This is a genomic window from Xenorhabdus bovienii, assembly GCF_024721015.1.
Taxonomy (GTDB): Bacteria; Pseudomonadota; Gammaproteobacteria; order Enterobacterales; family Enterobacteriaceae; genus Xenorhabdus; species Xenorhabdus bovienii.
Genome location: NZ_JANAIF010000017.1, coordinates 1 through 57,671, shown reverse-complemented (window position 1 = coordinate 57,671; position 57,671 = coordinate 1). Strand labels below are relative to the sequence as shown.

Annotated in this window: 8 protein-coding genes and 2 pseudogenes (1 of these 10 running past the window's edge); 5 read left to right on the top strand and 5 right to left on the bottom strand. The window is 54.1% G+C overall.

Annotation, left to right across the window (positions count from 1 at the left end):
* The 4 genes from NXS07_RS06710 to NXS07_RS06695 all read right to left on the bottom strand — a co-directional run.
* Positions 1 to 130, bottom strand: partial view of a non-ribosomal peptide synthetase gene (locus NXS07_RS06710; RefSeq protein ID WP_258086421.1) — the 5' end (the start) only. It extends 3,944 nt beyond the left edge of the window; only the first 130 of its 4,074 coding nucleotides appear in the window; it begins with the start codon at positions 128 to 130; its stop codon lies beyond the left edge, outside the window.
* Positions 131 to 214: 84 nt separating this feature from the next.
* Positions 215 to 5,707, bottom strand: coding sequence for a type I polyketide synthase (locus tag NXS07_RS06705; protein WP_258086420.1), 5,493 nt, complete (start codon positions 5,705 to 5,707; stop codon positions 215 to 217).
* A 37-nt stretch (positions 5,708 to 5,744) separates the two neighbouring features.
* Positions 5,745 to 7,532 carry a non-ribosomal peptide synthetase gene (locus NXS07_RS06700; protein ID WP_258086419.1) on the bottom strand — a complete coding sequence of 596 codons (1,788 nt, stop codon included), beginning with the start codon at positions 7,530 to 7,532 and terminating at the stop codon, positions 5,745 to 5,747.
* Positions 7,533 to 7,591: 59 nt separating this feature from the next.
* Positions 7,592 to 10,672 carry a non-ribosomal peptide synthetase gene (locus NXS07_RS06695; RefSeq protein WP_258086418.1) on the bottom strand — a complete coding sequence of 1,027 codons (3,081 nt, stop codon included), beginning with the start codon at positions 10,670 to 10,672 and terminating at the stop codon, positions 7,592 to 7,594.
* Between the two features lie 315 nt (positions 10,673 to 10,987).
* Here NXS07_RS06695 and NXS07_RS21805 point away from each other — a divergent pair.
* Positions 10,988 to 11,087: pseudogene (locus NXS07_RS21805) on the top strand (transposase); the annotation flags it as partial.
* 4 nt (positions 11,088 to 11,091) lie between these two features.
* Positions 11,092 to 11,296 (top strand): annotated as a pseudogene (locus NXS07_RS06690) (IS3 family transposase); the annotation flags it as partial.
* A gap of 325 nt (positions 11,297 to 11,621) precedes the next feature.
* On the opposite strand, the gene NXS07_RS06685 reads toward NXS07_RS06690, so the two are convergent.
* Positions 11,622 to 12,437: an SAM-dependent methyltransferase gene (locus NXS07_RS06685; RefSeq protein ID WP_038204041.1), complete on the bottom strand. Its 816-nt coding sequence runs from the start codon at positions 12,435 to 12,437 to the stop codon at positions 11,622 to 11,624.
* A gap of 802 nt (positions 12,438 to 13,239) precedes the next feature.
* Here NXS07_RS06685 and NXS07_RS06680 point away from each other — a divergent pair.
* The 3 genes from NXS07_RS06680 to NXS07_RS06670 form a co-directional block, all read left to right on the top strand.
* Positions 13,240 to 42,198: a non-ribosomal peptide synthase/polyketide synthase gene (locus NXS07_RS06680; RefSeq protein ID WP_258086417.1), complete on the top strand. Its 28,959-nt coding sequence runs from the start codon at positions 13,240 to 13,242 to the stop codon at positions 42,196 to 42,198.
* Positions 42,195 to 48,827 carry a non-ribosomal peptide synthetase gene (locus NXS07_RS06675; RefSeq protein ID WP_438818379.1) on the top strand — a complete coding sequence of 2,211 codons (6,633 nt, stop codon included), beginning with the start codon at positions 42,195 to 42,197 and terminating at the stop codon, positions 48,825 to 48,827. The genes NXS07_RS06680 and NXS07_RS06675 overlap by 4 nt, the downstream gene beginning before the upstream one ends.
* Before the next feature lie 11 nt (positions 48,828 to 48,838).
* Positions 48,839 to 57,671: non-ribosomal peptide synthetase (locus NXS07_RS06670; RefSeq protein ID WP_258086415.1), on the top strand; the 8,833-nt coding region annotated here is incomplete at its 3' end.

Below are 57,671 nucleotides of genomic sequence, written 5' to 3'. Positions count from 1 at the left end.
TGTCCAGATCAGTATTTTTCTTAATGGTTTCCTTTGGAATTGAATTATCTTTTATCTTTTTCTGTCTGACCAATCTTTTTAATTCATCTAATTTCAATGACTTTAGTTCGGTGTGCTTGATATTAGCCATACTCCTATCCGCCCCTGTCTGATTAAATGTCTGTACCAGATTTACTTTTCCATTAGATGTACACTGGTGGTAGCCTGAACCGATTTATTTATCCCGTAATAACTCTTCCAATTCAGAAATTATCAGTTCTGATAAACCTCTTACAGTTTGATCTTGATAGAAAAGATCAACACGAATATCGATTTCGAAGACATTAGACACTGCCGATATAATTTGTACCGCTAACAGAGAATTACCGCCAAGCTCAGTGAAATTATCATCTACACCGATTCCATAAATACCGAGAGTCAATTGCCAAATCTTAACAATTTCTCTTTCAATATCATTTTCCGGCTCCACACACTCCACTGATAACGCAGGCCTAGTATGTATATTCCTTTCTGTCTCACTTAGCGTTTCAACAATATTATCGTTATGCTCTGGGACTGACTCATCAATCAGCTGATGAATATCACTGGTTACCACAACCAACTGGCCAAATTCCAGATGTAAAAACTGGCGTTTTAACGCATCAATTCCTTCATAAAACAGGATATCTTTATCTGCTAGGTTAACTTTTACGGGTAAAGTATCTTCCTTATTGGTCAACACATAACCAGACTCTGCCGACAAATTATCTGGAGATAGTTTGATAAGCGTATACTTTTCCAACTTCAACAACGGGCTACCCTCTGTTGAGAAGAAAATAACATCCATGACAATAGAGGGATCTTGAGGTTGATAAGCCCCTTTCAATTTAACATGCGCATAGCAATCCGGGCTTAATGAGGAGTAGTAGGTTACGTTGCCGTAACTGATAGGCAGAAACTCATCTTTGGTGACGTTGATTATACCGCGAATCGATGCGGCATCGATGATAGCCGGGTGATATTGATAACGTGTAAAATCACCCGAATATGCAGGATCCAGCACTATGTGTATTAACCATTCATTATTATCTCCCTGAAACATTTCCTGATGGTTATTCCAACGATGACTTAAAGAAAGGAGTCCAACCGTATCTAAATAGGCTTTTAATGGATGGAATGGAATTTTGGTTGTACAGCGAGTGCGTATAGTATCCAATGACTCTGCTGCCTGATCAGAAACATTGTCACTTAAACCGATCACGCCCAATGCATGTTCTTGCCACTGTTTATCTAATACACCCCGGCTTTTCAGGCTGAATTTATAGCTATTATTTTCAAATATAACAAAGAGGTTCACTAATCGTGGCCAACCATTGTAGTAAATAAGTGGCTGTGTCAAAAACAGGCTTTTTACCTGCAAACTTTCGCCCGATTTGCAGTGGGTTATCCAATCGTGCAGTAAGGACAGGACAGTTGTTCCCACCAATGTAGGCTGCTGTATTAATCGATGTTCGTTAATCACCCAATCTTCTACGGTAAGATTAACCCTGTAGATTTCTTGCAACCCTTCACGTTTCACTAATACCAATAGATCGCTGTTGACTTTTTCTTGTATTGTATCTTTACGGTCTTTTTTCTGATTGCTCCAATTCACTGCCATTCCCACATCTCCCCATCTCCCCCAATTAATGGAAACGGTACGACCTTTATGATACTGGTTACGATAGTGAGCAAAGGCATCCATAAATGCATTTCCAGAACAATAATCGATACGGCCAGCATCACCAGCAATGGAAGTAATAGAGGAAAACATAATAAAGAAATCAGGCTGTTTATCTTTCAGAAGCTCATGCAAGATTAAACTGCCAGCCACCTTAGGGTTCAACACGCGGGCACAATCTGCCTTATCTTTCAGTGGGATAATTCCGCCACCAGCAATACCCGCTGTATGAAATACACCATCAATTTGTGAAAATTGTGACAACAGATCGCACATACCGCTGTAATCACAAATATCAACCTGAGCAAGATGCACTTGATTACCGTTATCTTCCAAAGACAAGATCGCAGCAATCTTCTTACTGGTTGGATCGTCAACCGGGTGCGATTGCAGCCAGGGTTGCCATTCATTTCTGGCTGGTAAACTCGTTAAATAAGTCAGGATCAATGTCGCATTGCTAATTTCAGACAAATAACCCGCCACTAATGCCCCCAATCCCCCTAAACCTCCTGTAATAAGATACACGCCATCATCTTTCAGTGTGATTATCTGATCGGCATTATGTTGCGTTAAGTGGATTGCCTGATAATCCTCTTCCCAGCGATGACAACCTCGGTAAGCCACAAGACTACCATGAGTTAAGATGTGACTTTCTGCAATCAGGTATTGGGCAATATTCTCTGTCGATATATCGCTAAATACCTCTATATCCACCAGATGACACTGCACTTCAGGATATTCATGATAAAACACCCTTGCAGGCCCAATAAGCAAGGCTTTTTCCGGTGAATAGAGTTTTTCATCAGTAATACTCAAAATATTGTTTGTTACAAACAGTAAATGTAAATTTTCCAACAAATTTTCACTGATTAATGCTTGCTGTAGGTAAAGCGGGCTGTAAAAGGTATTTATATATAATGAATCATAATAATCCAGAAACTGGGGTTCTACTATCTCTGGTGATAGGTTCCATAGATTAACAATACGGGTTGGCCGTAAACCTTGCGCCTTAATGCTTTGTAAAAGAAGAATATAATTCCCATGAGCTTCTGGTGAAATAACATAGCTTCCTGAGTCGTGGTTTTCTTGGTATTGATGCCCCTGACAAACAGTCAGCACCTTATGCCCCGAATTTGTTAATTGCCGTTGAATATGTTCAGCAACCCCCATTTCGTCGACAAACAGTAACCAGCATTCCGTCTCAGGATTAATAAATTTACTTTCCATAAATTTGGCAGGAATAGTTTGCTTCCACCTTGGGATATAGAACCAATCACCAATATCGGCTTTCTTACGTTTACGGGTATTAACTGACTGGGTATCGTATGTGCCAGCACCATTCTGGTTATGGTTAATGTCAGGTAATTTGAATTCCTTGCGTTCAAAAGGATAACCCGGCAGAGGCAGACGTAAACGGCGTTTTCCGGTGTAAAAACCCTCCCAAGCAACGGTAATACCACAAGCCCACAAATTCCCTAATGCCATGAGCAAGGACTCCCCAGTCATCGCAATATCTTTTGCAATGGGTAGCGAAGAATAAATGAAAACGCCACTCTGTGCTTTGATATGTTGCCTGGCCGCTGATTCCAGAGAACGACCAGGGCCGACTTCAAGAAAAATAAAATCCGGATCGTCTTTGGTTATCAATGTGTTGAACGCATGGGAGAACAATACAGGATTACGTACATGTCTGACCCAGTAGTTACTGTCTTTAGCTAATGAATCCGTCATCCATTCGCCAGTTACCGTCGAAATAAATGGAATGCGTGGTGAATGTAAATCAATATTATCAATGATTTCTTTGAACGCAGGGAGTATGGGTTCCATCATATAAGAATGGAAGCCATGTGAAGTATCCAATGGTTTGCAAAATATATTGTTATCTTCCAACTGCTTCTGGAAACGTACGGTTTCGTCTGTCTCTCCTGCCACGACACACAGGCCGGGATAATTGACAGCGGCAATTTCCAATTTGTAGCCTTGTATTTCGGTACTCAGAGCCTTCTCATCCATCAGTACTGCCAGCATACTGCCTGTCGGTAACCCTTGTACAAGTTTTCCCCTTAATGCTACTGCCTTTAAGGCATCTTCCAGTGAGAACACGCCAGAAATACAGGCAGCAACATATTCTCCGACACTGTGACCAATCATTACATCTGGTTTGATGCCCCAAGAGACCCATAATTGCGCCAGACTATATTCCACAACGAACAATGCAGGTTGCGTAAATTGAGTTTCATTGATACGTTCTTTTTCAGAACTGTTTTCTTTCTGGAAAATAATAGATTGTAGATTCAACCCAAGAATTGGCTCCAGATATTGACAACAATAATCCATGATTTCCCTAAACACACTGTAGGTAATATAAAGATCATGGGCCATATTGATATATTGATTACCTTGTCCCGGGAACATAAATACTACGGACTTAGACGATTTTTCTGGTAAGTGAATTATCGGGGAGGGTTGTTCAAGTTTCTCCAATAATTTATCACGATTATTTCCTATCAGTACTGTGCTGTGAGAAAAGTGTTTACGGCCAATTTGTAAGGTATAAGCGACATCAGATAAATTAATCTCTTCGTGATTTTTCAGATAATCACACATACGCTGCTTCATCATTTCCAGTGCAGCGGCACTTTTGGCAGAGAAAGGCAGCATTATCAGGCCTTCATACGGATCACTAGGAATTGTGTCAGGTGCGCTTTCAAGAATAACACAGGCATTCGTTCCCCCCACACCGAATGAATTCACTAAAGCACGATGAGGTATATCAGATGCTTCCAGTATATGCAGCTTAGTATTCATCACAAACGGGCTAGTCTCGAAGTCAATGTGGGGATTCGGTGACATATAATGTAATGAAGCGGGTAACTTCCCATTTTCCAGAGCAAGAGAAGCCTTAATCAAACTGGCTATGCCAGAAGCGGCATCAGTGTGGCCAATATTGGTCTTAACTGACCCCATACGACAAAACTGAGTTTTATCTGTGAATTCCCGAAAAGTTTGGCTCAATGAAGTAAATTCTATTGGGTCTCCCAATGTCGTTGCCGTGCCATGAGCTTCCACAAAACTGATGGTTACCGGTTCTATCTGCGCGTTAATAATCGCTTGTTTAGCCACTGCGATCTGCCCTTGGATACTGGGTGCGGTATAGCCGACTTTCGTATTTCCGTCGTTATTAATTGCGCCGCCTTTCAGCACTGCATAAATATGATCACCATCATTTACTGCATCTTTTAGTCGTTTCAACACAACGACCCCGGCACCCCGGCTAAATACAGTGCCATTCGCCCGAGAGTCAAATGCATAACAGCGGCCATCAGCCGATTCCATACCGCCCTGCATATAGGGGTAACCCCTGCGCTCGGGTATATCGATGGAAACGCCCCCTGCAATCACCAGATCACTTTCTCTATTCAGTAAACTATTGATGCCCATCACCACAGCGACCATCGATGTCGAACAAGCCGTCTGGACGTTAATACTCGGCCCTTGCAGGTTAAGTTTGTACGAAACCCGCGTTGTGACGTAGTCTTTGTCGTTATTAGTGACGATTGAAGCGCCGCTGGTATATTTCAGCACATCAGGGTGTTTATTCACTGTATTCAGATGCCATGCAGTACCCGTACCACCAAACACGCCGACTTTGCCAGCATAAGTATCAGGAACATAACCCGCATCTTCAAACGCATGCCAACAGCATTCTAGAAAGACCCGATGTTGCGGATCCATAATTTCTGCGTCTCGGGGTGTGATATCAAAAAAATTAGCGTCAAAGTGCAGGGCATTGCCTAAGATACCACGGCGACGTATATAATTTGGTGAGGCTAACACTTCTTCTTCTACGCCAGATACCCGCAATTCTTCTTCACTGAATGTGCTGATACTTTCAACACCATCTAATAAATTCTGCCAAAATAGAGTGACATCTTCAGCACCAGGAAAACGAGCTGACATGCCCACAATGGCAATATCTTTCTCGTGCAATTTTTTTTGATCTTTCATTTTGTTATCTCGCTATACGTCATCAAGTTACAATGAATTATTCCTTCTCTCTCAAAATACCCGCACGCTTTTCACAAATATACCTACTCAGCATTTGTACTGATGGGTACTGAAATAAATCCATTATTGAAATAGAGACAGAGAATTTTTTCTTAATTTTCCTATATACCTTTGACATAAGTAAAGAGTTCCCCCCAATATCAAAAAAATTATCCTGCTTCGAAAAATTTCGGTTGTTCAGTACAGGTTTCCAGATTGAAATTATTATTTCCTCAATGCCTGTATTTGAATTCTCATCAACAAAATACTTATTATTTTCATTCACATATAAACTAAAATTTGATTTGTCTATTTTTCCATTCGGGTGAACCGGAATTTTATCTAATTCAATAAAACAAGAAGGTAACATAAAGTAAGGTAAAAATTTTAATAGATATTTTTTTATATCCTGAACGTTAACTGATTGTTGATGATGTAATACATAATATGCAGATAATGATAAGTTTTTATTTTCTGGGGGATCGTCAATCACTACAACAGCATGAGTGATATAGGGGTGGGACAAAAGATGCCTTTCTATTTCTTTCAGTTCAATACGATATCCTCGCATTTTTATCTGATCATCGATTCTGCCTATAAATTCCAATATATTATCAGGGCGTTGTTTTACTAAATCCCCCGTACGATACATTTTTTGGTTGCTATAACAGGAAAAAGAGTCGTTAACAAAACATTTTTGGGTCAGTGACTCTTCGTAGAGATACCCTTTAGCCAGGATATCTCCGGCTAAATAAAGTTCGCCACACTCACCAACGGGAACGGGTTGAAAATATTCATTCAGCACATAGGTACGAGCATGTGGAATGGCTTTACCAATCGGTACTGTTTTTTCTTTCTCTCCCGCCCGGCAATACCAGTGACAAGCAAAAATTGTTGCTTCAGTTGGCCCATATAGGTTGTGAATCTGCCCCTTAAATTGCTCAGTTAACTCATTAACTAAGGATTGATCAAGCACTTCTCCACCGGCAAATAGATGTTTTAGCGATGGGCAGCCTGACAATACATTAGCGCCGGCAATTGTCCTTAATGCTGTAGGAACAAACTGAGCGACTGTTACATGGTGTCGGGTAATGAATTTTGCTATTAGAAATGGATCGAATTTAATCTCTTCTGTAATTAATGCGCAGCTTGCACCGGCAATTAATGGCCAGAAGATTTCCCAAACGGAAACATCAAAACTAAAAGTAGATTGGTTAAGCACTACGTCCTCATACTTTAAGATAAACTCGCTTTGCATCCATTCCAAATAATTAACAACAGTCCGGTGACTCACCATCACACCTTTAGGAACTCCTGTTGATCCAGATGTGTACATGACATAACACAGATGGTCATCATTCACCTTGGGGAGTGTCAGTTGATTATTGAGCGTTAAATTGAGTGTTTTAATATTAATAAAATTACAGTCGCATTGAAGCAACGTTAATATTTGTTCATTATCAGTAATAATAAATGCTGTTTTAGAATGACTAATCATATATGTCAAGCGTTCATGAGGATAATAGGGGTCTAATGGTAAGTAACATCCTCCTGCTTTCAATATTCCTAACAAACTGATTACCAAATCAATTCCTTTATTAATATAAACACCAACAATATTACCGGGTTTTACGCCATGTTTAATTAAATAATCAGCTAATGCATTAGAACGTTGTTCTAATTGTTGATACGTTATTATACTTTCATCACACCTAAGCGCAATTAAATCGGGTGTCTTATTGGTTTGCAGTAAGACCTTAGAATGAATAATTTTTTCAGATGCCATGTGCTTTTCCTATAGATAAATTAACTATTTAACACACATTTTCTGAGCGTATTTATCGATTACTCATCAAATATCATTTCCGATAATAAAGAGTGATATTTTTCAGATAACTCTTTTATTTCATCTATGTTAAATACATTCTTAGCGTAATTAAAACAGAGCGAAAAAGATTTCCCCTCATTGACAGAAAGTGTCAGTTCGAATCTGGCTTGTTTATTCATAATATAGCCGATTTGGTATTCACAACTATCTAAATACATTCTTTCAGGCATTGACGATAGGTAGTTAAAACAAACAGGGAAACGTAACTTCTCATTCCATCCTTTAGCGCGTACTTCGTTGATTAATTCATTATAAGGAAACATTTGGTTATCCAGGATAGTATTCATTTTCTGTTGACAACGTAACAACATAGTCCTGAAACTATCGTGATGATTTATAACATCATAATAAGTCACCATGTTAACAAAACAACCTAATAGTGAGATGTCTTCATATAGCATCCGATTAGACACCGGAATACCAATAGCGCTATTTTTATAACGAAGAGTACATTTAAGTAACTTGTTAAATGCGGTCAACATACAAATAAAAAGGGTAGTTTTCTGTTTTTTTGCAAATTGCGTCAGAGCCAAGGTTAATTCTACTGATATGGAAAACCAGTGGTTCTCACCTTTTACCTCTTCAATCGTTCTAAATTCAGATGCATCTGCACCAGCAAGAAGGTAATCTTCCATCGTCTTCACCCAAAATTTCTGCTCTTGCTGATAACGTATGGGTTTTATTTTTTTTTGCCATTGACAATATCGCTGATATTGTATTCCATTTCCTAATTTATAATGAAAATCCCCGGCTATATAGGCTCGCATATAATTAATAAACTGATTAAAAAACAAATTAATAGAATCATGATCAAAAACGACATGATGCACACTGACTAATAATATATTTTTTTGTTTTTCCAAAGAAAGTAATTTAAAAGAAATAGGTAGAGTCTGTTCTAAATCTACCTTTGGAAAATCAACAAAATCCAGTAAATGTTTAATGTCCATTTCATCAATTAAATCCAGAGAACGGGTGTAAACCTGTTGCAATATTTTTATCATCTCTACAGAATAATTTTCTTCAATACGAGAAAATTCATCAAGATCAAAACGACTCCGTAGCACTGAGTTACATTCCAAAATACGCTTTAGGCTCCATTCTATTGCTGAATTGTTTAGCTCTCCATTAATAATTAGATAGAAATTAATACAATAGGATGTGGGATCTGGGCTGATTTGATCTAACACCAAAAAATAATTTTGTTCATCAGATAATAAGCAATTGTCTCCATCTAGTATTTCGTCTTCACTAACATCAGCAACCTTATCATTGATGTAATCAGGAATAATAAAAGATAATAAATAAGGGGTTGCATTATTAAAAAATAGAGAATAATTAATATCACAAGACAATCTACGCCTAATTATCTGTCTCACCTGAATGGCTTGTAAAGAATTCCCCCCTAAATCAAAAAAATCATCATGGATACCTAGCTCCCGAAACCCCAATGCCTCCTGCCAAATATCGATTAGATCTTGTTGCAAATTGCTGACGGCTTTAACACAAGGGTATCCTAACTCTGGTCGAACTGGGCAAGGTAATGGTAATCGATTGATATCCAGCTTGCCGTTAGGTAATTTAGGTAAAGTTTCAATAAAGAGATAGTGAGATGGAACCATCACATCCGGTAGTCTCTTCCGCAAGAACAGTCTAATTTCGCTGATTGAGATAGGCTTTTCTTGACTGACAAGGTATGCGACCAAATACGGCTGGTCTGTTTTTTCACTCAATAAACAGACCAGTGCTTTATTAATTTCAGGAAATTGACGTAAAACCCTCTCTATCTCAGCGGGTTCAATCCGCACACCATTAATCTTCATTTGACGATCAATGCGTCCTAAATAGATGAGCTCACCCTGAGAATTAACTTTTCCTAAATCTCCCGTACGATATCCTCTGCTGAAAACATTCTCTGTTGTATAATTGAAAAAGCGCTGTTTGGTCAGAGATTCAAGATTAACATATCCCCGTGCAACACCTTCACCGATGATACAAATCTCACCACTCTGCCCAGCAGGAACCGATTGTAAATCGTCATTTACAATAATAATTTCACTACCCCGCAACGCTTTTCCCAGAGTAACCGGTTTTTCTTTTTCTAATTCGGTGAATGCTCCATTCGCTGTTGTTTCTGTCGGCCCATAGAGATTAAATATTCTTACGCCAGGGAGCTGCTGAAAAGTACGTTCTTTTAAATCATAAGAAACAGGTTCACCAGAAAGAAAGACCACTTTAGGGAGGGTAATTGAATTATCCGTATTAATTATATAATTCAGTAGTTCATCCCAGATGGTAGGAACACAGTAAATCGCCCCATTAGAGTACTGCTGATACCAGTTGAATAAAACTTCAGGCTCATACAGGCTATCAGCTGGCAGGATATGCAAGGTGTCCCCACGCAATAATGGTGCATATAACTGTGCTACCGCAGCAGCAAAACTAAGCGAAGACGTTAATGGTAATAGTGCTTGCGTTTGAGGCCAAAGATCCTGATTAAACCAATCTAAATAATAGCTCAAGTTACGGTGCTCTATGGCGACACCTTTAGGTATCCCTGTAGATCCAGAGGTATATAAAATATAAGCTAAATCATTGCTAAATACGGTAGGTAAACATCCTGTATTTGTTGGGGCTGAGAAGTCAATATCTTCTAAAGCGAGCACTGAGTGAAACCACGTGTCTAGCCTTCTTTTATTAATAATCGACCGTGTAGAAAGTAACAAAAAAGCAGAAGAGTCATCTAAAATTTTTGCCATTCTTTCTACTGGGTAAAAATGGGAAATCGGCACGTATGAAAAACCGGCTTTCAAAATAGCTAACAAAGCCACTGGCAATATCAGGCCAGGTTCAATATAGATTGCTATCTTCCCTTTGCGATGCATTGGATATTTTGATAAAAAATAATGTGCTAATAAGTCAGATTGCTGTTCTAATTGACTATAAATCAGTGTATTACCACAAAAATTGACAGCAATATTTTCAGGATTTTTAGATGCTATCTCTGAAATAACTTCAAATAAAAGTTTCTTTTTCATATTATTTCCTATCACCAATAGCATACAACAGGTAATATTTATCACTTACTCATATAAGCAATAAAAAATCTATTTACCCTAAACTTACAACAATATGTTTTATTTAGAAAACATTCACCACCTATACAATCGGTTGATTTAAAAGTAAAAAACATATCGTGAAAAATGTGTAATTATATTATATATACATTATTTAAACATACCATTAACAACATGTTATTTTTATGAAAATTTAAGAAAACAAATATAAACCACACACTAAAAAATAATCTATTTTGAACTGACGTACCGCTAATGCGGCTTGTCTGCTGATAATTGAATGCAAAACAAAAAACACGCTTTACTGACAGTCAGATCTTAGCCATCTTGAAACAGGCTGAAGCGGGAACCCCTGTTCCTGAACTTTGTCGATGGAATAATTACCGAGCAGTCGTGTTAAACAAACGTTGGAACCGCTCATTGAATGGGGAGGAAAATAGGTTTCAATCCGATGTGACACTGGCCCGGAATACACCAGCCATGAATTTCAGGAGTGGACGAAGGAACATCAATTTTATTCAGCCGGGAAAGCCCTACTAGCAGAATACTTATATCGAACGTTATAACCGAACTGTTCGTTATGACTGACTGGGACAATATCTATTTTCATCATTGAGTGAATTGCACTTAACTAACCGAATCTACCTAGACCAAATATTTTTCGTCCACTCTGCGACCAGGCAAGAATAAAACCACTCAAACAAAAAAAGTTACCCCCATAGAACCCGCATTAGAAAATATTTTTTGTAAATTTCATTTTGAATATTCGTACTGAATATTTTTCAGATGAAATATAATAAAAAAACATCATCAACGCCGCAAAAAACTTAAATTTGTCAATGAGGGTAACTGATTTTACATATATCATTTTTTATAAAATAGATTTATTAAAAGAAAGACACTCAGCATTCTATTTTTCAGCAACCACAATTAAATAAGTTGAATTATCATTGTATGGAGAACCATCCCAATCCCCATATAATTCGACTTTAGAAAATCCAGCTTCAAGACAAAGTTCTTTGAATTCAATATCAGTATAAATCCTCACATCATATGGTCTCAAAGAAATCTCTTCATTATTTTCGTTTAATAAAGACCATATCCCCTCTTCTCTTTTTGTTATATGATTAAATCTTCGTTTTGAAACTAAAGTCCTCCCTGATTGCAATTTTCTTTTTTCTTCCAACGGAATTCTACCATCTCCGAATGCAGGAACTGTTATCATGGTGTGCATAAGGAATTTACCGCCCTCTTTCAATGCATCATAAAAATTCCTTGCGGCATTAACATTTTCTTCATCGGAAAAAAATCCAAAAGAATAAAACATATTTATTAGCGCATCCACTTGCCTTTCCACTTTGAATGTACGCATATCATCTTTTTTGAAAATCACATCTGAATTCTGTACTTCTGCATGCCTACGTGCAATAGATAAGTGTTCTTCATTAACATCTATTCCGATAACATTGATACCCTTTTCTCTAAGAGCAACACTGTGCCTTCCATATCCACAGGGACAATCGATAAGATACTGCCCTGATTTAAGACCACATAAATTGATAACTCCGTCAACCTCTTTATTTGTTCTTTGTACTAAATTATTTTCTCCTTCAAAAAAAGTCTGTGTTGAATCATCCGCTTCTTTATATAGTTTCCCAAAGAAACCAGCATCTTCTTCCCACCACATTTTTTCTTCATTACTTTGGGTTACAATAATATCAGACATTACAACCTTCCATTTAAATTATTAATAAGAGGACAATGATTATTATTAATAATCATATTTTAGTTTGTGATTTAAATCACGCGTCGTTATATAGATATATAATTTTTAGTTATAATGAAATAATTATAACCATACTATTTTAGTTTCATTTTATATTATTACTAAAGGTGGCATAAAACAATAATAATCACCTGAAGAAAACGAAAGTTAATTTTGAATGGCTATTAATGAATACAAGATAATTAGCTTTGAAAACATTGAATAAAATATTAAATTAAGGATGAATAACAAATATTAGATAATAGATAATAGATAATAGATAATAAATAATAAATAATAAATAATAAATAATAAATAATAAATAATAAATAATAAATAATAAATAATAAATAACAATCTTATTATGGAGATCAGCCAAGTAAAATATTGATAGAATAAATAAACCCAATCAGTAATTTTTTAAATAATGTTATTTTGTTATAATTTTATTAAATATAATCATAGTGATATACCTTTTTTCATTCTCTGTTGTTGCTGTAATAAAGCTGATTTTATAAATACCTTAATGTTATTAAATAATTGCCACATATACTGACAGCAATAATACCGCAGCATCCAATCTACCACGACCAAACCACCAGTAATTTTAATGATACTTATCAAAAATAAATGAATTCTAACTCTTTTATAAGTGAGATTAAAAAAATAAAGTATCTGTTTATGAAATAACTCATTTTTCAATGTCCAGCAACGTCACATAACTCACATTCCATCCATTAGCCTAGCGAGCAGGAGTTAAGTAATGCCTATGCCATGCAATCGTATCAACAAAGATCAGCTTGCGTTTGAAAGTTCCTCTGAATCCTCCTCTTGCAAATTTTCGCTCAGTTCTACCCAACAAGTTGTCTGGCTTGACCAAATTCTCCATCCTGACAGCCCCAGCTACAATCTCGGTTCACTTGTCCTCATTGATGGAAAGCTGGATGAAACACTGTTAGTACGCGCCTTTGAAGCCGTTGTTTATCGTCATGACGCATTACGTTTACGACTCATCAATACCCAGAAACTGCCGCTTCAGGAACTTGTGGACATGCTCCCGGTGTCCGTGACAATTCACGACTTTTCACATCATGCCGACGCAGAAGCCCAAGCCGCACAACACATACGCACTGCTTTCATGCGTCCGTACGACTTGAGTGGGGAGTTATGGCGCGCCGAACTGCTACGAGTCAGTGATACACGCTGGTACTGGCATTTTTGTTGCCATCATTTGATCGGAGATGCCACGAATTTAGCGCTAATTCCCGAAGATCTTGCTAACACTTATCGTCACTTAATCAAAGGGGAGGCACTACCAGAAGCCGCTCCTTCCTATCTCGATTTTATTGCTGAGGATCGTGCCTATCTCGATTCACAACGCTATGTACATGACCGGCAATTCTGGTTGGAACGCTATGTGAACATGCCTCCTGCATTGCTCCAACCGCCTAATCCGGATAAAACGGCAGATCACGGACAAACCGAACCGGTACTTTGGCAATTGGATAAGGGGCTTTTCCAACGCATCGAAGCTATTGTGACCGAGCATGGGTTGTCTGTTCTGCACTTCATGTATGCCGTTCTGGCTTGCTATTTCGCCCGTACCACCCAGGCGGAGGAAATCGTCATCGGCATTCCCGTGCACAACCGCAAGAACGCCAGACAAAAACGCACGTTGGGCATGTTCTCGTCAGTCATTCCCGTTGGCATAACCATTACGCCTCATGACACCTTCCTTGATGTTATGCGCAAAGCCTCAGCAGAGCTGCGTCGTTGCTATAAACGTCAGCGCTTACCGATCGCGGAGATCAATCGGCATACACAAATCCAGCAGAAGACGGGACGCGCTCAACTATTCGACATCATGCTGTCATTTGAGTCGTTCCAAGCGAATGCTGAGATGCCCGGTGCCACGATCAAATACTCAAAAATACAACGTGGAACACCGTTTCCTTTCTTCGTCGCGATTTACCAATACGCATTTGCTAACGATGAGGCTGTCAATCAGCCCGTCACGATTGAATTCAATTACTCAACCCACTACCTGAACTGCGCTGAAGTCATGGCTCTCCAATCGCGTTTAGCCATGTTGATGGAGGCCGCTCTCTCTTCTCCCGAGACCCAGATCCGAAGCTTACCTGTCTTGCCGCCGGCAGAGCGGCAGCAACTGCTGGTGAACTTCAACGCCACCCAGACGGACTTGCCGCAGGACGCGTTGATCCACCCACTGTTTGAGGCTCAGGTTACACACAACCCCAACGCCACCGCCGTGGTGTACGAAGACCAGACACTCAGCTATGACGAATTGAACCGCCGCGCTAATCGCCTGGCTCACCATCTGATTGCGCTGGGCGTGCGTCCGGACGACCGGGTGGCGATTTGTGTCGAACGCAGCCTTGAGATGGTGGTGGGCCTGCTCGGTATCCTTAAGGCGGGCGGCGCCTATGTGCCGCTCGATCCGGCTTATCCGGCCGAGCGGCTGGCGTATATGCTCGATGACGCGGCACCGGTGGTCTTACTCACCCAGACGGGGCTGACCGACAGGCTGACCAGCCACGTGCCCACGGTGGTACTTGATGCCCAAGAATTCGCCATGACGGCGCAGTCAGTCCACAATCCGGATACGCAGGCGCTGGGGCTGACGTCACGCCATCTGGCGTATGTCATCTACACCTCGGGCTCCACGGGTCTGCCCAAGGGAGTGAAAATGTCTCTGGCAGCATTGTCGAACTTGTTGCAATGGCACCGTCAAAATCCTTCACATCTATCCGGAACCGGTAAAACGCTACAATTTGCCGCGCTTGGATTCGATGTCGCTTTCCAGGAGATATTTACGACGCTGTGCGAAGGCGGATGTCTGGTCTTGATTAATGAAGAAACACGTCGGGATCCTCAACAATTCCTCCGCCTGATTCAGCAAAAACAGATTGATAGAATCTTCCTCCCCTACATTGCGCTACAACATCTTGCCGAAGCGGCCAGTCACATTGAGGGAGATTTTTCTTGCTTGGCTCACATCATTACCGCTGGTGAGCAGTTGCGCATTACGCCTGCCATTCGCCGCTTTCTACAACGTTCTAGGTCATGCCAGTTACACAATCACTATGGCCCGACTGAAAGCCATGTGGTTACGGCATATACGCTGGACAAGAATATGGATCAGTGGCCAACTCTTCCTCCCATCGGTCGCCCGATTGCTAACACCCAAATCTACCTCCTCGACCCACAGGGTCAACCCGTCCCCCTCGGTATCGCCGGCGAAATTCATATCGCCGGCGCGGGTGTTGCCCGCGGCTACCTGAACCGCCCCGAACTGACTGCCGAACGTTTTCTTACCGATCCCTTTTCTGCAGATCCGGGCGCCCGTATGTACAAGACCGGCGACCTCGGTCGCTGGCTTCCCGACGGCAATATTGAATACCTCGGCCGCAATGACTATCAGGTTAAACTGCGCGGTTTCCGCATTGAGCTCGGTGAGATCGAGTCTCGGCTCATGCAATGCCACGGTGTGCGCGAAGCGGTAGTTCTGGCGCGCGAAGACGAGCCGGGTCACAAGCGCCTGGTCGCTTATCTGCGGCCAATGGACGGCGTTGAACTGGTTCCCGCCGAACTGCGTCAACAACTCACCCGGCACCTTGCTGAATATATGCTGCCCAGCGCCTTTATGACGCTCGACGCCTTCCCGCTCACCCCCAATGGCAAACTCGACCGTTCAGCGTTCCCTGCCCCCGACTCGTCCGCCGTAGTCACGCGCGGTTATGCCGCTCCGGTCGGCGAAATAGAAACCATTCTGGCCCAAATCTGGCAAGATTTGCTGAGACTGGAGCGGGTCGGCCGTCACGACCATTTCTTTGAACTCGGCGGCCATTCGCTGCTTGCCGTCCAGCTCGCCGCACGCGTACGTCAGGATCTGGCGCGGGAATTGCCACTACAGCAACTTTTTGCCCTGCCTCTTCTGGCGGATTTGGCCCAAGCGCTCAGCGGGGCTTCGGCAATCGCTCAGGTCGTTATCCCCGTCGCCGATCGCAGCCAGCCGCTCGCGCTGTCCTTCGCCCAACAGCGGTTATGGTTCCTTGCTCAGCTCGATCCAGCCGCCAGTCTGGCCTACCATATCCCGGTGACACTGCGCCTTACCGGCCAACTTGACCGCCACGCGCTGACCACCGCGCTCGATCGTCTGGTCGCCCGGCACGAGAGTCTGCGTACCCGCTTCGTACTGATCGAAGGCCAACCCTGCCAGCACATTGATCCCGCCGACGTCGGCTTTGCCCTGTCCTATCAGGACCTGCGCCCGCTGGACCCGGCAATGCACACTCACCGCATCGCCGAACTTGCCGACCTTGAGGCGCAGACGCCCTTCAACTTTACCCAAGGCCCGCTGATTCGTGGTCAACTGCTGCAATTGACGGACAAGGAGCATGTGTTGTTGCTCACCCAGCATCACATCATCTCTGACGGCTGGTCTATCGGGGTACTGGTGCACGAACTGGGCACCCTCTACCATGCCGCCCTCGACGGCGACAGCGATCCCCTGCCGCCGCTGTCCCTCCAGTACGCCGACTATGCTGTCTGGCAGCGCGACTGGCTGCAAGGAACCGTCCTCACTGAGCAGCGTGACTTCTGGTGTGCGCAGCTCCAGAATGCCCCGGCCTTGCTGGCACTCCCTACCGATCGACCACGCCCACCCGTACAGCGCTATGCCGGCGGCCAAGTCCCCTTCCGGCTCGACAGCGCCTTACTGACGTCGCTTAAGGCGCTCGGACAACGCCACAACACCACCCTGTTTATGACCGTACTGACCGCCTGGAGCATCGTCCTCACCCGACTGAGTGGTCAGGATGACATTGTCATCGGCACTCCCGTCGCTAACCGTCCACACCGCGAGTTGGAGGGTCTGATCGGTTTCTTCGTCAATACTCTGGCCCTGCGCGTTACACCGGGTGATGCGCCCCGTGTGGCCGATCTGCTCGCACAGGTCCGTAAACGTGCACTCGCCGCCTACGCCCATCAGGATCTGCCCTTCGAGCAGGTGGTAGAAGCGCTACAGCCCGAACGCAGCCTGAGCTATAGCCCAGTCTTTCAGGTGATGCTGTCCTTAAACAACACGCCGGCCCAAGACCAGACATTACCCAGTTTGCAGATCTCTCAGGTTGAACAGGAGAGTCATAGCGCGCACTTCGACCTGATGCTGTTGCTGACCGAAACCGAAGCGGGTCTGGTCGGGGGGCTGGAATATGCCACCGATCTGTTCGACACCGCGACCGTTGAGCGCATGGTCGGCTATTTGCAGCAGGTGCTGACAGCAATGGCAGCCGATGCGACACAAACTCTCGCATGTCTGCCAATGCTGCCAGACTCGGAACGGCAACAGTTGCTGGTGGACTTCAACGCCACCCAAGTAGACTTCCCACAGGATGCCCTGATCCACCAACTGTTCGAGACTCAAGCGGCACACAGTCCCGACGCCACCGCCGTGGTATGCGGGGAGCAAGTGCTCAGCTATGACGAACTGAACCGCCGCGCCAATCGTCTCGCCCATCATCTGATCGCACTGGGCGTACAGCCGGACGATCGGGTGGCGATTTGTATGACACGCAGCCCGGAGATGGTGGTCGGTTTATTGGGTATCCTCAAGGCGGGCGGCGCCTATGTGCCACTCGATCCGGCCTATCCGGCCGAACGGCTGGCCTATATGCTCGATGACGCCGCACCGGTGGCCTTGCTCACCCAGACAGCGTGGGTCGATACGCTGGCCAGCCCCGTGCCTACGGTGGTGCTCAACGCCCAAGCACCGGCTCTGTCGGCACAATCGATCCACAACCCAGAGGCACAGGCGCTGGGGTTGAAGTCACGCCATCTGGCGTATGTGATCTACACTTCCGGCTCCACCGGCCTGCCCAAAGGGGTGGCGATCGCCCACCGCAATACGGTGAATTTCCTCACCTGGGCGCAACGGACTTTCAATCCGGAGGAGTTGGCGCATACCCTGTTCGCCACCTCACTGAATTTTGACTTGGCGGTGTACGAATGCTTTGCGCCACTCGTCTCTGGCGGCACGGTTCATCTCGTTCCTGATGCGCTGTCACTAGTCACCACCGGACAGCCGGTCAGCCTGATCAATACCGTGCCGTCAGCTATCGCGCATTTGATCGAGGCTAACGCGGTTCCCGTGACCGCCCGGACAGTCAATTTGGCCGGTGAAGCATTGAAACCGCATGTCGTTGAGCATTTGTTTGCCCACGCCTCCATACAGAATGTGTGCAATCTGTATGGCCCCTCTGAGACGACGACTTATTCAACCTGGATACGGATGAACCGGACGGAGGGCTTTGTCAGTCATATCGGCCGCCCGATCGCCAACACGCAAATCTATATTCTCGATACCTACGGTCAGCCCGTTCCCCTTGGCGTGGCCGGCGAAATCCATATCGCCGGCGTCGGCGTGGCCCGCGGCTACCTGAACCGTCCTGAACTGACTGCCGAGCGCTTTCTTACTGATCCGTTCTCCGCCGATCCGGATGCCCGGATGTACAAGACCGGCGACCTCGGCCGCTGGCACCCCGACGGCAATATCGAATACCTCGGCCGCGATGATTTTCAGGTCAAACTGCGCGGCTTCCGTATCGAACTCGGTGAGATCGAGGCGCAACTGATGCAATGTCGCGGTGTGCGCGAAGCGGTGGTGCTGGCACGCGAAGACGAACCGGGACAGAAACGTCTGATTGCCTATCTGCGGCCTCTGGACGGCGTTGAACTGGTTCCCGCCGAACTGCGTCAGCAACTCGCCCGGCATCTTGCCGAGTACATGTTACCCAGCGCATTTATGACGCTCGATACGTTCCCGCTCACCCCCAACGGCAAACTCGACCGTCAGGCACTCCCTGCTCCCGACCTGTCTGCTGTGGTGGCACGCGGCTATGAAGCCCCGATCAGTGAGGCAGAAACCGCCTTGGCGCAGATCTGGCAAAACCTGTTGGGGCTGGAGCGAGTCGGCCGTCACGATCACTTCTTTGAACTCGGCGGCCATTCGCTGATGATCGTCGGTCTGATCGAACAGCTATACGACTTTGGTTGGCGACTTGATGTCCGCAGTGTGTTCGCCGCCCCCGTTCTCACTGAGATGGCGCAGGCTATTCAGAGTGACGCCAGTGCCTTCGTCGTACCGCCTAACTGTATCCCCGAAGGCTGTACCGCCCTCACCCCCGACATGCTGTCTCTGGTCTCGCTATCTCAGGCCGAGATTGAGGCCATCGTCGAAGCAACTCCCAGCGGAGCAAGCAATGTGCAGGATATCTATCCGCTGGCACCGTTGCAGGAAGGTATCCTGTTCCATCACCTGTTGCAGGCGCAAGGCGATACCTATTTGTTGCAGAGCCTGATTGCCTTTAACACCCGCGAGCATCTTGATACTTTCCTGTCCGCCTTGCAGCAGGTCATCGACCGCCACGATATCCTGCGCACCGCCGCCTGCTGGCAGGGGTTGGCGCAGCCGGTTCAGGTGGTCTGGCGTCAGGCGCCACTGTGTGTCAATCACTTTACCCCAGCCACGGCCGACGATATCCCGGCTCAGTTATCAGCCCACACCGATCCGCGTCGGCACCGTCTCGACCTGAGCCGTGCACCGCTGTTCACCGCCGACATCGCCCACGATCCGGCACAGGATGAATGGCTGCTGGCGCTACGCTTCCACCATCTGGTCAGCGACCATATGACACTGGAACTGATTTTCGCGGAGATTGCCCAAATTCAGCAGGGACATGCCGAGTCGCTACCCGCCGCACTGCCCTACCGCAACTTTATCGCCCAGACTCTGAGCGTACCGGCCGCAGTGCATGAGGCCTACTTCCGTGACCAACTCGCTGACGTTGATGCACCGACGGCACCGTTCGGCGTGCTCACCCTGCCGGGCAATGATGAACCCATCGCCGAAGCCCATCTCCCGCTCGCCCCCGCTCTGGCAGAAGCTATCCATGCCCAGGCTCGTCGTCTGGGGGTCAGTCCGGGCGTACTGTTCCATGTGGCCTGGGCTCAGGTACTGGCGCAGACCAGCGGCCGCGACGACGTGGTCTTTGGCTCCGTGCTACTGGGCCGTCTACAAGGGGTCGCGGGCGCTGCCCGAATATTGGGGATGTTTATCAATACCCTACCGGTGCGGGTTTCTCTGGCCGGCCACAGCGTGCAAGAGGTGGTGCAGGCCACCTATCGCAGTCTGACAACGCTGCTGGAACACGAACAAGCACCGTTAGCACTGGCGCAACGCTGTAGCAGTGTGACCCAACCGATGCCGCTGTTCAGTACCTTGCTTAATTACCGTCACAGCCAGACCAGTGAGGCCAACGCGGTTGAGACGACCCGGGCAGGGATGCGCATCGTCGCCACAGAGGAACGAACCAACTATCCGCTCACCCTGTCGGTCGATGATCTGGGAACCGGTTTCCGTCTGACCGCCCAGACGGTGGCGGGAATCGATCCGACCCGCGTCACCGCCTATCTCGCCACGGCCATCAGCGGCTTAGTTGATGCCCTGGCACATAACCCGCAACGATTGATCCGGAATGTGCCGATCTTACCGCCGACAGAGCGGCAACAACTGCTGGTGGAGTTCAACGCCACCCAGTCGGATTTCCCGCAGGACGCGCTGATCCATCAATTGTTTGAGGCTCAGGCGGCGCACCATCCCGATGCCACCGCCGTGGTATTTGAAGGTCAATCGCTGAGTTATCACGAACTGAACCACCGCGCCAATCGTCTGGCTCATTATTTGATCGCGCTGGGCGTGCGCCCGGATGATCGGGTGGCGATTTGTGTCGAACGCAGTCTGGAGCTGGTGATCGGCTTGCTCGGTATCCTCAAAGCGGGCGGCGCCTATGTGCCGCTCGATCCGGCTTATCCGGCCGAGCGACTGGCCTATATGCTTAATGACGCCGCGCCGGTGGCCTTGCTGACCCAAACGACACAGATCGACAAGCTGATCCATCATATCCCCACAGTGGTACTCGACGCCCAAGAATCGGCTATAGCAGCACAACCGACCCACAATCCGGACGCTCAGGCACTGGGGCTGAAGTCACGCCATCTGGCGTATGTGATCTACACCTCCGGCTCCACCGGGCTGCCCAAGGGAGTGATGGTCGAGCACCGCAGTATCAATCGGCTGGTCATCAATAATCCCTATGCAGACATCGGTTCGGACGACTGTGTTGCCCATTGTGCCAATATTGCCTTTGATGCATCAACATGGGAGATCTGGTCTGCCCTGCTGAACGGCGGGCGCCTGCATGTAGTTTCACCATCAGCGCTGCTCGATCCGGTACGTTTCCGCGATTCGCTGGTCAAAGGACAAGTCACCGCCCTCTGGTTAACGGCCGGCTTGTTTAACGAATATCTCGGCGATCTTGAACCCCTGTTTGGACAATTGCGTTACCTGCTCATCGGCGGCGATGTACTCGACCCGCGGAAGATCCAGCGTGCACAGTTAGCTGAGTGTCAGCCGACACACTTGATCAACGGCTATGGCCCAACGGAAACCACGACGTTTGCCGCAACCTATCGTATTACCTCACCCGTCGATGTTGCTCGTCCCATTCCTATCGGCTGTCCAATCGCCAATACCCAAATCTATCTCCTCGACCCGTATGGTCAACCCGTTCCCCTCGGTGTCGCCGGCGAAATTTATATTGCCGGTGCCGGCGTTGCCCGCGGTTATCTGAACCGCCCTGAACTGACTGCCGAGCGCTTCCTGGCCGATCCGTTCTCTTCAGACCCGGACGCCCGTATGTACAAGACCGGCGACCTCGGCTACTGGCGACCCGACGGCAATCTCGAATACCTCGGCCGCAATGACCTTCAGGTTAAACTGCGCGGCTTCCGTATCGAACTCGGTGAAATCGAAGCCCGGCTGGTGCAATGCCACGGCGTGCGCGAAGCCGTGGTTGTGGCCCGTGAAGACGAACCGGGCCACAAGCGTCTGGTCGCCTATCTGCTGCCACAAACCGGCGTTGAACTGGTGCCGGCCGAACTGCGCCAGCAGCTTGCCCAACACCTCGCCGAATACATGCAGCCCAGCGCCTTTATGACGCTCGACGCCTTCCCGTTGACCCCCAACGGCAAACTCGACCGTCAGGCGCTCCCTGCCCCCGACCTGTCTGCCATAGTGACACGCGGCTATGAAGCGCCGGTCGGTGAAATAGAAATCGCACTGGCTCAGATCTGGCAAAACCTGCTGAAACTGGAACAGGTCGGCCGACACGACCACTTCTTTGAACTCGGCGGTCACTCATTGCTTGCCGTCCAACTCGCCGCACGCGTACGCCAGCAACTGGCACAGAAGCTGTCATTGCAGCAACTCTTTGCCCAGCCCCTCCTGACGGATCTGGCTCAGACGCTCACCGACGCTTCGGCAATCGCTCAGGTTGTTATTCCTGCTGCCGATCGCAGCCAGCCGCTCGCGCTGTCCTTCGCGCAGCAGCGGTTGTGGTTCCTCGGCCAGCTCGATCCCGCCGCCAGTCTGGCCTACCATATTCCGATGGCACTGCGCCTCATCGGTAAACTTGACCGTCACACGCTGACCAGTGCGCTCGATCGTCTGGTCGCCCGGCACGAAAGCCTACGCACCCGCTTTGTAGTGATCGAAGGCCAACCCTGCCAGCACATCGATCCCGCCGATATCGGCTTTACTCTGTCTTGCCAAGATCTGCGCCCGTTGGATCTGACAGCGCGTGCGAATCGTGTCGCCGAGCTTACCGCCTTCGAAACCCAGACACCCTTCGACTTTGTGCGGGGGCCGCTTATTCGCGGTCAACTGCTGCAACTGACGGACGCGGAGCATGTATTGCTGCTCACCCAGCATCACATCATCGCTGACGGCTGGTCCATTGGCGTCCTGATGCACGAACTGGGCGCGTTCTACCGCGCCGCCCTCGACGGCTACGATGATCCCCTGCCGCCGCTATCTCTCCAGTACGCCGATTATGCCGTCTGGCAGCGTGACTGGCTGCAAGGCGCAGTCCTCACTGAACAGCGTGATTTCTGGTGCGCCCAGCTTCGGGACGCCCCGGCTCTGCTGACACTCCCCACCGACCGACCACGCCCGTCGGTGCAGCGCTACGCCGGCGACCGGATACCTCTTCAGCTCGATACCGCCCTGCTGGCATCGCTTAAGGCGCTCGGACAGCACCATCACACCACCCTGTTTATGACCTTGCTGACCGCCTGGAGCATCGTCCTCACCCGGCTGAGTGGTCAGGATGATATTGTTATCGGCACCCCGGTCGCTAACCGCCCACACACGGAGTTGGAAAACCTGATCGGTTTCTTTGTCAATACCCTGGCCTTGCGCGTCACACCGGGTGAGGCTCCCCGTGTGGCGGATCTGCTCACGCAGGTTCGTGAACGGGCGCTTGCTGCCTATGCCCATCAGGATTTGCCCTTCGAGCAGGTAGTGGAAGCATTGCAGCCCGAGCGCAGCCTGAGCTACAGTCCGGTCTTCCAGGTGATGCTGGCTTTAAACAATACTCCGTCCCAAAACCTGGCATTGCCCGGTCTGCAACTCGCTCCCGTTGAACAGGTGTGCCATAGTGCTCATTTCGATCTGACGTTATCGCTGACCGAAACTGAGGTCGGTCTGGTTGGTGATCTGGAATATTCTACCGACCTATTCGACTCTGCGACCATTGGGCGTATGGTCGGCTATTTGGAAAGTGTGCTGACGGCGATGGCTGCCGATGCGACACAAACTGTTGCGGGTCTACCGATGCTGTCGGCCTCAGAGCGGCGACTGTTGCTGACCGATTTCAATGCCACCCAAGCGGATTTCCCGCAGGACGCCTTGATCCACCAATTATTCGAAGCCCAAGCGGCACACTCCCCTGATGCCACCGCCGTGGTGTTTGAAGGTCAATCCCTGAGTTATCACGAGTTGAACCACCGCGCCAACCGCCTGGCTCATCATTTGATCGCGCTGGGTGTGCGCCCGGATGATCGGGTGGCGATTTGTGTCGAACGTAGCCCGGAACTGGTGATAGGCTTGCTCGCTATCCTCAAGGCTGGGGGCGCCTATGTGCCGCTCGATCCCACCTATCCGGCCGAACGGCTGGCCTATATGCTTGATGACGCCGCACCGGTGGCCCTGCTGACCCAGACAGCACAGGTCGACACGCTAGTCAGCCCCGTGCCTATAGTCATGCTCGATGCACTCGCGCCATCTCTGGCAGCGCAACCGACTCATAACCCGGATGCTCAGGCACTGGGGCTGACATCACGCCATCTGGCGTATGTCATCTACACCTCCGGCTCCACCGGACAGCCCAAAGGCGTGATGGTTGAGCATCGCGGCCTGAGCAACCTGATCGCCACTCAGCAGGACACTCTGGCGATCAATCCCAGCAGCCGTATCCTGCAATTTGCCTCAAACAGCTTCGACGCCGGTATCTGGGAATGCGGCATGGCACTTCTGGCGGGCGCCAGCCTCCATCTTGCTCAGAGAACTCACCTCCTGCCTGGCACTGCCCTGTTGGAGACGTTGGAGACTCATGCCATTACCCATGTGCTGCTGTCACCCACCGCGCTGGCGGCACTGGATTCAGTCCCTGAGACATTGCAGACCCTGATCGTGGGGGGTGAGGCCTGTCCACCTTCTCTGGTCAAACGCTGGGCTGTCGGCCGGCGTATGGTCAATGCCTATGGACCCACTGAAAGTACGGTCTGTGCGGCTATTTATCTGTGCGATAACCAAGAAGAAGGCGCACCGCCTATCGGCCGTCCGATCGCCAATACCCGGATCTATATTCTCGATACCTACGGCCAACCCGTTCCTCTCGGTGTGGCCGGAGAAATTCATATCGCCGGCGCCGGCACTGCCCGTGGCTACCTGAACCGACCCGAACTCACGGCCGAACGTTTCCCGGCCGACCCTTTTTCTTCCGATCCGGATGCCCGCATGTACAAGACCGGCGACCTCGGCCGCTGGCGTCCCAACGGCAATCTCGAATACCTCGGCCGCAATGACTTTCAGGTCAAACTGCGCGGCTTCCGTATTGAGCTTGGCGAAATCGAGACGCAACTGATGCAATGTGACGGTGTGCGCGAGGTGGTGGTGCTGGCACGCGAAGACGATCCCGGCCACCCGCGTCTGGTCGCTTATGTGCAGCCGCTGGACGGCATTGAACTGGTTCCCGCCGAGCTGCGTCAGCAGCTCGCCCGGCATCTTGCCGAGTACATGCTGCCCAGCGCCTTTATGACGCTCGACGCTTTCCCGCTCACCCCCAACGGCAAACTCGACCGCCAAGCGCTCCCCGCCCCCGACGCGTCCGCCGTAGTCGCACGCGGCTATGAAGCCCCGGTCGGTGAAGCGGAAACCATCCTGGCGCAAATCTGGCAAGACTTGCTGGGGCTGGAACGGGTCGGCCGTCACGACCACTTCTTTGAACTCGGCGGCCATTCACTGATGATCGTCAGTCTGATCGAGCGGCTACGCGGCTTCGGGCGGCGGCTTGAAGTTCGTAGTGTGTTCTCCGCCCCCGTTCTTGCTGAAATGGCGCAGTCCACCCAGGATAATACCAACGCCTTTGTCGTGCCGCCCAACCGTATCCCCGAAAATTGCACCGCCCTTACCCCCGACATGCTGTCCCTCGTCTCGCTGTCCCAAGCTGAGATTGAGACTATCATCGAGGCAACTCCCGGCGGAGCGAGCAATGTGCAGGATATCTACCCGCTAGCACCATTGCAGGAGGGTATCCTGTTCCATCACCTGTTGCAGACGCAAGGCGATACTTATCTGTTGCAGAGCCTGCTCGCCTTTGACAGCCGCGAGCATCTCGATACCTTCCTGGTTGCCCTGCAACAAGTCATCGACCGCCACGATATTCTGCGCACCGCTGCCTGTTGGCAGGGACTCGCGCAGCCGGTTCAGGTGGTCTGGCGTCAGGCGCCGCTGTATGTTAATCACTTTACGCCGGCCACGGCAGACAATGTCCCGGCTCAGCTATTAACTCACACCGATCCACGCCGGCATCGTCTCGACCTGAGCCGTGCGCCATTATTCGCTGCCGATATCGCCCACGATCCGGCACAGGATGAATGGCTGCTGGCACTGCGCTTCCACCATCTGGTCAGCGACCACATGACGCTGGAGTTGATTTTCGCTGAAATTGCCCAAGTTCAACAGGGGCATGCCGAGTCGCTGCCCGCCGCACTGCCCTACCGCAACTTTATCGCCCAGACCCTGAGTGTGCCGGCCGCAGTGCACGAGACCTACTTCCGTACCCAACTCGCTGACGTTGACACACCGACGGCGCCGTTTGGCGTGCTCACGATGCCGGGCGATAACGAATCCATCGCCGAAGCCCGTCTCCCGCTCCCCCCCGCTCTGGCAGAGGCCATCCGCGCTCAGGCGCGCCGTCTGCGGGTCAGTCCGGGTGTGCTGTTCCATGTGGCCTGGGCTCAGATGTTGGCACAGACCAGCGGCCATGACGATGTCGTCTTCGGCTCTGTGCTACTAGGTCGTCTACAGGGGGTCGCGGGCGCTGACCAAATATTGGGGATGTTTATCAATACCCTGCCGGTACGGGTTTCTCTGGCCGGCCGTAGTGTGCAGGAAGTGGTACAGACCACCTATCGCAATCTGACGGCCTTGCTGGAGCACGAGCAGGCACCGTTGGCGCTGGCACAACGTTGCAGCGGCGTGGCGCAATCACTACCACTGTTCAGTACCTTGCTTAATTACCGTCACAGCCAAACCAACGGGGCAGACGCCGTTGATATACCCCGAACAGGTATGCGTATCGTCGCCACAGGAGAGCGGACTAACTATCCGCTCACCCTGTCGGTGGATGATCTGGGAACCGGTTTCCATCTGACCGCGCTGACCGTGGCCGGGATCGATCCGGCTCGCGTAACCGCCTATCTAGTTACCGCCATCAGCGGCCTGGTCGATGCCCTGACCCGCGACCCACAACGATTGATCCGGGATGTACCGATCCTGCCGGACTCGGAGCGGCAACAACTGTTGGTGGAATTCAACGCGACTCAGGCTGATTTTCCGCAGGATGCGCTGATCCACCAATTGTTTGAGGCTCAGGCGGCGCACCATCCCGACGCCATCGCCGTGGTGTTTGAAGGTCAATCGCTGAGTTATCACGAACTGAACCACCGTGCTAACCGCCTGGCTCATCATCTGCTCGCCTTGGGTGTGCGTCCGGATGATCGGGTGGCGATTTGTGTCGAACGCAGCCCAGATCTGGTCGTGGGTCTGCTCGGTATTCTCAAGGCCGGCGGCGCCTATGTGCCGCTCGATCCGGCTTATCCGGCCGAGCGACTGACGTATATGCTTGACGATGCGGCACCGGTGGCCTTGCTGACCCAAACAGCATTGACCGACACACTGGCCAGCGCCATACCCACGATCGTACTCGACGGCTCAGAACCGCTCCTGATGACGCAACCGACTCACAATCCGGACGCGCAGGCACTGGGCCTGACGTCACGCCATCTGGCGTATGTCATCTACACCTCCGGCTCGACCGGGCTGCCCAAGGGGGTGATGGTCGAGCATCGCGGCCTGAGCAATCTGATCGCCACTCAGCAGGACACTCTGGCAATCAAGCCCAGCAGCCGTATCCTGCAATTTGCCTCAAACAGCTTCGACGCCGGTATCTGGGAATGCAGCATGGCACTTCTGGCCGGTGCCAGCCTCCATCTTGCCCAGCGAACTCACCTCCTGCCGGGTGCTGCCCTGTTGAATACGCTGGAGACCCATGCCATTACCCATGTGCTGCTGTCGCCAACCGCGTTGGCGGCACTGGATTCAGTACCAGTAACACTGCAAACCCTGATCGTAGGCGGTGAGGCCTGCTCACCCTCACTGGTCAAACGCTGGGCTACCGGTCGGCGTATGGTCAATGCCTATGGACCGACGGAAAGTACGGTCTGTGCAGCCATTTATCTGTGTGATAGCCAGGAAGAAGGGGCACCGCCTATCGGCCGTCCGATCGCCAACACTCAAATCTATCTCCTTGATTATGACAGCCAGCCCGTTCCTCTCGGTGTCGCCGGCGAAATCTATATTGCCGGCGCCGGTATCGCCCGTGGCTACCTGAACCGCCCTGAACTGACTGCCGAACGTTTCCTTGCTGATCCGTTCTCCTCAGTCCCGGACGCCCGCATGTATAAGACCGGCGACCTCGGCCGCTGGCGTTCCGACGGCAATCTTGAATACCTCGGCCGCAATGACTTTCAGGTTAAACTGCGTGGCTTCCGTATCGAACTGGGCGAAATTGAAGCGCGATTAATGCAATGCCCCGGCGTGCGCGAAGCCGTGGTACTGGCGCGCGAAGATGAATCCGGTCACAAGCGACTGATCGCCTATTTGCTGCCCCAGACCGGCATTGAACTGGTGTCGGCCGAACTACGTCAACAACTCGCTCAGTACCTCGCCGAGTATATGCTGCCCAGCGCCTTTATGGTGCTCGACGCCTTCCCGCTCACCCCCAACGGTAAACTTGACCGTCAGGCACTTCCTGCCCCCGACGCGTCCGCCGTGGTAACACGCGGCTATGAAGCCCCGCTCGGTGAAATAGAAATCGCGCTGGCTCAGATTTGGCAAGACTTGCTGAGACTGGAACAGATCGGCCGTCACGACCATTTCTTTGAACTCGGCGGCCATTCGCTGCTCGCCGTCCAACTGGTGGCACGCGTACGTCAGGATCTGGCGCGGGAGTTACCGCTACAGCAATTGTTTGACCTGCCTCTTCTGGTGGATTTGGCTCAGGCACTCAGCGGGACTTTGGCAACCGCTCAGGTCGTCATCCCCGCCGCCGATCGCAGTCGGTTGCTACCGTTATCTTTCGCCCAGCAGCGGCTGTGGTTCCTTGGTCAGCTCGATCCGGCCGCCAGTCTGGCCTACCATATCCCGGTAGCCCTGCGCCTCACCGGACAACTTGACCGCCACGCGCTGACCACCGCGCTCGATCGTCTGGTCGCTCGGCATGAAAGCCTGCGTACCCGCTTTGTCCTAGTCGAGGGCCAACCCTACCAGCATATCGATCCCGCTGACATCGGCTTTGCCCTGTCCTGTCAGGATCTGCGCCTGCTGGAACCCGCGGCACACACCAACCGTATCGCCGATCTCGCTGCCCGCGAAGCGCAGGCACCCTTTGACTTTATCCAAGGACCATTGATTCGCGGTCAACTGCTTCAATTGACAGATGAAGCGCATATGTTGCTGCTTACCCAGCACCACATCATCTCTGACGGCTGGTCCATCGGGGTGTTGGTGCATGAATTGGGCACCCTCTACCGCGCCGCTCTCGACGGCCACGGTGATCCCCTGCCGCCGCTGTCTCTCCAGTACGCCGACTATGCCATCTGGCAGCGCGACCGGCTGCAAGCAACGGCCCTCACTGAGCAGCGTGACTTCTGGTACGCTCAGCTCCAGAACGCCCCGGCCTTGCTGGTACTCCCCACCGACCGGCCACGCCCACCCGTGCAGACCTATGTCGGCGGCCGGGTGTCCTTCCAGCTCGATACCGCCTTGTTGACCTCACTCAAAGGGCTTGGACAACGCCATCACACCACTCTGTTTATGACTATGCTCACTGCCTGGAGCATCGTCCTCACCCGGCTCAGTGGTCAGGATGATATTGTTATCGGTACCCCGGTCGCCAACCGCCCACACTCAGAGTTGGAAAACCTGATCGGTTTCTTCGTCAATACTCTGGCCGTGCGCGTCACGCCGGGTAATGCGCCTCGTGTGGCCGATCTGCTCGCGCAGGTCCGTGAGCGGGCGCTTAACGCCTATGCCCATCAGGATTTGCCTTTTGAGCAGGTGGTGGAAGCGCTTCAGCCGGAACGCAGCCTGAGCTACAGCCCGGTCTTTCAGGTGATGCTGGTCTTAAACAACATGCCGGCTGAGAATCTCGTATTACCCGATCTGCAACTTTCTTGGGTTGAACAGGCACACCATAGTGCGCACTTCGACCTGACGTTGTCGCTGACTGAAACCGAGGCGGGTCTGGCGGGTGATCTGATCTATGCCGCCGATCTGTTCGACCCCGCGACCGTTGAGCGCATGGTCGGCTATCTGGAAAATGTGCTGGCGGCGATGGCAGCCGATGCGACACAAACTGTTGCGGGTCTACCGATGCTACCGGCCTCGGAGCGGCAACAGCTGCTGGTGAACTTCAACGCCACCCAAGCGGACTTCCCGCAGGACGCTTTGATTCACCAACTGTTCGAGGCTCAGGCGGCACACAGCCCTGACGCAACGGCCGTAGTATGTGGGGAGCAAGCGCTCAGCTATGGCGAACTGAACCGCCGCGCCAATCGCCTGGCTCATCATCTGCTCGCCCAAGGCGTACACCCGGACGATCGGGTGGCGATTTATCTGGAACGCAGCCCGGAGATGGTGGTGGGCCTGCTCGCTATTCTCAAAGCAGGCGGCGCTTATGTGCCGCTCGATCCGGCTTATCCGGCCGAACGGCTGGCGTATATACTCGATGACGCGGCTCCAGTGGTCTTATTCACCCAGACGACGTGGATCAACACACTGGCCAGCCCCGTGCTCACGGTGGTGCTCGACGCCCAAGACACGCCTCTAATAGCGCAACCGGATCATAATCCGGATACACAGGCACTGGGGCTGACGTCACGCCATCTGGCCTATGTGATCTATACCTCAGGCTCCACCGGACTGCCCAAAGGGGTGGCGATCACTCACCGCAATACCGTGAATTTCCTCACTTGGGCGCAACGGACTTTCAGCCCGGAGGAGTTGGCGCATACCCTTTTTGCCACCTCACTTAATTTTGATCTGGCGGTGTACGAATGCTTTACACCGCTGCTCTCTGGCGGCACGGTTCACCTTGTCCCCAATGTGCTGTCATTGCTTACGACAGAGCAGCCGGTCAGCCTGATCAACACGGTGCCGTCGGCCATCGCACACTTGATTGAATCTGACGCGATCCCCATGACCACCCAGACGGTCAATTTGGCTGGCGAGGCATTGAAACCGCACGTCATTGAGCATTTGTTTGCCCGTGAATCCATACAGAATGTGTGTAATCTGTATGGTCCCTCTGAGACGACGACCTATTCAACCTGGATACGGATGAGCCGGGCGGAGGGCTTTGTCAGTCATATCGGCCGCCCGATCGCCAATACCCAGATCTATATTCTCGACTCACTGGGTCATCCTGTTCCCCTCGGTGTGACCGGCGAAATTCATATCGCCGGCGCCGGCGTTGCCCGCGGCTACCTGAACCGCCCCGAACTGACCGCCGAACATTTCCTTGCCGATCCGTTCTCCGCCGATCCGGACGCTCGTATGTACAAGACCGGCGACCTCGGCCGCTGGCGCTCCGATGGTAATCTCGACTATCTCGGCCGCAATGACTTTCAGGTCAAACTGCGCGGCTTCCGCATTGAGCTGGGCGAAATCGAGGCGCAACTGATGCAATGTCACGGCGTGCGCGAGGCGGTGGTACTGGCACGCGAAGACGAGCCAGGGGAGAAGCGCCTGATTGCCTATCTGCGGCCTCTGGACGGCGTTGAACTGGTTCCCGCCGAACTGCGTCAGCAACTCGCCCGGCACCTCGCTGAGTACATGCTGCCCAGCGCCTTTATGACACTTGAGGCCTTCCCGCTCACCCCCAACGGCAAGCTCGACCGTCAGGCACTTCCTGCCCCCGACGCGTCCGCCGTGGTCGCACACGGCTACGAAACCCCGGTCGGTGAGGCGGAAGCCATTCTGGCGCAGATTTGGCAAGACCTGTTGGGGCTGGAGCAAATCGGCCGTCACGACCACTTCTTTGAACTCGGCGGCCATTCGCTGATGATCGTCAGTCTGATCGAGCGGCTACGCGGCTTCGGCTGGTGGCTTGACGTCCGTAGTGTGTTCGCCGCCCCCGTCCTCGCCGAAATGGCGCAGGCTATTCAGGGTGACGCCAGCGCCTTTGTGGTGCCACCCAACCGTATTCCCGAAAATTGCACTATCCTCACTCCCGACATGCTGTCTCTGGTCTCGCTGTCTCAGGCTGAGATCAATGCCATCGTCGAGGCAACTCCCGACGGAGCGAGCAATGTGCAGGATATTTATCCACTGGCACCGTTGCAGGAAGGTATCCTGTTCCATCACCTGTTGCAGACTCAAGGGGATACTTATCTGTTGCAGAGCCTGCTCGCCTTTAACAGCCGCGAGCATCTCGATACTTTCCTAACCGCCCTGCAACAGGTCATCGACCGCCACGATATCCTGCGCACGGCTGCCTGCTGGCAAGGTCTGGCGCAGCCGGTTCAGGTAGTCTGGCGTCAGGCGCCACTGTGTGTCAATCGCTTCACCCCGGCCACGGCGGATGATATCCCGGCTCAATTATCAGCACACACCGATCCGCGCCGGCATCGTCTCGACCTGAGCCGCGCGCCGCTGTTCGCCGCTGACATCGCCCACGATCCGGCACAGGATGAATGGCTGCTGGCTCTGCGCTTCCACCATCTGGTCAGCGACCATATGACGCTGGAACTGATTTTCGCTGAAATTGCCCAAATCCAGCAGGGGCAAGCCGAATCGCTGCCCGCCGCATTGCCCTATCGCAACTTTATCGCCCAGACCCTGAGCGTGCCGGCCGCAGTACATGAGGACTATTTCCGCGCCCAGCTTGCTGACATCGACGCACCGACGGCACCGTTCGGCGTACTCACGATACCGAGCGATAGCGAATCCATCACCGAAGCCGGTCTCTCGCTCACTCCCGCTCTGGCGGAGGCCATCCGTGCCGCAGCCCGTCTCATGGGCGTCAGTCCGGGCGTGCTGTTCCATGTGGCCTGGGCCCAAGTACTGGCACAGACCAGCGGTCACGACGATGTCGTCTTTGGCTCCGTGCTGCTGGGTCGCTTGCAAGGGGGCGCTGGTGCCGACCGAATACTGGGTATGTTTATCAATACCTTGCCAGTGCGAGTCTCTCTGGCTGGTCGCAGTGTACGGGAAGTAGTACAAGCCACCTACCGCGATTTGATGACGCTACTGGAGCACGAGCAGGCACCGTTGGCGCTGGCACAACGCTGTAGTGGCATGGCGCAGTCGATACCGCTGTTCAGTGCTTTGCTCAATTATCGTCACAGCCAGACCAGCGAGTCCGACGCGGTTGAGACGAGCCGGGCAGGTGTGCGCATCGTCGCCACAGAGGAGCGGACCAACTATCCGCTCATCCTGTCGGTCGATGATCTGGGAACCGGTTTCCATCTAACTGCTCAGGCCGTGGCCGGAATCAATCCGACCCGCGTCACCGCCTATCTGGTTACCGCCATCAGCGGTCTGGTCGATGCCCTGGTTCGCGACCCGCAACAGTTGATCCGAAATGTGCCCATCTTGCCGTCATTAGAGCGGCAACAACTGCTGGTGAACTTCAATGCGACTCAGGCGGACTTCCCACAGGATGCGCTGATCCACCAATTGTTCGAAGTTCAGGCGGCGCGTTATCCCGATGCTATCGCCGTGGTGTTTGAGGATCAGGGACTGAGCTATGGCGAGCTGAACCGCCGCGCCAATCGCCTGGCTCATCATCTGATCGCCCTGGGCGTGCGGCCGGATGATCGGGTGGCGATTTGTCTGGAACGCAGCTTAGAACTGGTGGTCGGCCTGCTCGGTATTCTCAAGTCAGGCGGTGCCTACGTGCCACTGGATCCAACCTATCCGGCCGAACGGCTGGCCTATATGCTCGATGACGCCGCACCGGTGGCCTTGCTGACCCAAACGATACAAGTCGATAAGTTGGCCCATTCCATCCCCACAGTGATACTCGACGGCCAGGAACCGGCTATGGCAGTACAACCGACCCACAATCCGGATGCTCAGGCACTGGGTCTGACGTCACGCCATCTGGCGTATGTGATCTACACCTCCGGCTCCACCGGATTACCCAAGGGGGTGATGGTCGAGCACCGCAATGTCCTGCGCCTGATTATCAATAATGGTTTTGCCGATATTGGCCCCGATGACTGTATTGCTCATTGCGCCAATGTTTCATTCGATGCGGCCACCTGGGAGGTGTGGACGGGCTTAGTGCATGGTGCACGTATCCTGTTGATCCCGGAAAAAACCTTACTACAACCCGACTATTTTGGTCAGCGCTTAGCATTGGAAGGCGTCAGTGCGCTTTTCCTCACAACTGCATTGTTCAATCAATACGCGAGTTTGATTGCCTCATCATTGTCGGGTTTACGTTATGTCCTTTTCGGCGGTGAACAGATCGATATCCGTCCTGCGATCCACCTTAGAGCTGATTATCCGCCACAGCATCTGCTGCATGTGTATGGTCCAACAGAGACCACCACCTTCGCCACCGCCTATGAAATTCCATTCACTGACAGCGAATGTAAGACAATTCCCATCGGCCACCCGATTGCTAATACCCAAATCTATATTCTGGATACACAAGGGCAGCCTGTTCCTCTCGGTGTCACCGGCGAAATTCATATCGCGGGTGCCGGTGTCGCCCGCGGCTACCTGAACCGCCCCAAACTCACCGCCGAGCGCTTCCTTACCGATCCGTTCTCTTCAGACCTTGACGCCCGTATGTACAAGACCGGTGACCTCGGCTACTGGCGACCCGACGGCAATATCGAATACCTCGGCCGCAATGATCTTCAGGTTAAACTGCGTGGCTTCCGTATCGAGCTCGGTGAAATCGAAGCCCGGCTAGTGCAATGTCACGGGGTACGCGAGGCGGTGGTTCTGGCGCGTGAAGACGAGCCGGGTCACAAGCGCCTGGTCGCCTATCTACTACCTCAGGCAGGCGTTGAACTGGTGCCGGCTGAACTGCGTCAGCAACTGGCCCGGCACATCGCTGAGTATATGCTGCCCAGCGCCTTTATGACGCTCGACGCTTTCCCGCTCACTCCCAACGGCAAAATCGACCGTCCGGCATTCCCGGTACCTGATCAGTCCGCCATCGTGATGCGCGGCTATGCCGACCCGATCGGCGAGACGGAAACCGCTCTGGCGCAGATCTGGCAAGACCTGCTGGGACTGGAGCAGGTCGGCCGTCACGACCATTTCTTTGAACTCGGCGGCCATTCGCTGCTTGCCGTCCAACTGGTGGCACGCGTGCGCCAAGATCTGGCGCGGGAGTTGCCTCTACAGCAACTGTTTGACCTGCCCATCCTGACGGATTTGGCTCAGGCACTCAGCGGAGCGGCGACAACCGCTCAGGTCGTTATTCCCGCAGCCGATCGCAACCGGCTGCTGCCGTTGTCTTTCGCCCAGCAGCGATTGTGGTTCCTGGGTCAGCTCGATCCCGCCGCCAGCCTGGCTTACCATATCCCGGTAGCGCTGCGCCTCACCGGCCAGCTTGACCGCCACGCGCTGACCACTGCACTCGAGCGCCTAATTACCCGGCATGAAAGCCTGCGCACCTGCTTTGTCCTGGTCGATGGCCAACCCTGCCAGCATATCGCTCCCGCCGACATCGACTTTGCCCTGCCCTATCAGGATCTCCGTCCGCTGGAACCCGCGGCGCACATTCACCGTATTGCCGAACTCGCCACCTTCGAAGCACAGACGCCCTTCGATTTTGCTCAGGGCCCACTGATCCGCGGTCAACTGCTGCAATTGACGGATGAAGCGCATTTGTTGCTGCTTACCCTGCATCACATTATCGCTGACGGCTGGTCCATCGGTGTACTGATGCACGAACTGGACGCCCTCTACCGCGCCGCTCTCGACGGCCACGGTGATCCGCTGCCGCCACTGCCCATTCAGTACGCCGACTATGCTGTTTGGCAGCGTAACTGGTTGCAGGGAACCGTCCTCACTGAGCAGCGCGATTTCTGGTGCGCCCAGCTTCAAGACGCCCCGGCCTTATTGACACTCCCCACCGATCGGCCACGCCCGTCGGTGCAGACCTATGCCGGCGGCCGGGTATCCTTCCAGCTCGATGCCACTTTGCTGACGTCGCTCAAGGGGCTAGGACAACGCCATAACACCACCCTGTTTATGACCATGTTAACCGCTTGGAACATCGTTCTCGCCCGGCTCAGTGGCCAGAATGATATCGTTATCGGCACTCCGGTCGCTAACCGCCCGCACCCGGAGTTGGAAAACCTGATCGGTTTCTTCGTCAATACCTTAGCCTTACGCGTCACACTCAGTGACACTACCCGTGTAGCCGAGCTGCTTGCGCAGGTTCGTGAGCGGGCGCTCGCCGCTTATGCCCATCAGGATCTGCCCTTTGAGCAGGTGGTGGAAGCGTTACAACCCGAACGCAACCTGAGCTACAGCCCGGTCTTCCAAGTCATGCTGGCCTTAAACAACACGCCGTCTCAAAACCTGATATTGCCCGGTCTCCAGCTTGTATCAATTGAACAGACACACCATAGCGCGCACTTCGACCTGACGTTGTCGCTGACTGAAACCGAGTCAGGTCTGGCGGGTGACTTAGAATATGCCGCCGACTTATTCGACTCTGCGACCGTTGAGCGCATGGTCGGCTATCTGGAGAATGTGCTGACGGCAATGGCCGCCGATGCGACGCAGACCATTGCAGGTCTGCCGATGCTGTCGGCCCCGGAACGGCAACAGCTGCTGGTGGACTTCAACACCACCCAGACGGACTTCCCGCAAAACGCGCTGATCCATCAACTGTTTGAGGCTCAGGCGGCACATCATCCCGATGCCACCGCCGTGGTGTTTGAGGATCAGGTGCTCAGCTATAGCGAACTGAACCACCGCGCCAATCGCCTGGCTCATCATTTGATCGCCTTGGGCGTACGTCCGGACGATCGGGTGGCAATTTGTCTGGAACGCAGTTTGGAATTGGTGGTGGGATTACTCGCTATCCTGAAGGCAGGCGGCGCCTATGTGCCGCTCGATCCGGCCTACCCGACCGAGCGACTGGCGTATATGCTCAATGATGCGACACCAGTAGCCTTACTCACTCAGGTGGCACAGGTCGATAGACTGGGCAGCACCGTGCCTACGGTCATCCTCGACGCCCAAGACGCGTTCCTGATGGCGCAACCGGATCATAATCCGGATACTCAGGCACTGGGGCTGAGGCTGACGTCACGTCATCTGGCGTATGTCATCTACACCTCCGGCTCCACCGGATTACCCAAAGGGGTGATGGTCGAGCACTGCAATGTCTTGCGCCTGATTATCAATAATGGTTTTGCCGACATTGGCTCCGATGACTGTATTGCCCATTGCGCCAATATTGCGTTTGACGCATCAACATGGGAAATCTGGTCTGCCCTACTGAACGGGGGACGTCTGCATGTGGTTTCACCCTCAGTACTACTCGATCCGGTACGTTTCTGCGATTCGCTGGTCAAGGGACAAGTTACCGCCCTCTGGTTGACGGCCGGTTTGTTCAACGAGTATCTCAGCGATCTCAAGCCCCTGTTTGGTCAATTACGCTACCTGCTCATCGGCGGCGATGTACTCGACCCGCGGAAGATACGACGTGCACAGTTGGCGGGATCTCAGCCGACACACCTGATTAACGGCTATGGTCCAACGGAAACCACCACATTTGCGGCAACCTACGCCATTGCCTCCCCCGTCGATGTGACTCGCTCCATTCCTATTGGCCGTCCGATCGCCAACACGCAGATCTATATTCTTGACCCACAGGGGCAGCCCATTCCTCTCGGCGTGGCCGGCGAGATCCATATTGCCGGTGCCGGGGTTGCCCGCGGCTACCTGAACCGTCCTGAACTGACTGCCGAACGCTTCCCTGCCGATCCGTTCTCCGCTGATCCAGATGCCCGCATGTACAGAACCGGCGACCTCGGCCGCTGGCGCCCCGACGGCAACATCGACTATCTCGGCCGCAATGATTTTCAGGTTAAACTACGCGGCTTCCGCATTGAGCTTGGCGAAATCGAAGCCCGACTCACGCAATGTCGCGGAGTGAGCGAAGCGGTGGTGCTGGCACGTGAAGACGAACCGGGCCAAAAGCGCCTGATCGCCTATGTGCTGCCACAGACCGGCATTGAACTGGTTCCCGCCGAACTGCGTCAGCAACTTGCCCGGCACCTCGCCGAGTATATGTTGCCCAGTGCCTTTATGGTGCTTGATGCTTTCCCGCTCACCCTCAATGGCAAACTTGACCGTCAGGCACTCCCCGCCCCTGATTCATCCGCTGTGATCACACGCGGCTATGAAGCTCCAGTCGGCGAGGCGGAAACCGCTCTGGCGCAGATCTGGCAAGACCTGTTGGGGCTGGAGCGGGTCGGCCGTTACGACCACTTCTTTGAACTCGGCGGCCACTCGCTGATGATCGTCAGTCTGATCGAACGGCTACGTGACCTTGATTGGCGACTCGATGTCCGCAGTGTGTTCGCCGCCCCCGTCCTTGCCGAAATGGCACAGGCTATTCAGGACGACTCCGACACCTTTGTCGTACCGCCTAACCGTATTCCTAAGGGCTGCACTGCCCTCACCCCCGACATGCTGCCCTTGGTCTCCCTGTCTCAGGCCGAAATTGAGTCCATCGTCGGGACGATCCCCGGTGGGGCGAGCAACGTGCAGGATATCTATCCACTGGCGCCGTTGCAGGAGGGTATCCTGTTCCATCACCTGCTACAGGCACAAGGCGATACCTATCTGTTGCAGAGTCTGATTGCTTTCGACACCCGCGAACGTCTTGATACCTTCCTGGCTGCCCTGCAACAGGTTATCGACCGCCACGATATCCTGCGTACCGCTGCCTACTGGCAAGATCTCACACAACCGGTTCAGGTGGTCTGGCGTCAGGCGCCGCTGGGGATCAATCTCTTCACCCCGGCTACGGCGGACGACGTTCCAGCCCAGTTACGCGCCCACACTGATCCGCATCTGCACCGCCTCAACCTGAATCGTGCACCGCTGTTCGCCGCCGATATCGCCCACGATCCGGCACAGGATGAATGGCTGCTGGCTCTGCGCTTCCACCATCTGGTCAGCGACCATATGACGCTGGAACTGATTTTCACTGAGATTGCCCAAATCCAGCAGGGGCATGCCGAGTCGCTGCCCGCCGCACTGCCCTACCGCAATTTTATCGCCCAGACCCTGAACGTGCCGGCGACAGCACATGAGGCCTATTTCCGTACCCAGCTCGCTGATGTCGATGCGCCGACGGCGCCGTTTGGCGTGCTCACGATGCCAGGCGATAGCCAGCCTGTTGCCGAAGCCCGTCTCCCGCTCGCTCCCGCCTTGGCGGAGACCATCCGCGTCCAGGCCCGGCGTCTGGGGGTCAGTCCGAGCGTGCTGTTCCATGTGGCCTGGGCTCAAGTGCTGGCTCAGACCAGCGGCCGCGATGACGTGGTCTTTGGCTCCGTGCTGCTGGGTCGCTTGCAAGGGGTCGCGGGCGCTGATCGCATACTGGGGATGTTTATTAATACCCTGCCAATGCGGGTTTCTCTGGCCGACCGCAGCGTACAGGAAGTGGTTCAGGCCACCTATCGCAGTCTGACGGCGCTGCTGGAGCACGAGCAGGCACCGTTAGCGCTGGCACAACGCTGTAGTGGCGTAGCCCAGCCGATGCCGCTGTTCAGTGCCTTGCTTAATTACCGTCATAGTCAAATCGACAAGGCCGACGCAATTGACACGGCCTGGGCAGGCATGCGCATCGTGGCAATCGAAGAGCGGACCAACTATCCGCTCACCCTGTCGGTGGATGATCTGGGGATCGGTTTCCATTTGACCGCCCAGACCGTGGCCGGAATCGATCCGGTTCGCGTAACCGCTTATCTGGCCACCGCCATCAACGGTCTGGTCGATGCCCTGGTTCGCGACCCGCAACAGCCAATCCTGCAAGTCTCCATCCTGCCAGCCTCTGAGCGGCAACAAATTGTGGTTGATTTTAACGCCACCCAGGCAGACTTCCCGCAGGACGCGCTGATCCACCAGCTGTTCGAAGCTCAGGCGGCGCACAATCCCGCCGCCACCGCCGTGGTATGCGGGGAACAAGCGCTCAGTTATGGCGAACTGAACTGCCGCGCCAATCGTCTGGCTCATCATCTGATTGCGCTGGGGCTACGGCCGGACGATCGGGTGGCAATTTGTCTGGAACGCAGCCCAGAGATGATGGTCGGTTTATTGGGTATCCTCAAGGCGGGCGGCACCTATGTGCCACTCGATCCGGCTTATCCGACCGAACGACTGGCATATATAATTGATGACGCCGCACCGGTGGCCTTGCTGACCCAGACGATGTGGGTTGACAGACTGATCAGTCCCGTACTCACTGTAGTGCTCGACGGCCAGGAATCGGCTATAGCAGCACGGCCAACCCACAATCCGGAACCGCAGAAGCTGGGGTTAGCGTCACACCATCTGGCCTATGTGATCTACACTTCCGGCTCGACCGGCTTGCCCAAAGGGGTGGCGATCGCCCACCGTAATACCGTGAACTTCCTCACTTGGGCGCAGCGGACTTTCAGCCCGGAGGAATTGGCACATACCCTTTTTGCTACCTCGCTTAATTTTGATTTGGCGGTGTACGAATGTTTTGCGCCGCTGCTCTCCGGCGGCACAGTTCATCTCGTTCCTGATGTGCTGTCGCTGGTCACCACCGAGCAGCCGGTCAGCCTGCTCAACACGGTGCCGTCAGCCATCGTACACTTGATCGAAGCCAAGGCGGTTCCCATAACCACCCGGACGGTCAATCTGGCCGGTGAAGCATTGAAACCGCACGTCGTTGAACATTTGTTTGCCCACACATCCGTACAGGATGTGTGCAATCTGTATGGTCCTTCTGAGACAACGACTTATTCGACCTGGATACGGATGAACCGGGCGGAGGGCTTTGTCAGCCATATCGGCCGCCCGATCGCCAACACGCAGATCTATATTCTCAACTCGCTGGGTCAGCCCGCTCCTCTTGGTGTGGCCGGCGAAATCCATATCGCCGGTGCCGGTGTTGCCCGCGGCTACCTGAACCGACCTGAACTGACTGCCGAACGTTTCCTCGCCGACCCGTTCTCCTCCGATCCGGATGCCCGCATGTACAAGACCGGCGACCTCGGCTGCTGGTGTCCCGACGGCAACATCGACTATCTCGGCCGCAATGATTTTCAGATCAAACTGCGCGGCTTCCGTATCGAACTCGGTGAGATCGAGACCCAACTGATGCAATGTCACGGCGTGCGCGAAGCAATAGTTCTGACACGTGAAGACGAACCGGGCCACAAGCGTCTAATCGCCTATGTGCGGCCTCAGGACGGTGTTGAACTGGTTCCCGCTGAACTACGCCAACAGCTCGCCCAGCATCTCGCTGAGTACATGCTACCCAGCGCCTTTATGACGCTCGACGCCTTCCCGCTGACCCCCAACGGCAAACTCGACCGTCAGGCGCTCCCTGCCCCTGACGCGTCCGCCGTGGTGACGCGCGACTATGAATCCCCACAGGGAAGAGTAGAAACGGCCCTGGCGCAGATCTGGCAAGACCTGCTGGAGCTGGTACGCATCGGCCGTCACGACCACTTCTTTGAACTCGGCGGCCACTCACTGATGGTCGTGCAATTGATAACACGTATAAAAGCCAAATTCCTGGTCGATATCCCCCTCACTTCGTTGTTCCTTTCCCCCAAATTAGCGGAACAGGCCAACATCATCTTTTCAGCGCAAATGAATGCGGTCGGGGAAAACGATATTGAATCGATACAAAACTCGCTTGATTTAATGTCAACAGAAGAATTGCTGGCAATGTTAGACGGGGACAATAACCGCGGAGATAATAACCAATGACAAGGATTAACATGAATCTCGATGACCTGAAACGGGCCGTTCTAGAGAAGAAAATTGAAGAACAATTGAAAGCCCGCGGAGGTCAGCAGCAACGGCCATTGATTGAACAGGTGAGTCGACATCAGCCTCTGCCGTTGTCCTTCGCTCAGCAGCGGTTGTGGTTCCTCAGCCAACTCGATCCGGCTGCCAGCCTAGCCTACCATATGTCGGTGGTACTGCGTCTCACGGGTCAACTTGACCGCGATGCCCTGACCACCGCCCTCGATCGCCTGGTCGCCCGGCATGAGAGCCTGCGTACCCGCTTCGTGCTAGTCGAAGGCCAGCCCTGCCAGCACATCGATCCCGCTGACGTCAATTTTGCCCTGTCCTGCCAGGACCTGCGTCCGCTGAACCCGGCAATGCACACTACCCGTATCGCCGAGCTCTCCGCCCTCGAAGCACTGACACCCTTCGACTTTGTCCGGGGCCCGCTGATCCGCGGTCAACTGCTGCAACTGACAGACGAATCACATATGTTGCTGCTTACCCAGCACCACATCATCGCTGATGCCTGGTCCGTCGGTGTACTGGTACACGAACTGGGCGCCCTCTACCGCGCCGCCCTCAACGGCCACGGCGATCCTTTACCACCGCTACCCATTCAGTACGCCGACTATGCCGTCTGGCAGCGCGATGGGTTACAGGAGGCCGTCCTCACTGAACAGCGTGACTTCTGGTGTAGCCAACTTCAGAACGCCCCAGCCTTACTGACACTCCCAACCGACCGGCCACGCCCATCGGTACAAACCTATGTTGGCGATCAGGTGTCCTTCCAGCTCGATACCACCTTACTGGCATCGCTTAAGGAACTCGGACAGCGCCATCACACCACTTTGTTTATGACCGTACTGACCGCCTGGAGCATCGTCCTCGCCCGGCTCAGTGGTCAGGATGACATTGTTATCGGTACTCCGGTCGCTAACCGCCCACACCAAGAGTTAGAAAGCCTGATCGGTTTCTTCGTCAATACTCTGGCCCTGCGCGTCACGCCGGGTGAGGCGCCCCGTGTGGCCGATCTGCTCGCACAGGTTCGTGAGCGTGCACTCGCGGCCTATGCCCATCAAGATCTGCCCTTCGAACAGGTAGTAGAAGCGCTACAGCCCGAACGCAGCCTGAGCTACAGCCCGGTCTTCCAGGTGATGCTGACCTTAAACAACACGCCTGCCCAAGATCTGGCGTTACCTGGCCTACAGCTCTCTCCGGTTGAACAGGCGCGTTATAGCGCCCACTTCGATCTGACGTTATCGCTGACCGAAAACGAAACGGGTCTTACCGGTGATCTGGAATATGCCTCGGACTTGTTCGATCCAACGACCATCGAACGCATGGTAGAGTACTTTAAGCAGGTGCTGACGGCGATGGCCGCCGATGCGGCACAAGCCATCGCACGTCTGCCAATCCTGCCGGCTTCGGAGCGGCAACAGTTGCTGGTAGACTTCAACGCCACCCAGACGGACTTCCCGCAGGACGCCCTGATCCATCAATTGTTCGAAGCTCAGGCGACACACCGTCCCAATGCCACCGCTGTCGTGTTTGAAGATCAGACACTCAGCTATGGCGAACTGAACCGCCGTGCCAATCGCCTGGCCCATCATCTGATCGCCTTAGGTGTACGCCCGGACGATCGGGTGGCAATTTGTCTGGAACGCAGCCCGGAGATGGTCGTCGGCCTGCTGGCTGTCCTCAAGGCTGGCGGCGCCTATGTGCCGCTCGATCCGGCCTATCCGGCCGAGCGGCTGGCCTATATGCTTGATGATGCGGCACCGGTGGCTTTGCTGACCCTGACGGCACAGGTCGATAGACTAACCAGCCCCGTAACCACGGTAGTTCTCGATGCCCAAGAATCATCCCTGGCGACACAACCGACCCACAATCCGGACGCTCAGACTCTGGGGCTGACGTCACGCCATCTGGCCTATGTCATCTACACCTCCGGCTCCACCGGATTACCCAAGGGGGTGATGGTCGAGCACCGCAATGTCCTGCGCCTGATTATCAATAATGGTTTTGCCGATATTAGCCCCGATGACTGTATTGCCCATTGCGCAAACGTCTCATTCGATGCGGCCACCTGGGAGGTATGGGCGGGATTAGTGCATGGCGCACGTATCCTGTTGATCCCGGAAAAAACCTTATTACAACCTGATTATTTTGGTCAGCGTTTATCATCGGAAGGCGTCAGTGCGCTCTTCCTCACAACCGCGTTGTTCAATCAATACGCGAGTTTAATCGCGTCGTCATTGTCGGGTTTACGTTATGTCCTTTTCGGCGGTGAACAGGCCGATATCCGTCCCGCGATCCGCCTTAGAGCCGATTACCCGCCACAGCACCTGCTACATGTGTACGGGCCAACGGAAACCACCACCTTTGCCACGGCCTATGAAATCCCACTGACTGAAGGCGAAGAGAGGAAAATCCCTATCGGCCATCCGATTGCCAACACCCGGATCTATATTCTGGATACCCAAGGCCAGCCCGTTCCTCTCGGTGTCGCGGGAGAAATCCATATTGCCGGTGCGGGTGTTGCTCGTGGCTATCTGAACCGCCCCGAACTGACTGCCGAGCGCTTCCCTGCCGATCCGTTCTCCGCCGATCCGGATGCCCGCATGTACAAGACTGGCGACCTCGGGCGCTGGCTTCCTGACGGCAATATCGAGTATCTCAGCCGCAATGATTTCCAGGTTAAATTGCGTGGCTTCCGTATTGAGCTGGGCGAGATCGAAGCCCGATTGGTGCAATGTCACGGCGTACGCGAGGCCGTGGTTCTCACCCGCGAAGACGAACCGGGTCACAAGCGTCTGGTCGCCTATCTGCGGCCGCTGGACGGTGTTGAACTGGTTCCCGCCGAACTGCGTCAGCAGCTTGCCCGGCATCTTGCCGAGTACATGCTGCCCAGCGCCTTTATGATGCTCGACGCCTTCCCGCTCACCCCCAACGGCAAACTTGACCGTCAGGCGCTTCCCGCTCCCGACTCATCCGCCGTGGTGGCGCGTGGCTATGAAGCCCCGGTCGGCGAGGTAGAAGCCGCCTTAACCCAGATTTGGCAAGACCTGTTAGGACTGACGCAGGTCGGCCGTCACGATCACTTCTTTGAACTCGGTGGCCATTCGCTGATGATCGTCAGTTTGATCGAGCGGCTACGCAGCTTCGGCTGGCGACTCGACGTCCGCAGCGTGTTCGCCGCGCCCGTCCTTGCTGAACTGGCACAAACCATACTGGCACATCAGGATGACATTGGAGCCTTCGTGGTGCCACCTAACCGTATTCCCGAAGGCTGCACCAACCTCACCCCCGACATGCTGTCGCTCATCTCACTGTCCCAGACCGAGATTGATATCCTCGTCGGCGCTATCCCCGGCGGAGCGAGTAATGTGCAGGATATCTATCCGCTGGCGCCGTTGCAGGAAGGTATCCTGTTCCATCACCTGATGCAGGCACAAGGCGATACTTATCTGTTGCAGAGCCTGCTTGCCTTCGACAGCCGCGAACGTCTCGATACTTTCCTTGCCGCCCTGCAACAGGTCATCGACCGTCACGATATCCTGCGCACCGCTGCCTGCTGGCAGGGATTATCGCAGCCGGTTCAGGTGGTCTGGCGTCAGGCACCGCTGTATGTCAAACTCTTCACTCCAGCCACGGCGGACGACGTTCCGGCTCAGTTATTGGCCCACACCGATCCGCGCCGGCATCGTCTCGACCTGAACCGTGCACCGCTGTTCGCCGCCGACATCGCCCACGATCCGGCTCAGAATGAATGGCTGCTGGTTCTGCGTTTCCACCATCTGGTCAGCGACCATATGACGCTGGAGCTTATCTTTGCCGAGATTGCCCAAATACTACAGGGGCAGGCCGAGACACTCCCCACAGCACTGCCTTACCGCGACTTTATCGCCCAGACCCTGAATGTGCCGGCCGCAGTGCACGAAACCTACTTTAGCGCTCAACTCGCCGATGTCGACGCCCCCACCGCACCGTTCGGTATGCTCACGATACCGGACGATAATGAATCCATCGCCGAAGCCCGTCTCCCGCTCACCCCCGACCTGGCGGGAGCCGTCCGCACCCAAGCCCGTCGTCTGGGGGTCAGTCCGAGTGTGCTGTTCCATGTGGCCTGGGCTCAGGTGCTGGCACAAACTAGCGGCCGCGACGACGTGATCTTTGGTTCCGTGCTGCTGGGTCGCCTGCAAGGAAGCGCTGGCGCCGACCGAGTACTGGGCATGTTCATCAATACCCTGCCGATACGAGTCTCTCTGGCCAGTCGCAACGTGCAGGAAGTGGTGCAGGCCACCTACCACAATTTAATGACGCTGCTGGAACATGAACAGGCTCCGTTAACACTGGCACAGCGCTGTAGTGGCGTGGCCCAGCCGATGCCACTGTTCAGTGCCCTGCTCAATTACCGTCACAGCCAAATTGGCGAAGCAAAGGCGGTTGACACAACTTGGGCAGGCATGCGCATCATCGCGACAAAGGAACGAACCAACTATCCGCTCACCCTCTCGGTGGATGATCTGGGAACTGGTTTCTATCTGACCGCTCAGGCCGTGGCCGGGATCGATCCGGCTCGCGTCACCGTCTATCTGGTTAATGCTATCCGCGGTCTGGTCGATGCCCTGGCTTACGACCCGCAACAGTTGATTCTGGATGTGCCGCTTCTGCCACCGGCAGAGCGGCAACAACTGCTGGTGGACTTTAACGCCACCGAGACGGACTTCCCGCAGGACGCCCTGATCCACCAGCTGTTCGAGGCTCAGGCAGCGATCCGGCCAGCCGCAACAGCCATAGTGTACGAAGACCAGACGATGAGCTATGACGAACTGAACCGCCGCGCCAATCGTCTGGCTCATCATCTGATCGCCCTGGGCGTACGGCCGGATGATCGGGTGGCAATTTGTCTGGAACGCAGCCCGGAGATGGTAGTCGGCTTACTCGCTATCCTCAAGGCGGGCGGTGCCTATGTGCCGCTCGATCCGACCTATCCGGCCGAGCGGTTAGCTTATATGCTCGATGACGCGGCACCGGTGGCCTTGCTGACCCAAACAGCATGGGTCGACAAGCTAATCAGCCCCGTGCCGGCGGTAGTACTCGACACCCAAGAATCATCTCTGGCGGCACAGCCAGACTACAACCCGGACGCTCAGGCTCTGGGGCTGACGTCACGCCATCTGGCGTATGTCATCTACACCTCCGGCTCCACCGGATTACCCAAGGGGGTGATGGTCGAGCACCGCAATGTCCTGCGCCTGATTATCAATAATGGCTTTGCCGATATTGGCCCCGATGACTGTATTGCCCATTGCGCCAACGTCTCATTTGATGCAGCCACCTGGGAGGTGTGGGCGGGGTTAGTGCATGGCGCACGTATCCTGTTGATCCCGGAAAAGACCTTATTACAACCCGACTATTTTGGGCAGCGATTAACATCGGAAGGCGTCAGTGCGCTCTTCCTCACAACTGCGTTGTTCAATCAATACGCGAGTTTGATCGCCTCATCATTGTCGGGTTTACGTTATGTCCTTTTCGGCGGTGAACAGGCCGATATCCGTCCTGCGATCAGTCTTAGAACCGATTACCCGCCAGAGCATCTGCTGCATGTGTATGGGCCAACGGAAACCACCACCTTCGCTACAGCTTATGAAATCCCGCTGACTGAAAGCGAATATAGAAAAATCCCTATCGGCCACCCGATTGCCAACACCCGGATTTATATCCTGGATACCCAAGGCCAGCCGGTTCCTCTCGGTGTCACTGGCGAAATTCATATCGCGGGTGCCGGCGTCGCCCGCGGTTACCTGAACCGCCCCGAACTGACTGCCGAATGTTTCCTCACCGATCCCCTTGTCGCCGATCCGGGCGCCCGCATGTACAAAACCGGCGACCTCGGCCGCTGGCTTCCCGACGGCAATCTCGAATATCTCGGCCGCAATGACTTTCAGGTCAAACTGCGTGGCTTCCGCATTGAACTCGGCGAGATCGAAGCCCGATTGGTGCAATGTCACGGGGTACGTGAGGCAGTGATTCTGGTACGCGAAGACGAACTGGATCACAAGCGTCTGGTCGCCTATGTACGGCCTCTGGACGGCGTTGAACTGGTGCCGGCCGAACTGCGTCAGCAGCTCGCCCAACACCTTGCCGAGTATATGCTGCCCAGCGCCTTTATGGTGCTCGACGCTTTCCCGCTCACCCCCAACGGCAAACTTAACCGTCAGGCGCTCCCCGCCCCCGACGCGTCCGCCGTGGTAGCCAGTGGCTACGAAGCCCCGCTCGGTGAGGAGGAAACCACTCTGGCTCGGATCTGGCAAGACCTGCTGGGGCTGGAACGAGTCGGCCGTCACGACCACTTCTTTGAACTCGGCGGTCACTCGCTGATGGCCGTGCAATTGACAACGCGCATACAAACCGAATTTCTGGTCGATATCCCTATCGCCTCGTTGTTTCTTTCCCCCAAATTGGCAGAACAGGCCAACATCATTTTTTCAGCGCAAATGGATGCGATAGGGGAAAACGATATTGAATCGATACAAAACTCACTTGATTTAATGTCAACAGAAGAACTGATGGCAATTTTAGGCGGAGACAGTAATCAATGATAAGGAATGACATGAACCTCGATAATCTGAAACGTGCTGTGCTAAAAAAGAAAATCAAACAACAATTGCAAACTCAGCAACAGCAGCGGCCATCCATCAAGCAGGTTGATCGGAATCTTCCTCTGCCATTGTCTTTCGCCCAACAACGACTGTGGTTCCTTGCTCAGCTCGATCCCGCCGCCAGCCTGGCCTACCATATCCCGGTAGCGCTGCGTCTCACCGGCCAGCTTGACCGCTACGCCCTGACCACCGCACTCGATCACCTAATCGCCCGGCACGAAAGCCTGCGCACCCGCTTCGTATTGGTCGAGGGTCAACCCTGCCAACACATCGATCCCGCTGATATCGGCTTTGTCCTGTCCTGCCAGGATCTGCGTTCGCTAGACCCGGCAATGCACAGCAACCGTATCGCCGAGCTTGCCGACCTTGAGGCGCAGACACCTTTCGACTTTACCCAAGGCCCGCTGATCCGCGGCCAACTGCTGCAACTGACAGACGAAGCGCATGTGTTACTGCTCACCCAGCACCACATCATCGCTGACGGCTGGTCTATCGGTGTGCTGGTGCACGAACTGGGCACCTTCTACCGCGCCGCCCTCGACGGCCACGACGATCCGCTACCGCCGTTGCCCATTCAGTACGCCGACTATGCCGTCTGGCAACGCGACTGGCTACAGGGGGATATCCTCACGGAACAACGTGACTTCTGGTGCAGTCAGCTCCAGGATGCCCCGGCTTTGCTGGCACTCCCCACCGACCGGCCACGTCCCCCGGTGCAACGCTATGCCGGCGGCCAAGTTCCCTTCCAGCTCGATGCGACCTTGCTGGCGTCGCTTAAGGAACTCGGACAACGCCATAACACCACCCTGTTTATGACCGTGCTGACCGCCTGGAGCATCGTCCTCATCCGGCTCAGTGGTCAGGATGACATTGTCATCGGCACTCCGGTCGCTAACCGTCCGCGCCATGAGCTTGAGAACCAGATCGGCTTCTTTGTCAATACCCTGGCCTTGCGCGTCACCCTGGGTGATACCTCCCGTGTGACCGACCTGCTCGCGCAGGTTCGTGAACGGGCACTTGCCGCCTATGCCCATCAGGATCTGCCCTTCGAGCAGGTGGTGGAAGCGTTGCAGCCCGACCGTAGCCTGAGCTACAGCCCGGTCTTCCAGGTGATGCTGACCTTAAACAACACCCCGTCCCAAAACCTGACATTGCCCGGTTTGCAGCTCACGCCAGTCGAACAAATACGCTATGGTGCCCACTTCGACCTAACGTTATCGCTGACCGAAACCGAAGCCGGTCTGATCGGTGATTTGGAATATGCCGCGGATCTGTTCGACCCCGCGACCGTTGAGCGCATGGTCGGCTATTTGGAAAATGTGCTGGCGGCAATGGCAGCTGATGCAACACAAGCCATTGCGAACCTGCCAATGCTGCCATTCTCGGAGCGACAACAACTACTGGTGGACTTCAACGCCACCCAGGCAGACTTCCCGCAGGATGCCCTGATCCATCAACTGTTCGAGGCTCAGGCGGCACACAGTCCCGGTGCAACGGCCGTGGTATGCGGGGAGCAAACACTCAGCTATGACGAACTGAACCACCGCGCCAATCGTCTGGCCCACTATCTGCTCGCGCTGGGCGTACGTCCGGACGATCGGGTGGCGATTTGTCTGGAACGCAGCCCGGAGATGGTGGTGAGCCTGCTCGCTATCCTTAAGGCAGGCGGTGCCTATGTACCGCTCGATCCGACTTATCCGGCCGAGCGGCTGGCGTATATGCTCGATGACGCAGCACCGGTAGCTTTGCTCACCCAGACGGCGTGGATCGACATGCTGTCCAGCACCATCCCCACGGTGGTGCTCGACGCCCCAGAATCGTCTATGACGACACAATCGGCCTACAATCCGGAGCCACAGGCGCTGGGGCTGACGTCACGCCATCTGGCGTATGTCATTTATACCTCAGGCTCGACCGGCCAGCCCAAGGGAGTGGCGATCGCCCACCGCAATACGGTGAATTTCCTCACCTGGGCGCAACGGACTTTCAGCCCGGAGGAATTGGCACATACTCTTTTTGCCACCTCGCTTAATTTTGATTTAGCGGTGTACGAATGCTTTGTGCCGTTGATCGCTGGCGGTACGGTTCACCTTGTCCCAGATGCGCTGTCGCTGATGACCACCGCACAGCCGGTCAGCCTGATCAATACCGTACCGTCAGCCATCGCGCACTTGATTGAAGCCAAGGCGGTTCCCATGACCGCCCGGACGGTCAATTTGGCCGGTGAAGCATTAAAACCCCACGTCATTGAGCATTTGTTTGCCGATACATCCGTACAGGATGTATGCAATCTGTATGGTCCTTCTGAGACGACGACTTATTCAACCTGGATACGGATGAACCGGGCGGAGGGCTTTGCCAGTCATATCGGCCGCCCGATCGCCAATACCCGGATCTATATTCTCGATGCCTACGGTCAGCCCGTTCCGCTCGGTGTGACCGGCGAAATCCATATCGCCGGTGCCGGCGTTGCCCGCGGTTACCTGAACCGCCCCGAACTGACGGCCGAGCGTTTCCTTGCCGATCCGTTCTCCTCCGAGCCGGATGCTCGTATGTACAAGACCGGCGACCTCGGCCGCTGGCGTCCCGACGGCAATATCGAATATCTCGGCCGCAATGACTTTCAGGTCAAAATGCGTGGCTTCCGCATTGAGCTTGGCGAGATAGAGACCCAACTGATGCAATGTCGCGGTGTGCGCGAAGCGGTGGTGCTGGCGCGTGAAGACGAGCCGAGCCAGAAACGTCTGGTCGCCTATCTGCGGCCTCTGGACGGCGTTGAGCTGGTTCCCGCTGAACTGCGTCAACAGCTTGCCCAGCGCCTCGCCGAGTATATGCTGCCCAGTGCCTTTATGACGCTCGACGCTTTCCCGCTCACCCCCAACGGCAAACTCGACCGTCAGGCGCTTCCTGCCCCCGACCTGTCTGCTGTGGTCGCTCGCGGCTATGAAACCCCGGTCGGTGAGGTGGAAACCGCTCTGGCACAAATCTGGCAAGATCTGTTGCGGCTGGAGCAAGTCGGCCGTCACGACCACTTCTTTGAACTCGGCGGCCACTCGTTGATGATCGTCAATCTGATCGAACGGCTGCATAGCCTTGGTTGGCGGCTCGACGTCCGCAGCGTGTTCGCCACCCCCGTTCTCACTGAGATGGCGCAGGCTATTCAGGGTGACACCAACGCCTTCGTCGTGCCGCCTAACCGTATCCCCGAAGGCTGCACCGCCCTCACCCCCGATATGCTGCCCTTAGTCTCACTGTCCCAGGCTGAAATTGATGCTATCGTCGACACCATTCCCGGCGGGGCAAGCAATGTGCAGGATATCTATCCGCTGGCACCGTTACAGGAAGGTATCCTGTTCCATCATCTGCTACAGGCACAAGGCGATGCCTATCTGTTGCAGAGCCTGCTCGCCTTTGACAGCCGCGAGCGTCTTGATACTTTCCTGACCGCGCTGCAACAAGTTATCGACCGCCACGATATCCTGCGTACCGCCGCCTGCTGGCAGGGATTGGCGCAGCCGGTTCAGGTGGTCTGGCGTCAGGCACCGCTGTGTGTCAATCGCTTTACTCCAGCCGCAGCGGACGATGTCCCGGCTCAGTTATTGGCTCACACCGATCCACGCCAACACCGTCTCGACCTGAGCCGTGCGCCGCTGTTCGCTGGCGACATCGCCCATGATCCGGCACAGGATGAATGGCTGCTGGCTCTGCGTTTCCACCATCTGGTCAGCGACCATATGACGCTGGAGCTGATTTTCGCTGAGATTGCTCAGGTGTTACAGGGGCAGGCCGGGACACTCCCCACTGCGCTACCCTACCGCAACTTTATCGCCCAGACCCTGAATGTGCCGGCCGCAGTGCATGAGGCCTATTTCCGCGCCCAGCTTGCCGACGTCGACACACCGACGGCACCGTTCGGCGTGCTCAAGGTGCCGGGCGATAACGAGACTGTCACCGAAGCCCGTCTCCCGCTCACTTCCGCTCTGGCGGAGGCCATCCGTACCCAGGCCCGCCGTCTGGGGGTCAGCCCGGGTGTGCTGTTCCATGTCGCCTGGGCTCAGGTGCTGGCACAAACCAGCGGCCATGATGATGTCGTCTTCGGCTCTGTACTGTTGGGTCGCCTGTTAGGGGTCGCTGGCGCTGATCGCATACTGGGGATGTTTATCAATACCCTGCCAGTACGAGTCTCTCTGGCCGGCCGCAGTGTGCAGGAAGTGGTGCAGGCCACCTACCGCGATTTGATGACGCTGCTGGAGCACGAGCAGGCACCGTTGGCGCTGACACAACGCTGTAGTGGCGTGCCGCAGTCGATGCCACTGTTCAGTGCCCTGCTTAATTACCGTCATAGCCAAACCAGCGAGGCAGACGCGGTTAACACGATTTGGACCGGTATACGCGTGGTCGCCGTTGAGGAACAGAGCAACTATCCGCTCACCCTGTCGGTGGATGATCTGGGCGCCGGTTTCCACCTGACCGCTCAGGCCGTAGTCGGGATCGATCCGGCTAGCGTAACCGCCTATCTGGTTACTGCCATCAGCGGCTTGGTCGATGCCCTGATTCGCGACCCGCAACGATTGATTCAGGATGTACCGATCCTGCCACCCTCCGAGCGGCAACAACTGTTGATGGATTTCAACGCGACTCAGGCGGACTTCCCGCAGGACGCCCTGATCCACCAACTGTTCGAGGCTCAGGTAGCACACAACCCCGACGCCACTGCCGTAGTGTACGAGGATCAGACACTCAGCTATGGCGAGCTCAACCGCCGCGCCAATCGTCTGGCCCATCATCTGATCGCGCTGGGCGTGCGTCCGGACGATCGGGTGGCGATTTGTGTCGAACGCAGCCCGGAGCTGGTGGTCGGTCTGCTCGCTATCCTCAAAGCAGGCGGTGCCTATGTGCCACTCGATCCGGCCTATCCGGCCGAGCGGTTGGCCTATATGCTCGATGACGCGGCACCGGTAGTTTTACTCACCCAAACGACACTGGCTAACACGCTGACCAGCACCATCTCTACGCCCGTACCCACAATAGTACTTGATGCCCAAGAACCGGCTATGGCAGCGCAATCTGTTCATAACCCGGATACGCAGGCGCTGGGTCTGACGTCACGTCATCTGGCGTATGTCATCTACACCTCCGGCTCGACCGGTTTACCCAAGGGGGTGATGGTCGAGCATCGCGGCCTGAGCAATCTGATCGCCACTCAGCAAGACACCCTGGCGATCAATCCCAGCAGCCGTATCCTGCAATTTGCCTCAAACAGCTTCGACGCCGGTATCTGGGAATGCGGCATGGCACTTCTGGCAGGCGCTTGCCTCCATCTTGCCCAGCGTATCCATCTCCTGCCTGGTGCTGCCCTGCTGAATATGCTGGAGACCCATGCCATTACCCATGTGCTGCTGTCACCCACCGCGCTGGCGGCTCTGGATACAGTTCCTGTGACACTGCAAACTCTGATCGTAGGCGGTGAGGCCTGCTCACCCGCGCTGGTCAAACGCTGGGCTGAAGGTCGGCGTATGGTCAATGCCTATGGACCGACTGAAAGTACGGTCTGCGCAACCATTTATCTGTGCGATAGCCGGGAAGAAGGAGCACCGCCCATCGGCCAGCCGATCGCCAACACCCGGATTTATATCCTGGATACACAAGGGCAGCCTGTTCCTCTCGGCGTAGCCGGCGAAATCCATATCGCGGGTGCCGGTATTGCCCGTGGCTACCTGAACCGCCCCGAACTGACCGCCGAACGCTTCCTTGCCGATCCGTTCTCCTCAGCCCCGGACGCCCGGATGTACAAGACCGGCGATCTCGGCCGCTGGCGCCCCGACGGCAACATCGAATATCTCGGCCGCAATGACTTTCAGGTTAAACTGCGCGGCTTCCGTATCGAGCTCGGTGAAATTGAAGCTCAATTGGTGCAATGCCCCGGTGTACGCGAAGCCGTGGTGCTGACCCGCGAAGACGAGCCGGGCCACAAGCGCCTGGTCGCCTATCTGCTGCCCCAGTCTGGTGTTAAGCTGGTGCCGGCCGAACTGCGTCAGCAGCTCTCTCAACACCTTGCCGAGTACATGCTGCCCAGTGCTTTTATGACGCTCGACGCCTTCCCGCTCACCCCCAACGGCAAACTCGATCGTCAGGCGCTCCCCGCCCCTGATCCGTCGGCGATAGTGGCACGCAGCTATGAAACCCCGGTCGGTAAAGTAGAAATCACACTGGCTCAGATCTGGCAAGACCTGCTGAGGCTGGAACAGGTCGGCCGTCACGACCACTTCTTTGAACTCGGCGGTCATTCGTTGCTTGCCGTCCAGCTCGTGGCACGCGTGCGTCAGGATCTGGCGCGGGAGTTGCCACTACAACAGATTTTCGCCCAACCCCTGCTGGCAGAGCTAGCCCAGACGCTGACCGGCACGTCGGCAACCACTCAGGTCGCTATCCCCGCCGCCGATCACAGCCGACCGCTACCATTGTCTTTCGCCCAGCAACGGCTGTGGTTTCTGGGTCAGCTCGATCCCGCCGCCAGCCTGGCCTACCATATCCCGGTAGCGCTGCGTCTCACCGGCCAGCTTGACCGCCACGCCCTGATCACCGCACTCGATCGCCTGGTTGCCCGGCAGGAGAGCCTGCGCACCCGCTTTATCCTGATCGAAGGACAACCCTGCCAGCACATCGATCCCGCCGATATCGGCTTTACCCTGTCCTATCAGGACCTGCGCCCACTGGAACCGCCGGCGCACACTCATCGTGTCGCCGAACTCGCCACCCTCGAAGCGCAGACGCCCTTCGACTTTACCCAAGGCCCGCTGATCCGCGGTCAACTGCTGCAACTGGCAGACGAAGAGCATGTGTTACTGCTCACCCAGCATCACATCATGGCTGACGGCTGGTCCATCAATGTGCTGGTGCACGAACTGGGCGCCCTCTACCGCGCTATCCTCGGCGGTCATAGCGATCTGTTGCCGCCGCTGCTCATTCAGTACGCCGATTATGCGGTCTGGCAACGCGACTGGCTGCAAGGAACCGTTCTTACTGAGCAGCGCGATTTCTGGTGCGCCCAGCTCGAGAACGCCCCGACCTTTTTGGAACTCCCCACCGATCGGCCGCGCCCGTCAGTACAAACCTATGCCGGCGATCGGGTTCCCTTCCAGCTTGATGCGACCTTGCTGGCATCGCTTAAGGGGCTAGGACAGCGCCATAACACCACCTTGTTTATGACCGCACTGACCGGCTGGAGCATCGTCCTCTCCCGGCTCAGTGGTCAGGATGATATTGTTATCGGTACCCCAGTCGCCAACCGTCCACACCGTGAGCTTGAGAACCTGATCGGCTTCTTTGTCAATACCCTGGCCCTGCGCGTCACGCCGGGTAATACCCCGCGTGTGGCCGATCTGCTCGCGCAGGTTCGTGAGCGTGCGCTCGCCGCCTATGCCCATCAGGATCTGCCCTTCGAGCAGGTGGTGGAAGCCTTGCAGCCCGATCGCAGCCTGAGCTACAGTCCGGTCTTTCAGGTGATGCTGACCTTAAACAACACCCCAGCCCAAGATCTGACATTGCCCGGTCTACAGCTCACGCCTCTTGAACAGGTGCGCCATAGCACCCACTTCGACCTGACGTTATCGTTGACCGAAACCGAGGCGGGTCTGGTCGGTGATCTGGAATATGCCGCCGACCTGTTCGACTCCGTAACCGTTGAACGCATGGTCGGCTATCTGGAAAATGTGCTGAAGGCGATGGCGGCTGATGCGACACAAACTATTGCGGATCTGCCGATACTGCCGGCATCGGAGCGGCAACAATTGCTGACCGGCTTCAATGCCATCCAAGCAGACTTCCCGCAGAACACACTGATCCATCAGCGGTTCGAGGCTCAGGCGGCACATTCTTCCGATGCCACCGCCGTGGTGTTTGAGGATCAGACACTCAGCTATGGTGAACTGAACCGCCGCGCCAATCGTCTCGCCCATCATCTGATTGCACTAGGTGTGCGTCCGGATGATCGGGTGGCAATTTGTGTCGAACGCAGCCCGGAACTGGTGGTCGGTTTGCTCGCGATCCTCAAGGCCGGTGGCGCCTATGTGCCGCTCGATCCGACTTATCCGGCCGAACGGCTGGCGCATATGCTCAATGATGCCGCACCCGTGGTATTGCTGACCCAGACGACGTGGGTTGACACACTGACCAGCCCAGTATCTACGTCCGTACCCACAATCGTACTCGATGCCCAAGAGGCGTCCCTGATGGCACAACCGGATCATAATCCGGACACACAAGCGCTGGGGCTGACGTCACGCCATCTGGCATATGTCATCTACACCTCCGGCTCCACCGGGCTACCCAAGGGGGTGATGGTCGAGCACGCCCATGTCACCCGCCTGTTAGCCGCCACCCAAGAACGTTTCCAGTTTGATGGCAATGATGTGTGGACCCTATTCCATTCCTTTGCTTTCGATTTCTCGGTGTGGGAACTTTGGGGTGCCTTGTCTCATGGCGGCCGGCTGATCGTCGTACCGACTGACTGTCTCCATTCACCGCAGGCGTTCTATGCGCTGCTGTGCCATGAGCAAGTCACCGTACTGAATCAAACGCCCAGTGCTTTTCGTCAGTTGATTTCTGCTCAGGATGCCACGCCGCATTCCCTGCGCTGCATCATCTTTGGGGGGGAAGCGTTGGAGTTGCATACACTTGCCCCGTGGGTCACCCGTAACCCCACCCGACAGACCCGTCTGGTCAATATGTACGGCATCACCGAGATCACCGTGCATGCCACCTATCGTGAACTCACGGAATCCG

What these genes read in the sequence shown, in the direction of transcription:
- NXS07_RS06675 (WP_438818379.1), top strand. Translation starts at nt 42,195, where the DNA reads ATGACAAGGATTAACATGAATCTCGATGACCTGAAACGGGCCGTTCTA.
- NXS07_RS06700 (WP_258086419.1), bottom strand. Translation starts at nt 7,532, where the DNA reads ATGGCATCTGAAAAAATTATTCATTCTAAGGTCTTACTGCAAACCAAT.
- NXS07_RS06685 (WP_038204041.1), bottom strand. Translation starts at nt 12,437, where the DNA reads ATGTCTGATATTATTGTAACCCAAAGTAATGAAGAAAAAATGTGGTGG.
- NXS07_RS06680 (WP_258086417.1), top strand. Translation starts at nt 13,240, where the DNA reads ATGCCTATGCCATGCAATCGTATCAACAAAGATCAGCTTGCGTTTGAA.
- NXS07_RS06705 (WP_258086420.1), bottom strand. Translation starts at nt 5,707, where the DNA reads ATGAAAGATCAAAAAAAATTGCACGAGAAAGATATTGCCATTGTGGGC.
- NXS07_RS06695 (WP_258086418.1), bottom strand. Translation starts at nt 10,672, where the DNA reads ATGAAAAAGAAACTTTTATTTGAAGTTATTTCAGAGATAGCATCTAAA.